Annotated in this window: 28 protein-coding genes; 5 read left to right on the plus strand and 23 right to left on the minus strand. The window is 45.7% G+C overall.

The window, feature by feature from the left end; genetic code table 11:
• The 9 genes from AC1DCV_RS12190 to AC1DCV_RS12230 all read right to left on the minus strand — a co-directional run.
• On the minus strand, positions 1–14,850 hold a 14,850-nt coding region (locus AC1DCV_RS12190; protein ID WP_477023433.1), incomplete at its 3' end, for an Ig-like domain-containing protein.
• A 460-nt stretch (positions 14,851–15,310) separates the two neighbouring features.
• Complete coding sequence (atpA, locus tag AC1DCV_RS12195; RefSeq protein WP_477023434.1) at positions 15,311–16,888, minus strand: F0F1 ATP synthase subunit alpha; 1,578 nt, start codon at positions 16,886–16,888, stop codon at positions 15,311–15,313.
• An 83-nt stretch (positions 16,889–16,971) separates the two neighbouring features.
• Positions 16,972–17,532: an ATP synthase F1 subunit delta gene (atpH, locus tag AC1DCV_RS12200; RefSeq protein ID WP_477023435.1), complete on the minus strand. Its 561-nt coding sequence runs from the start codon at positions 17,530–17,532 to the stop codon at positions 16,972–16,974.
• Positions 17,533–17,594: 62 nt separating this feature from the next.
• The gene (gene atpF, locus AC1DCV_RS12205) at positions 17,595–18,089 is read right to left on the minus strand and encodes a F0F1 ATP synthase subunit B (RefSeq protein ID WP_477023436.1); all 495 of its coding nucleotides are present in this window, start codon (positions 18,087–18,089) and stop codon (positions 17,595–17,597) included.
• A gap of 107 nt (positions 18,090–18,196) precedes the next feature.
• Positions 18,197–18,454 (minus strand): ATP synthase F0 subunit C, encoded by a 258-nt coding sequence (gene atpE, locus AC1DCV_RS12210; protein ID WP_089758700.1) that lies wholly within the window; start codon positions 18,452–18,454, stop codon positions 18,197–18,199.
• Between the two features lie 112 nt (positions 18,455–18,566).
• Positions 18,567–19,697: a F0F1 ATP synthase subunit A gene (gene atpB, locus AC1DCV_RS12215; RefSeq protein ID WP_477023941.1), complete on the minus strand. Its 1,131-nt coding sequence runs from the start codon at positions 19,695–19,697 to the stop codon at positions 18,567–18,569.
• 494 nt (positions 19,698–20,191) lie between these two features.
• Positions 20,192–23,956 carry a DUF3857 domain-containing protein gene (locus tag AC1DCV_RS12220; RefSeq protein WP_477023437.1) on the minus strand — a complete coding sequence of 1,255 codons (3,765 nt, stop codon included), beginning with the start codon at positions 23,954–23,956 and terminating at the stop codon, positions 20,192–20,194.
• Between the two features lie 75 nt (positions 23,957–24,031).
• Positions 24,032–25,792, minus strand: coding sequence for an ABC transporter ATP-binding protein (locus tag AC1DCV_RS12225; RefSeq protein ID WP_477023438.1), 1,761 nt, complete (start codon positions 25,790–25,792; stop codon positions 24,032–24,034).
• 164 nt (positions 25,793–25,956) lie between these two features.
• Positions 25,957–28,155 (minus strand): hypothetical protein, encoded by a 2,199-nt coding sequence (locus AC1DCV_RS12230; RefSeq protein ID WP_477023439.1) that lies wholly within the window; start codon positions 28,153–28,155, stop codon positions 25,957–25,959.
• A gap of 380 nt (positions 28,156–28,535) precedes the next feature.
• Here AC1DCV_RS12230 and AC1DCV_RS12235 point away from each other — a divergent pair, with 380 nt between their 5' ends.
• A complete protein-coding gene (locus tag AC1DCV_RS12235; RefSeq protein ID WP_079471020.1) occupies positions 28,536–29,219 on the plus strand; it encodes a response regulator transcription factor in 684 nt (227 codons plus the stop codon).
• A gap of 170 nt (positions 29,220–29,389) precedes the next feature.
• A complete protein-coding gene (locus AC1DCV_RS12240) occupies positions 29,390–30,499 on the plus strand; it encodes a sensor histidine kinase (RefSeq protein ID WP_441576468.1) in 1,110 nt (369 codons plus the stop codon).
• A 103-nt stretch (positions 30,500–30,602) separates the two neighbouring features.
• Here the strand turns inward: AC1DCV_RS12240 and AC1DCV_RS12245 are convergent, their stop codons facing one another.
• Positions 30,603–31,931 (minus strand): porin, encoded by a 1,329-nt coding sequence (locus AC1DCV_RS12245; protein ID WP_477023440.1) that lies wholly within the window; start codon positions 31,929–31,931, stop codon positions 30,603–30,605.
• A 164-nt stretch (positions 31,932–32,095) separates the two neighbouring features.
• Between AC1DCV_RS12245 and AC1DCV_RS12250 the strand changes: the two genes are divergently transcribed.
• Entirely contained in the window at positions 32,096–33,016 is a 921-nt protein-coding gene (locus AC1DCV_RS12250; protein ID WP_477023441.1) for a helix-turn-helix transcriptional regulator, read from the plus strand.
• A gap of 3 nt (positions 33,017–33,019) precedes the next feature.
• On the opposite strand, the gene AC1DCV_RS12255 is transcribed toward AC1DCV_RS12250, so the two are convergent.
• From AC1DCV_RS12255 to AC1DCV_RS12310, 12 genes are all read right to left on the minus strand, one after another.
• Entirely contained in the window at positions 33,020–34,507 is a 1,488-nt protein-coding gene (locus AC1DCV_RS12255; RefSeq protein WP_477023442.1) for an MBOAT family O-acyltransferase, read from the minus strand.
• A complete protein-coding gene (locus AC1DCV_RS12260; RefSeq protein ID WP_477023443.1) occupies positions 34,491–35,774 on the minus strand; it encodes a GDSL-type esterase/lipase family protein in 1,284 nt (427 codons plus the stop codon). The genes AC1DCV_RS12255 and AC1DCV_RS12260 overlap by 17 nt, the downstream gene beginning before the upstream one ends.
• Positions 35,746–37,152 (minus strand): SGNH/GDSL hydrolase family protein, encoded by a 1,407-nt coding sequence (locus AC1DCV_RS12265; RefSeq protein WP_477023444.1) that lies wholly within the window; start codon positions 37,150–37,152, stop codon positions 35,746–35,748. The genes AC1DCV_RS12260 and AC1DCV_RS12265 overlap by 29 nt, the downstream gene beginning before the upstream one ends.
• Before the next feature lie 21 nt (positions 37,153–37,173).
• The gene (locus AC1DCV_RS12270) at positions 37,174–37,749 is read right to left on the minus strand and encodes a glucosaminidase domain-containing protein (RefSeq protein WP_477023445.1); all 576 of its coding nucleotides are present in this window, start codon (positions 37,747–37,749) and stop codon (positions 37,174–37,176) included.
• 333 nt (positions 37,750–38,082) lie between these two features.
• Positions 38,083–39,831, minus strand: a complete 1,749-nt coding sequence (aspS, locus tag AC1DCV_RS12275; RefSeq protein ID WP_477023446.1) for an aspartate--tRNA ligase — start codon at positions 39,829–39,831, stop codon at positions 38,083–38,085.
• A 144-nt stretch (positions 39,832–39,975) separates the two neighbouring features.
• Complete coding sequence (locus tag AC1DCV_RS12280; protein ID WP_477023447.1) at positions 39,976–41,010, minus strand: NAD(P)/FAD-dependent oxidoreductase; 1,035 nt, start codon at positions 41,008–41,010, stop codon at positions 39,976–39,978.
• A 69-nt stretch (positions 41,011–41,079) separates the two neighbouring features.
• Complete coding sequence (locus AC1DCV_RS12285; protein WP_477023448.1) at positions 41,080–47,130, minus strand: alpha-2-macroglobulin family protein; 6,051 nt, start codon at positions 47,128–47,130, stop codon at positions 41,080–41,082.
• A gap of 151 nt (positions 47,131–47,281) precedes the next feature.
• Positions 47,282–48,169 carry a succinate--CoA ligase subunit alpha gene (gene sucD, locus AC1DCV_RS12290; protein WP_133807376.1) on the minus strand — a complete coding sequence of 296 codons (888 nt, stop codon included), beginning with the start codon at positions 48,167–48,169 and terminating at the stop codon, positions 47,282–47,284.
• Positions 48,170–48,463: 294 nt separating this feature from the next.
• Positions 48,464–49,285, minus strand: coding sequence for an ABC transporter ATP-binding protein (locus tag AC1DCV_RS12295; RefSeq protein WP_477023449.1), 822 nt, complete (start codon positions 49,283–49,285; stop codon positions 48,464–48,466).
• A gap of 2 nt (positions 49,286–49,287) precedes the next feature.
• Positions 49,288–50,031 carry an MlaE family ABC transporter permease gene (locus AC1DCV_RS12300; protein ID WP_133807380.1) on the minus strand — a complete coding sequence of 248 codons (744 nt, stop codon included), beginning with the start codon at positions 50,029–50,031 and terminating at the stop codon, positions 49,288–49,290.
• Between the two features lie 62 nt (positions 50,032–50,093).
• Positions 50,094–51,125, minus strand: coding sequence for a hypothetical protein (locus AC1DCV_RS12305; RefSeq protein ID WP_477023450.1), 1,032 nt, complete (start codon positions 51,123–51,125; stop codon positions 50,094–50,096).
• A gap of 123 nt (positions 51,126–51,248) precedes the next feature.
• Entirely contained in the window at positions 51,249–53,567 is a 2,319-nt protein-coding gene (locus AC1DCV_RS12310) for an NADP-dependent malic enzyme (protein ID WP_477023451.1), read from the minus strand.
• A 146-nt stretch (positions 53,568–53,713) separates the two neighbouring features.
• On the opposite strand from AC1DCV_RS12310, the gene AC1DCV_RS12315 reads away from it, so the two are divergent.
• Entirely contained in the window at positions 53,714–54,157 is a 444-nt protein-coding gene (locus AC1DCV_RS12315) for a DUF4293 domain-containing protein (protein WP_441576455.1), read from the plus strand.
• Between the two features lie 12 nt (positions 54,158–54,169).
• The gene (locus AC1DCV_RS12320) at positions 54,170–54,748 is read left to right on the plus strand and encodes a hypothetical protein (RefSeq protein ID WP_477023452.1); all 579 of its coding nucleotides are present in this window, start codon (positions 54,170–54,172) and stop codon (positions 54,746–54,748) included.
• A gap of 53 nt (positions 54,749–54,801) precedes the next feature.
• On the opposite strand, the gene uvrA is transcribed toward AC1DCV_RS12320, so the two are convergent.
• On the minus strand, positions 54,802–57,618 hold the full coding sequence (gene uvrA, locus AC1DCV_RS12325; RefSeq protein ID WP_477023453.1) for an excinuclease ABC subunit UvrA: 2,817 nt from the start codon (positions 57,616–57,618) through the stop codon (positions 54,802–54,804).
• Positions 57,619–57,671 lie beyond the last annotated feature (53 nt).

A 57,671-nucleotide genomic window follows, 5' to 3' on the forward strand; every position in this document is an offset into this window, starting at 1 on the left:
TACCGCATCTGTGATACTTACACCTGTTGCGCTGGAAGGACCGGCGTTAGTAGCAGTAATCACATAACGAACCGTATCGCCAGCATTCACCTGCGCGTTACCTGTCTTCACAATACTTAATTGTGATTGTGCACGTACCTGCGTTGTAGCCGTTCCATTTACCGTATTATTATTCACATCTGTTGCACTTGCTGTATTCGTAATACTGCCGATAAAATCAGGATTAATTTTACCGCTAATCTGTATGTTGATGGCATTACCTGCACCAGCGGTGATATTACCCGTCAATGTTACATCGCCGCTGCCGGTGCTGTTACCTGTGATAGATGCGGCTCCGGTGGTATTGGCCGTCCAGCTTACACCACTGAGTGTATCAGATACAATATCACTGATCTTCACACCAGTAGCATCAGATGGCCCGTCATTCGTTACAGTTATAGTATACTTCAGACTATCACCTGCAATAGCGGTAGCTGCTGCTTGTTTCACGATACGCAGCGTTGGTTTCTTCGTCACTACCGTGATCACCGGCGTACTCGGAATAGAATCTCCTGTAGCTGGTTTCAGTACAGCAATATTAGATACAGAAGTAGTCACACCGGATGCTACTACTCCCGTGATATTTACCACGATGGTATTACCACTGCCTACACCTATATTTCCTTTCACCAACACATTATTACCACTGCCTGCTGCACCGCTGGTTACCTGCGAAGTACCAGCCGCTACTGCGGTCCATGTTACGTTACCAACCATCGCCGGTACCGCATCTGTGATACTTACACCTGTTGCACTGGAAGGACCAGCGTTGGAAGCCGTGATCACATAATGAACGGTATCGCCCGCATTCACCTGTACATCACCCGTTTTGATAATGCTTAACTGAGAACTGGCAGTTACCTGCGTGGTGGCTGCAGCTGTTACCGTCTTATTATTTGCATCTGTTGCACTGGCCGTATTCGTAATACTACCAATAAAGTCTGGATTGATTTTACCACTAATCTGTATGTTAATGGCATTGCCCGCACCAGCGGTGATATTACCCATCACTGCTACATTACCGACACCACTGCTGTTACCGGTTATTTGCGCCGCGCCAGTGGTAGTAGCTATCCAGCTTACACCACTCAGTGTATCAGATACGATATCGCGGATCTGGATGCCAGTAGCATCAGATGGCCCATCGTTAGTGACACTGATGGTGTACTTCAAGCTATCGCCTGCATTAGCAGTGGCAGCCGCCTGTTTCACGATGCGGATCTGCGCTTTACGGCCAATAGTAGTGATTACCGGCACCGTAGTGATGGTAGTAGTATCTGGTCTTGTTAAAGTAGCCGTATTGCTGATACTGGTGGCGGCACTGTTGGCAGGAATGCTTCCTTTAATCCGCAACAATATCTTATTCGCTGTACCTGCCGGGATGTTGGCTCCTATCGAAACATTGTTACCAGCGCCGGCAGCGGCACCAACGATAGCAGCACCACCATTGGCGATGGCAGTCCAACTCACACCAGTAATGGTGGTAGGTACTATATCCGTAACGGTAATACCGGCAATATCTGAAGGACCCGCGTTAGTAACCGTTACATCGTAACTAATCGTATCGCCTGCATTCACAGCAGCCGGACCTGTTTTAGTAATCGTCAACGCTGACTGCGGTGTTACCCTTGTAGTGGTAATACCGGAGGAAGTCCGTTCTCCATTTGAAGTGGCGAATGCCTGATTATTCAGGATACCACTAAAGCCTGGCGCAATGCGACCAACAACCTGTATGGTAACAATATTACCTGCTCCAGCCGGCAGCACTGCCTGTAACGCGATGTTATTGCCAGTACCGGAGGAAGTACCACTCACCTGTGCAGTGCCTTTTGTAGTGGCACTCCAACTCACACCAGAAAGCGTGTCCGAAACAATATCGCTGATAGCAACCGCTGTTGCGTCAGAAGGTCCGCTATTAGATACGTTGATAACATACCGCAAACTATCGCCTGCAATACCTGTTGGAGGCGCCTGTTTCACGATGCTGATGCGGGCTTTGCGGCTGATGGTGGTCACTACAGGTACACTGTTGATGTTACTTCCATCCGGTTGTTTTAATACCGCCTGATTGCTGATGCTTTCAGCGATGGTATTAGCAGGTACTTTTCCGTTAATGAGTACCTGTATATTATTGCCTGCGCCACCATCAATATCTCCCAACACGCTGATGTTATTACCCGTTCCGGCAGTTGCGCCATTGATTACCGCGTTACCATTAGCCACTGCTGTCCAGGTAACATCTGTAACCGTTGCCGGCACTACATCAGTGATGCCGACACCGGAGGCATTGGATGGTCCGAGATTAGTGGCAGTTATCAGGTAACTGATCACATCGCCGGCATTCAATGTAGCTGGCCCGGATTTACTAATCGCCATTTGTGCCAGTTGTTTTACCTCAGTGGTTACACTGGCATTGTATGCTTTACCCAGATTATCTGTTGCAGTAGCGATATTGGTGATCACTCCTGTGAAATCAGGATCAGCAATACCGGTCACTATTACATGTATACCATTGGTATTACCTGCCGGTACATTACCATGGAAATTAATGGTATTACCAATACCTGTTACTGCAGTACCAGCAGCCAGCGTAGCACTGCCATCCAGGCTTATACTCCAGGTGACCTGTTTGATCTGTGCAGGCACAATATCTTTTACGAGCGCATTTACCAGGTCGGACGGACCAGCATTCGTCAGGTCTATGTTATAGCTAACTTGGCTGCCTGCATTCACCTGTTGCGGGCCTGATTTAGTAATGGATACTCCCGGCGTATTAACGATGCGGGTACTCACTGAATCCTGCGCTACCACCGTTGCATTAAACTGCAGGGAAGCCTTGTTCAGAATAGTACCAGTTTGGCCGGTAGCAATAGTACCATTAACCGTAACAACGATACTACCTCCTGCAGGAATATTTCCATTCACAGATATATTGTTGTTATTGCCGGTGGCAGCACCAATGATAGTTGCTCCGTTTGCAACGGCGGTCCAGCTAACCTGCTGTACCCCTGCGGGCACAATGTCATTGATCGTTACATTACTGGCGTCAGACGGACCTGTATTGGATGCTTCAAGTACATAAGTAATACGTCTGCCAGCGGCCAGGGTATCAGGGCCGGATTTACGCAACTGTAATCCTGGTTCAGCTACCACATTAGTGACTACCGGAGCAGTAGGTACTTCCGGCAAATTATTTATCGTATATCCGGCCACGTTAGTAACCGCTCCGGTAAACGAAGGTGCAATGGTACCGGTAATACTTACCAATACCCGGTTCGCTATACCAGCTGGCACATTGGCAACGAAGGATACGTTACCTGTTCTGCCGATGATATTACCACCATTGATGGCAGCAGCACCAGCAGCGGTAGCAGACCACACCGGATTCTGAAGTTGAACCGGCAGTATATCTGATACGGTAATGGCGGTCGCATCGGAAGGACCTCCATTAGTCAGCACCATGGTGTAAGTGATTTGTGAACCAGCGACAGCCCTGGACGGACCGGATTTCACCAAACGTATGGCCGTGCGATTCGCTACGGTGGTAACCACATCATTGGACGAAGTAGTTGTACCATTCACTGTTGCACTGGCCACATTTCTTATACTGCCCGCAAAGGCAGGATCAATGATGCCATTGATGACGATGTGTATTACATTGCCGCTGCCTGCGGGAATGCTACCGGTGATATTAACATTGCCTGTTTGACCCGTAACATTACCCCCACTGATGGTGGCTGCACCTGCTGCGGTAGCTGACCATACTGCCTGTTGCAGTTGTGCAGGTATCACATCTGTCAATACCATATTTACCGCATCAGATGGCCCATCGTTATACGCATCTATAGTATAGGTAATGGCTCCACCGGCAGTAGCACTGTCTGGTGCTGATTTCACCAGGCGAAGACCAGGGTTACCTGTAATTTCTGATATAGCCGTTGCCGTTACAGGCTGTCCATCGACAGGGGTTACATTCGCCACGTTGGTGAGTGTACCGTTGGATGCCGCATCTACGGTGCCAGTGATCGTTACCACAATGCTATTTGCACTGCCAGCCGGAAGGTCAGCCGTAAATACCACATTACCGGAACGATTGCTGATATTTCCGCCTGTGATAGCAGCACTGCCACCTGCTGTAGCATTCCATGTTGCGTTCTTAATGGCAGCAGGTATCTGATCGGACACCGTGATACCATTGGCAGTAGAAGGACCGCTATTGGTCACTTTCAGGACGTAACTGATAGACTGACCAGCAGCTATTTTCGCAGGGCCAGACTTGCTGATCTGCAGGGATGGCTTGTTAACAATATTGGTATTGACAACATTACTGTTAGTCGTTTGTCCATTTACGGTAGCCACCGCACTATTGGTAATAGTGCCATTGGCAGCCGGATCTGTAGTACCAGTGACAATCACCGTCAACACACTATCCACAGGAATATCGCGGGTAACAGATACGTTACCGGTACCGGAATTAGTCGTTCCGTTTCCAGTGGCTGTCCATGATGGTAACAGCACTGCAGCTGGTATAATATCCTCCAGTTTAACGCCTGTGGCGTTAGAAGGTCCGTTGTTACGGAGTTCCAGGCGGTAAGTGATCGCTGAACCTGCGATAATTTCTGCAGGGCCGGATTTCACCAGCACCAGTCCGGGCTGACTTGTTACCACTGTATTTACTGTAGCAGTAGCAGGCACCGGATTAGTCACTCCCGGAGGAGGTGTAGCCGTAGCAGTGTTAGTGAGTGTGCCTGTGAAATCAACTGCTACGATACCGTTGATGGTGAGTGTAACAGTGTCCGTATTAGCAGGTAAATCTGTCGTCAGGTGAATACTGGCAGCGGAGCCATTGTTAGGTGAAACGGTAGCACCGCTGGTAGCGGTAGCGGTCCAGTTCAGATTCGTAATACCTGCCGGCACTACGTCATTAATATCGGCACCTGTTACACCGGCAGGGCCAGCGTTATACACTTTCACCACATAAGTAATCGGCTGTCCGGCAGCCATAGCTGACGGCGCTGTTTTACTGATGCGAAGGTTCGCCGTTTTATTAACGGTTGTAACCACTTGACTGCTTTTGATGCTGCCGAAAGTGGCGGTGGCGGTATTAGTGATCGTACCACCGGAAGTAGCGCCTACAATTCCCTTAATATTTATCTCTATGCTTCCTGTTTGATTTGCTCCCAGTAATCCAGTGAGATTAATATTATTTCCTGTGCCGGAAGGAGCTGAAACGTTAGCAGTACCGGTAGCTACCGCCGTCCAGGTTACCCCGGATACCGCAGCAGGAACAATATCTGCAATCGCTACACCATTGGCATCAGACAATCCGGTATTGATCACAAGGATACTATAGTTGATCGTATCGCCTACGTTAACAGCTGCAGGTCCGGATTTGGATAGCTGCAGTCCTATATCTGAAATAAGGGTGGTATTAATTGTACTGGAATTGTTAGCAGGAATAGTTTCTGTTACATCTGCCGGAGGAGCTACGGTAGCCGTATTAGTGAGGGTACCTATTGCTTCACTGGCAACCTTTCCATTGATAGTTATAATCACTTCATTACCTGCACCCGCAGCAATATCTGCATTCACCGTTACCAGTTTATCAACAATTACCGGCGTTTGTGCAGTAGCATTACCACGTATACTGGTTGTCACATTCGTGATAGTGGCAAAGTTCGGCACATTGTCGGTAATCACGGCATTCGCCACATCTGAAATGCCACGGTTAGTTACTACCAGCTGCCAGGTGATATCCTGCCCCGCAGCTCTGTTAGCAGGACCTGATTTCACAATCACAAGGTCTGCCGCTCTTGTAATATTAGTAATAACAGTAGCTGTGGCAGGCGTACTATCTGCTACTGCAGCAGGAGGTGTTGCAATGGCGGTATTGGCAATATCACCGGCTACAGCGCCTGGATTCACCCTGGCATTGATCATTATACTAATAATGCCCGTGTTAGCTGGTATATCAGCAGTTAAATCCACATTGCCGGTACCTGATGCGGCAGATACCGCAGCGCCGGTGCCTGTAGCCGTAGCAGTCCATGTAGCATCAATGATACCGGGAGGAATCATATCTGCTATATGCACCAGCTTTACGTTAGAAGGACCACGATTGGTAACCGTAATACTATAAGTAACAGGTTCTCCGGCCACGGCATTGGCAGGACCGCTCTTCACCAATTGCAGATCTGCTTTACGTGTAACCGTAGACGTTACTGCAGAAGAAACACCTGGCAATCCCGGAGGTGTGGCGCTGGCCACGTTAGCCAACACAATAGCTGTATAGTCAGGGCTCAATGTACCCGTTAAAGTGATGACAATACTATTGGCAGGAGCAGCAGGTATGTTACCGGTGATGTTGATATCACCCGTACCGCTGGTACTGCTTACACTGGTACCTGTGCCATTTGTAACAACTGTCCACGCAGGATTCTGCAATGCAGGATCTACCACATCTGCAATCACGGCGTTCACCGCATCAGATGGGCCATTATTAGTAATAGTGAGCGTGTAGGTCACATGATCACCTGCGCTGATGGCACCCGGTCCAACCTTCACAATCTGCAATCCGGGTGTACTGGTGATTGTTGTTATAGCAGTATCCTGTTTATCAGGCATACCTGGAATAGTGGCTACCACCCTATTTACCAAAGGAGCCCCGGTGTAGGAAGAGGATACTTTACCTGTCACCAACACCTGGATGGTATTCCCTGCGCCGGCTGGTACATTGCCGGTAACAGCAATGATATTACCACTTCCTGTGCCTCCTGCCGTCACCTGCCCGGTGCCGTTATTAACAGTTGTCCAGCTTACATTGGTAACACCTGCCGGTACGGTATCTTTTATGATGATGCCTGTAGCATCAGAAGGACCGTTATTACTTGCGGTGATGATCCACGAAATATCGCCTCCTGCAGGACTTTGCGTTGGTCCTGATTTGGAGATGCTGACCGCCGGAGAACTAATCACATGTGTAACGGCTTCATTGGAAGTAAATACCGGTTGTCCCGCAACAGTAGCGGTAGCGGTATTATTGATATCTCCTGCGAAGGCAGGGTCAATAGTACCCGTAATCGTGAGCAGCACAAAATTATTGTTGCCTGCCGGAATATCTGCTGTGAAGCTGATGTTATTGCCGTTGCCGGAACCACCCACCACTGTAGTGTTACCACCATGGGTAGCAGACCAGGTTACGTTTTTCACATTAGCTGGCACCACATCTGCGATTGTTATCTGTGATGCATCAGACGGGCCGTTATTGGTAATGTTTACGGTATATGTAATCGCACTACCGGCGGCTAATGTATCTGGAGCACTCTTCACCAATTGCAAAGCAGGTAAACTATTAACCGTTGTAATTACAGTTTCACTCTTCGCCGTATCTCTTCCTTTTTGATAAGTAACAGCAATGTTATTGAGTGTACCTGTAAAGTCCGGTGCTACTGTTCCGGTAACCGTAACCAAAATCTGGTTGCCCGTGCCGGCAGCCAGATCACCGGTGAGCAAAATGTTGTTACCAGTACCGGTATTGCCGGCTGTTATAGTAGCATTACCACTCACTGCAGATGTCCAGCTAACACCTGTAATTTGTGATGGTATTACATCCTGGATAAATATTTCTTTCGCATCAGACAATCCCAGATTGCTGGCTATCAATGTATAGGTGATCTGTTCACCTGCATTCACGGTAGCCGGACCGGTTTTACTAATATTAAGCCCCGGTTCATTGCTGATAATTGTTTGCTGAGAGGCAGATACAGGCGTGCTGCCTGTCACCGCCGCAGTAGCTGTATTCACAATAGTACCTGCAGCGGATGGATCAAGGGTACCATTGATGGTAATTTTTATTTTACCACTGTCTGCTGGTATATCGGCGATCAATGCCACATTATTGTTGGTACCGGTAGCTGGTCCGCTGATGACGGCGCCGCCGGAAGCCACTGCAGTCCAGTTAATATGCTGTACTTCCGTAGGTACCACATCTGCTATGTTAACAGCGGTGGCGTTGGAAGGACCGTTGTTGGTGATTTCCAATGTATACACTACATTTTCTCCACCTACGGCATTTTGCGGACCGGCTTTACTGATTTGTAACGATGGGGTATTCACCACCCTGGTAGTCACCGTATCAGAATGCACGGTTGGAACATCAGTACCAGTGGCGGTGGCAAAATTGCTCAACTGACCAGTAGCTCCCGGTGCTACTTTGCCCACAATCGTAATGGCAATATAATTGCCTGCACCTGCAGGTATCGTTGCGCCCACGGTTACTGTATTACCAGTGCCATTGTCGCCGGAACTAATGCTTGCGCTGCCACCAGGAGTAGCATTCCATACTACACCCGTCAGCGTATTATCTACAATATCAGAGATCGTAATATTCTGTGCATCAGACAATCCGGTGTTAGTGACCAGTAACTTGTAAGTGATTAGTTTACCTGCTACAATTGTATCAGGTGCATTCTTGTTAATAATCACCTTAGGATCACTGGTAACAGTGGTTACCACGCGTTCAGAAGCAATCGGAGGATTGCTGCCGTTACTGATGAATGCCTGGTTAGTAATTTGTCCTTTGAATGTTGGATTAATAATTCCACTTAAAAACACCACTGCATGATTGGTATCTCCTACCGGGAAATTACCGGTCAACTGCAGTATGCCGTTAATAATGGCAGATGATGCCACTGTAGTTCTTCCATAGGTATTTAACCGCACCTGTGGATCCAGTAACACTCCCGGTACGGTATCCAGCAGCTGTATATTAAAGGCATCTGATGGACCCGTATTACTTATGTTCAGGGTATATACAATCCTTTGACCTGCACTTGCTGTTGCAGGACCAGATTTGGAAAGCACCAGTCCGGGGTTATTATTGATAGTAGTAACAATATCGTTAGAAGGTAACGGAGGATCGTTATTCACCTGCACTTTTGCAGTGTTGGTAATGGTACCTCCGGCATCCGTTAATAAGGTACCTATGATGTGGATGATAATGCTGTTGTTCGGGCCGGCAGGTATATTAACCGTTTCCAGTACATTATTGGTATTACCGGTAGCACCGTTCACCACAGTTGCCGTACCGGTAGTAGCAGTGGTCCAGCTGGTACCGCTAATGTTAAGTGGTACGACATCCGTAATCACCGCATTCACGGCATCAGAAGGGCCATTGTTGGTGACAGTAATGGTATAATCTATCCCCGTACCTGCATCTGCCGCCAATGGACCTGTTTTCACGATTCGTAAGCCAGGTTTACTCACCACCCTTATTTCATTATTACCTGTAACGGTGGAACCGCCCGGAACACTTGCCGTGGCACTATTTACAATAGAATCTTTTGCAGCTGCATCCACAGTACCTGTTACTGTAACAATGATCATATTGCTGGTACCTGCCGGAATATCGGCAGTAGTGCTAACATTACTGCCACTGCCGGATACAGCACCTGTTACGGTAGCTCCGCCACTACCTGCTACCTGCCATTGTGGATTCAGAATAGCTGCTGGTATAGCATCTGCAATTACAACGCCTACAGCATCCGAAGGACCGCTGTTGGTAACACTGATCTTGTATTGAATAGCTTCTCCCGCATTAACACTACCTGCCGGGGTACTTTCTTTCGTAATATTCAGACCGGTTTTATTCTCTACAGTGGTAATAATCTTATTGGAAGATATCGGTGGTTGTCCAGGTATCGTAACTGTCGCGACGTTATTGAAACTGCCTGTAGCTGCAGTATTAACAGTACCGGTAATGGCTACATCCAGCTTATTAGCGCTGCCGGCCGGCAGATTAGCGGTAAAGACAACATTACCACTTCCACTGCTCACATTGGCACTCGCCGTACCCGATCCGGTGACTGTCCACGTTGCATTTTGAATAGCTGCAGGAAGCTGATCATTCACTACAGCTCCTACAAGGTCCGATGGCCCGGCATTCACCACCTGCACGTGATAGGTAATCGGCGTACCGGCTATTTCACTTACAGGGCCATCTTTTGTAATGGTTACATTATAGCGTGGCGCAGCGGTATCTGTATCCGTGGCGCTGTTTCCTGCTGGATTTACATTCACATATCCTGCAGGAACAATAGCGGTGGCGGTATTTACAAGGGGACCCGTGAAATTAGGCGGCACTACTAACGTTAAAGTATATACGACACCGACACCTGATGGTAAATCCCACTTTTGATCAATAGGACCAGTACCCTGTCCGCCTGGTTGTGACCCGGCAGTAAATGCGTAAGTCCAGCTGGCCGTAGTAATACCTGCCGGTAAAGGATCTGTAACATTCAATTGCAATACATCGGAAGGACCATGATTGGTGTATGCAATGTTATAAATCACCGATGTACCCGGTGTATACAACGTGGTTAAATCTGTTTTTGTCACCTCTACTTCTACCTTGTGTACAACAGGTGTAATAATAGTTGTATCAGCAGGAGTAGGATCAGTAGTACCAATAGGTGGTGTAGCAATCACCCTGTTGGATAAACTGTTACCGGCAAATCCTGCGGCTATACGTCCCGCAATGGTCAGCGACACGGATTGTCCAGGCGTCAATGAAACGCCTCTCCACTGGCTGGATGCCGGTATATAGCTACCTGCTGAAGGAATATAGTTTTCTGCTACAAACCCGGATGGTAAGCTATCTGTGACAGTAAATGCTTCTGTAGGTAATAATGTTGACGGACCATTGTTGGTCACTGTAATAGTATAAGTTAACGCTTCTCCGGCACCTGCGCTGGCAGGAGTGGCTGTTTTCGTCACCTTAAGATCCAATATAGCCGGTGTTACCTGTATGGTGGCAGTAGCCTGCGAACAGGCTCCCCTATCATCACAGGCGCGGTATACATAACTATCTGTACCAGTAAATCCGGCATTAGGCGTATAAGTGAAAGTGCCGTCTGTATTCAGTTGCAGGTTACCATTGGCAGGACCTGTTACCAATGCGGCTGTCAGCGTAGCATTTTCAGGGTCGCTGTCATTGGTTAATACATTTCCCTGTACCGGCACATCGCGGACGGTAGTGTATTGATCATCCACCGCCACTGGTGGTCTGTTAGGCACTGCACCTCTTACCGTAGAACTGTTATTACCTGTATTAGGGTCAGGTGTTCCTGCAGGAACAGGCACATTAGCCTGATTCACCAGTGAATCACCACCAATAGATGCCGGATCCACCGTTCCAGTTACTGTAATAACAATTTTGTTGCCGGCAGCAAAAGGCATATTACCGATAGCTGCAACAATAGCGCCACTGCCACTGGTAGGACTAACACTAACGCCTACACCGGTTACTGAGGATGTCCAACTGGCATTGATCATTTTTGCCGGCAGCACATCCTGTATTGAAAATCCGTTTACATCAGAAGGACCGAAATTCTCTACTGTGATAGTATAGCTTACCGGGCCACCGGATGTATAGGTGTTGCCTGCATCAGACTTAATTACGCTGAGATCCGCCTGTTTCACATAGTTCAGCACAACTGTATCTACAGAAGGCGGACAGTTACCATTGGTAATAGACCAGGTAAGTGTTGCATTGGTATTGGGTTGCAGCGTAATATTAGTATTGGGGTTAGCCGGATCTGTAATACTGGCTGATCCACTTACCAATGCCCAGGCTCCAGTACCAACAGTGGCTGCATTGGCGCCCATCGTAAATACGCCGCTGTTATTTTTTGTCTGGTCAGGACCTGCATTGGCGGTAGTAGGCAACGCATTTACCACTACCAGTACGGTATCGGCCGTAGTGGCGCAACTACCACTGCTAATGGTCCATCTGAACTGGTAGCTACCTGGCTGCAGTCCCTGCACCTGTGTAGTACCCAGGTTTGGATTGACAAAAGTAGCGGTTACTGCACCACTGATTTGTGTCCAGGTACCTACACCACTGGCTGGTATGTTACCTCCCAGCGTTGTGCTGTTTACGTTACATAAGGTTTGATCCGAACCTGCGTTCGCCGCGGAAGGCAACGGAGCTATCGTGATCAATACGGTATCAACAGAAGGCGGACATACGCCATTACGGATAGTCCATACAAAAGTAAAGGTGCCGCTGCTGAGTCCACTGATGCCGGCGTTAGGCAATGTGGTATCTGCTATCACTGCAGTGGCCGGACCGCTGACCTGCCGCCAGCCACCACTTCCAGCTATCGGGGTATTGCCCGATAACGTAGTGGCGTTTAAGTTACAAAGGTTCTGATCAGTACCTGCATTAGCGGTAGTAGGTGTAGCGCTGATCAGTACCGTGAGGGTATCACTGATCATATCCGCACAACCGGAGCCGGTACTGCTGACAATACGCCGGAAGTAGGTGGTTTGTGACACTACCGGTGCATCATAAGTTACCAGTGTTGCGCCGGCAATATCATTAAAAGTAGTATTGTTAAGAGATGATTGCCAGCGATAGGTATAAACGCCGGAGCCTCCCGTAGCTGGTGTTGTTTGTGTAAACGCTGCCGGATCTCCACTGCTGCAGAATGTTTGGTTTCCTGCTATTACGCCCGGCTGCAGTAGTGGGTTCACCGTAATCATGATAGCTGCACTGGTATCACTGCAACTACCGGAATTAACGATTCTTCTGAACCAGATATTTTGCGGAGATATTACAGGCGTATAGTCTTTACCGTTAGTAGTACCAGCGGCAGTAGCAAAGCCGGTAGTAGCACTGGTAATACTGGATTGCCATAGATATACCGGACTACCGGTAATGGCATTTCCAGTAAGCGCGGCTGGCGTACTGCCTATACAAATAGACTGCGGTGCATTGATTACATTACTACCAATGGCGGTAGAAACAGGAATGCTGCTGGTCTTAATATTATTACACCCGGTGCCGGAAGGCGCGCCATTACATTCCACATCAGGATCAGTAGGGTTGCCACTGGTAGCGCTGGTAGCATCGGGATCTGTTACATCCTTAGGACGTAATACACTGGATTTAGTAATGAGATTACCACCTACTGGCACATCTGTTAGTGTACCGGTGATCGTATAATTAATCACGGCGCCGTTGGGCATATTAAGTACTGCCGTGTAGGCATTACCGCTCACACCTCCGGATACAATCACCGCATTACCCGTAATCACGGGGCTAACCGTAACGTTGGTGAGCTGCGACGGGAAGGAGAAGCTGTAACGCGCGCCATTAGCGGAGTCCGGACCATTGTTCCGGACACTGGTGGTATAGCTAATCTGCTTGCCTGCACAGATAGCAGTAAGTGCCGGAATATTATTGATTACTTCCAGATCGGCCTGGTATTGTTTCACCGTGATGCTGGAAGTAAGCGGTGCGCTGAAAATATAAGCCCAGGTATCCAGTAAACTATTATCACCATAGCTATTCGTATACTTATGACCGTTAGTCGTACTATTAATACCGGGACTGGCAGAAGCATCAACGGGAACAGGGGCTCCCGTACCACTTCCCAGCAATTGATCATTCCAGTATACGGTAGGGTCAGGCGCATTGGATCCATTGGTACGGGTAATAACAATGCCATTCACATTATTCTCCACATCCATGTAAGGGAAATGCACTTCTCCGGAAAACAGTATCACAGAAATATTGATGGTGGTACCATTGGCCACATCCACACCGAGGCCGTTCTTGCCATCCCATAAAATAGCATTGTCTCCTGTAACAGATGATCCGGTAATAATACGATCCACAGGATCGGTGGTGTTGCCGTTATTATTTACGTCTATCAGAATTTTAAAATTCCCGTTCTGGTTAGCAGTAAAATGGACGTATCCTCCCCCCAACGGCGGTGTTCCGGAATGACCAGATGTACCTTCCCGACCCGTAAAAAAAACCTGGCTAACTACGGGATTGACAGGAGTACTAATTAACCAGGTGCTGGAGGCAGCTCCAGCCGCCCATACGGGTGCGCTCGCGGGTAAAGCACTACTAGGTGGATTATAAAAGAGTTTCTGGGTGATGTTGGTGGCATCATCCGGCAAAGTGGGATTATGAAAAGAATAAGCGCCACTGCTGGAAACAACGGAGTTGAGGTCTACACTTTTATATACCGGTACACCAGTGGCTTTATCACGGGTACCTTTGTTATTTACAAAAAAAGCAAAAAGGAAAGGTTGTATACCATTGCTGGCAGCGGTATAGGTAAATCCATCTTTGGTGAGTACATTAAACTTACCATAAAAAGCAGAAGCGGCGGTACCTGCATTACCTGTAAAAATATTCAGGAAGGTACGTCCTGATTGTGCAGTACCTGCACTGGCCACGGTAATATCCCAGGCCACTATCAGCGCCAGGGTGCTCACAGCAGTTTGATTGGCAATTGTCCAGGCGGCATTGGCTGCCGGGGGACTAAAGCCACTACCTAAAGAGGTGGATCCTGTATTTGGAGGATCAAACTCTATTGTCCATATGCCTTCTTCACTGGCCAGTACTGTTCTGTTATATGCAGTATATCCACCTACTGTCAATGCTGCAGGGCCTGCGAGTTCTTCTGCGCGGTTATTGATACGTCCTGTAGTGACGGAGGCGCCGGTGTTATAGGCGTTCCCGTTAGGGGCTATTAACCGGGTGGTGCCGGTACCTATCCCCTGGGCACTTGACCCTATATAAATCACTTCTCCCGCTTTCGCATATACGAACATTCTGCCGGGATTGTAAATATTCCCGATGAGCGCACTGGTAGCGGTAGAAGAGCTGGTCATGTAAGCACGGTTACCCAACGCACCGGACGGGTACATGTCTTTACTACCTTCTGCCAAACAGCAAATAACGGGGAACAGGAACAACCATACAATTGAACAAAGGGTCAGGAGTCTTTTCATACAAGCGTTTTGCATCTCAAGCAACTGCTGAACAGACACATACCATTAGCACACTACTTTCCCGGGGTTCAGGCAAGTGTATTTGATTTTCTGAAATGAATTAAAAGAAGTAATAGTTAAAATACCAATCTTCACAAGACTAACTACGAATACGGATTTCGGATACAATTTTGGCGATATTACTCTTAAGAAAGGAGGTTATGAAAATACTCTGGGTTGTAAGATTATGAGCTAAGACAGGAACCTTAATTCTGGTTTTTATAAATATTTGTTACACAGCAAATGTAGAGCGGCCTCTCCATATAAAGATCAGGTCGTTTATATTTTCTTTTTTAAAAGATTTATAATMAATTATATAAATACAATTTTATATTTAAATTATACGCCTTTTCATATAAAAAAAGCACCCTTTGCTGATATAGCAAAGGGTGCTTTTGTATGCTTAAGCGATGGAACGCTATTATGCGAATCTTGGTTTCAGTTCATTAGCCAAAGTAACCATTTTCTTGAGGCCATCTTCTGGCAGGTTACCTTTCTTGAACTCAGCCAGTACTTCTGGTAAACGAACCTGCATTTCATTCAGGAACGCTTCTTCGAAAGCACGTACTTGTTTAACAGGAACGTCACGCAGCAAACCGTTAGTACCCAGGTAAATCATCGCTACCTGTTTTTCTACGGAGTACGGACTGAACTGTGCCTGTTTCAGGATTTCCACGTTACGGGCACCTTTGTCGATAACTGCTTTGGTAGCGGCATCCAGGTCACCACCGAATTTGGAGAAAGCCTCCATTTCACGGTATTGTGCCTGATCGAGCTTCAGGGTACCAGATACTTTCTTCATGGATTTGATCTGAGCGTTACCACCCACGCGGCTTACAGAGATACCTACGTTGATCGCAGGACGGATACCGGCGTTAAACAGGTTACCTTCCAGGAAGATCTGACCATCGGTGATGGAGATTACGTTGGTAGGAATGTAAGCAGATACGTCACTCGCCTGTGTTTCAATGATAGGCAATGCTGTCAGGGAACCACCACCTTTTACCAGGTGTCTGATAGATTCAGGTAAGTCATTCATCTGTTGAGCGATGGCATCATTGCTGATGATTTTCGCAGCACGCTCGAGTAAACGGCTATGCAGATAGAATACGTCACCTGGGTAAGCTTCACGACCTGGAGGACGTTTCAGCAGCAAAGATACCTCACGGTAAGCAACCGCCTGTTTAGACAGATCATCATAAACGATCAGTGCAGGACGACCTGAGTCACGGAAGAATTCACCGATTGCAGCACCGGAAAACGGAGCGTAGAACTGCAGCGGAGCCGGATCAGCAGCGTTTGCAGCAACGATGGTAGTATAAGCCATGGCACCTGCTTCCTGTAATGTTTTCATTACACCGGCAACAGTGGATGCTTTCTGACCAATAGCTACGTATATGCAATAAACAGGTTTACCTGCATCGTAAAACTCTTTCTGGTTGATGATGGTATCAATACAGATAGCTGTTTTACCTGTCTGACGGTCACCAATTACCAACTCACGCTGACCACGACCAACAGGGATCATCGCATCAATTGCTTTTACACCTGTTTGCAGCGGTTCTTTAACCGGCTCACGGTACAATACACCCGGTGCTTTACGCTCCAGTGGCATTTCATACAGTTCACCTTTAATTGGACCTTTACCATCAATAGGTTCGCCCAGTGTATTGATTACACGACCTACCACACCTTCACCCACGTTAATGGAAGCGATTTTGTTGGTACGACGTACTTTATCACCTTCTTTAATACCTGCTGACTGACCCATCAATACCACACCCACGTTATCTTCTTCCAGGTTCAGTGCAATAGCTTTTACACCGTTGCTGAATTCAACCAGTTCACCGTAACCTACGTTACCCAAACCGTATATGCGGGCAATACCATCACCCACCGACAATACAGTACCTACCTCTTCCAGGTCGGCAGAAGCATTGAAGTTGCTCAACTGCTGGCGTAATATCGCCGAAATTTCATCAGGTTTAATATCAACCATAATTATGATTTTAAAAAAAAGTCGTTAGAGAAATTTAGTATAACGACAACAGCTTTGCGTGTACGCAGCGGCTGCTGTATAGATTAACGTAAATCAGATACGTAAATATTCTTGTTAAACTGTTGTTTAATGTCTTTCAGATCACGCAGTATAGACGCATCAAACAGTTGATCATTTGCTTCCAGTACAAAACCACCGATCAGGTCTGCATTTACAGCAGTTTCCAGTTGGATCTGTTGGGTTGTTTCGCTGGCGATTTTCTGTTTAATCACATCCAGTGTGGCATTATCGATAGCAACAGCAGTGGTGATTTTAACCGGGCTGATATTTTTCAACACCATGTACTGGCGTGAAAACTCAGTGGTCATTTCCGCCAGTGCACTTTCACGGCCTTTGGTCACCAGCAGGTTCACAAAGGAAAGTGTAGTAGCACCGATCCGGCCGTCCAATATGGCAGCTAATATCTTTTGCTTTTTATCTGCCTTAATGATCGGGCTTTTAAGCAAACTCACCACATCGGGGTTGCTTTTCATCACCTGTTGTAAAAACAGCATGTCAGTATGCACCGCTTCCAGCTGGTTCAGTTCCTGCGCCAGATCTATCAATGATTTTGCATACCGGGATGCTAAACGGGGATTCTGCATATAGCTTTTAGCTTTTAGCTTTCAGCCTTTAGCTTTAATGCCAAAGGTTAAAAGTTAATCTCTTAATTTAATTTGATTTCTCCTGCCAGTTGTTTCACGTAACCTTCCTGTGCTGTTTTATCAGCCAGTTCTMTTCTCAGCACTTTCTCTGCTACTTCAATCACAAGATTACCTACCTGGTTTTTCACATCCGTTAACGCAGCCATTTTCTGGTTTTCGATAGCGGTATAAGCTTCGCTGATGATCTTCTTGGCTTCTGCCTGCGCCTGAGTTTTGGCTTCGCTGATGATCAAATCTTTCGCGTCTTTCGCTTCTTTCAGGATCTTACTTCTTTCAGCTTTAGCTTCCGCCAGCACATGTTCATGTTCTGCTTTCATCTGCGCCATTTCTTCCTTCACCCTTTCTGCTGTAGTAATAGCGTCAGTGATGGAATCTTCCCTTTCTCTTAAAGTAGCGAGGATCGGAGTCCAGGCAAATTTCTTCAGGATCAGGAAAACGATGATGAAAATGAAAAATGAAATAAGAAACAAGCCTAACGCGGGTTGCAACAGATCCATATAATTAGAATTTTATTATGTTGTTATGTTTGATACTTACTGATTTCAAATTGGCAAAGATTACTGCATCCTTTGCCCTGTGCGCCGGATGCAGTAAAGAGTTCGGCTTACATAACTACCGCCAACAGACCAGCGATTACACCGAAGAGGGCAACACCCTCAACCAGCGCAGCAGCCAGGATCATGTTTGCACGGATGTCGTTAGCAGCTTCTGGTTGACGAGCGATAGACTCCAGAGCGCTCTTACCGATGTTACCAACGCCGATACCAGCCGCGATAGCCGCGATACCAGCACCAACAGCACCACCAGCCTTAGCCAGACCAGATGCAGCAGCAGCCTGCAATAAAATAGACAAAAGTGCCATAATGAATATGTATTTGATTTATAAAAAACGTTATTTCTAAAGTTGAAAACTGTTCACATTTAGCTGTTGGCCTCTAATCGCAAACTAAGAGCTAAAAGCTAACGGCTAAAAGCTAGTGGTGTGCTTCATCATGTGCACCTTCCATCGCCTGACCTATAAATACAGCTGTCAGGTTGGCAAAAATGAATGCCTGGATAAATGCTACCAGCAATTCCAGCATCATCATTACAATGTTGAACAATACAGTAACAGGCAGGAAGCTGTAACCAGCGATCTTGTTTAAGGATCCAAATATAAACACCAGACAGATGATACTCAGAATGATAATGTGGCCCGCCAGGATATTGGCAAACAACCGGATAATCAGTGATATCGGCTTAGTGAATATACCAATCAGCTCTACCGGTACCAGGATGATCTTTACACCCAAAGGTACTGGAGGATTAAAGATATGACCCCAGAAATGCTTGTTGGTGCTGATCAGGATAGCCACAAAGCTGATAATACCCAGTGCCGCTGTCACCGCCAGATTCCCCGTTACGTTGGCAGAACCAGGTAACAGACCCAACAGGTTGTTAATGAGGATGAAAAAGAATATAGTCAGAATAAAAGGAGTAAACTTCGCAGCGCTTTTGCCAGGAATATTAGGCTTCACCACCTCGTCACGCATAAATACAATTACTGGCTCCATCAAACTCTGGAAACCTTTAGGCGCTTTCTTGGAACCACGCACTTTATATGCCTTGGCCACATTCAGCATGAGCACTATCAGCAATACCGCTGCAATGATCATGGATGTGATATTTTTGGTGATAGAAAGATCGTAAATCTTTTCTCCGGTTGGATTATCGCTGCCATCTACTGCAATGATCTCATCCGTAGGATACTTCGCAGCATCCAGTCCTTTTTCCGCACGGTAATGAGGCGTCACTAAACGGTATCCGTCATGTGCTTCATGCCCGTGATGGAACGCAGAAGAAGTAAATACGGAAGTTCCACGTACCGGATTGTAAATGATCACAGGCAACGGAACCGTTACATGCGTTTCACCAAGTTCGAACAGATGCCAGTCATGGGCATCCTTTACGTGGCCGAAAATCGTTTCCTTGATATCTACTTTCTTAGGTGCAGTCTCCTCTCCCGATTGTTCTGTCCCAGGTTCTTCAGCAGAAATTGCTGGTTTCTCTGGATGACTGCCCTCGGCAAAGGAAAAATTACTAAAACTGTGAAGGCCTAGAACCATCACAAGTGCTACCATTCTATGTTTGAACCAATTGAAAGAAATCACCGTTTTCTGAAATTTTGCGCAAAGATACTCGTTTTTATCTTCAAAATTAAGCGACTACGAAAAAAAAGAACGATATATTCTAATTATATTGATAATCAAATCCTTGGAGTTAAAAAAATATAGCTTTTTATCATAAAAAAGACCGCTGAAATCAGCAGCCCCGAAAAGTATTTCATATTAATATTTTCATAATTCATTGACCGGTTATTACAGATCTCACCCACTGAACGCCGCCCGGTACATCCTCCCGCTAAATCATCCCTCCTGCTCATCTATTGAAAATAAAACATATCTAAAAAAACAAAAGGGCAAACCCATGATTCACTTCCCGTAACCATGGCAAGTTGGTTACTTCGAAGCAAACTGCATAGGCAATTGCCCTTTTGTCCTTTTACGGGAGACATATTCCTTTAGTCGCCTAAGTTGACCAATTACAGCGCAGAGCTCCACTACTTAAACGAAACATACTTCTGCTCCGCTTTAATAATTCCATTGAAAAATGTTTCCAGCTGCTTGAAGTCTGCAGGCCCCACCACTTTATTGCAGTTCGTTTTAAAATGCCTGTTGATCACCAGTTTATCGTCCGACTCCTTTTTGAATGCCAGCACATAACTCATATCTTCCAGCTGCAGACTGGCACTACTCGGCACCTGCTCGAACTGTTTACCTGCCGGCAAACGGATACGGATTTCTGTGCTATAATCATCTGTATTCTCATAATTACCATACAGGAAAGGGTGCTGACGCGCCTCCGGCGTGAAAATATCAGCCGTAGCCACTATATCCATAAACGCCGGCTTGATCATACTGAAATCACCTACATTGATCACATCATTTTTTACCGTAAAACTGGATTGCATCCATACCGTATCTTCCAGGTTATCCAGGTTGCGGAAAGAAAAACTATCCAGTACAATCTGGTTCTTAAACATCCCGCTGATACCACGCTGTACCGCATCCCTGGTCTCTTCCCGGGTTTTATGCTGATAAGAATGCCGGATCTGGGAAGCCAGTTCACCACTGTAAGCGCAATAGGAATTAATCCGCTGATCACTGCCGCTAAGATCTATATCCAGCTGACGGCGAATGGACTTAGGTGCAAAGTTACCTGCCGACAATACACTTATCTTCTCACCGGTCTTGTAATTATACGGGATGTTCAATATCTGCGCACCAGCCAGAGAAGATGACAGCGAATTAAACGGCAACGCATTATCCGTCAGCTCCAGGTAGCTGTATTGATTACCGGTTTTATACCGTACAATACAATGGTTAAAGTCCATGGAAGGCAGCTGCATATTATGTTGACCATAGTCCTGCGTGCTAACCAGTATCAGGTTAGCTTCCAATCCTGCCTTACGCGCAAACGCCAGGAACAGGGTAGATAAATCCTTGCAGTCGCCCAACCGGGTGACCAATGTTTTTCCTGCACGTTGCGGCACATAAGCACCCTGCCGGAATGACACAGAACTGTAGGCTATATTCTTTTCTATGTATTCGTAAATCTTCCTCGCTTTGGTAACATCATCCAGCTTTTCAACACCGGCAGGAAAGATCTCTTTCCATGCTTCATTGATCTCAAAATCTTCCTTGGATTGTACCCGGGTAATATCGCTGTACCACTCGCCTATGACGTCCCAGTCTTTCACAGTAGACAGATGCAGCACCTTACCCACATCGTTGATACTGGGCATATAAGATTCACTGCGCAGGGCCGGTATATTTTCTTCTCTCCAGCTATACATCTTAAACTGTTCATGCTGACTGATCTTAGGCTTTACCGCGCCTCCGTTTACATATTCATAATACAGAGGAATACTATCCGATATCAATACGTTATAACTGGAAATATGCGTAGGCACATAAGCAGAAAAATACACCTTATCCCAATACTCTCTGCCTAAACGTCCACGTCCGAAGCTGTTGATTTTATAGTTGAAATAAATCACATCCCCCTCATCCAGCTTGGTAAACACGATTTCATTTTCATTGGTTTCTGCAGGTATTTTGGAGCCGTTGGCTTTGATCACTTCTGCTTTCACAATCATCACATCCTGGTAAACAGTGTTGTAGGGAATCGAGATTTCCTTCCACCGGGAAATACCTTTTTTATTGTTGATGATCATGGCCGTATTGATGGTCTGCTCTCCGGCGCCCTCCGGGTAAAGGATGACATTCTTTTCATCAAAAATATACGCATAGGACTGTGCCGAATCACGTGGCCCCTTCAATGCTTTTTCTATCTCCTTGTAGTAATCCAATACCGGGAAATATTTATCCATAGGTGGTTTCTGCTCCAGGGTACGCAGTTTTTCGCGGTAACCAAATCCACCCGCGTACAACGTCAACGCCTGTTTGAAATAATATATCGCGGAATCATTTTGTTTTTTCTGAAGAAAACAATTCGCCATATCGCCCAGCGGTACGTGACTATAAGGGCTTATCTGATGCGCAATACGCAGGTAATGCAGGGCGGAATCATATTCCTGCCGGGTATAATAAAATTTGATCAGTTTATTATAGGCTTTGACCTCATACTCCGTCAGATTTTTTATTCGTTGCATCACCTGCACTGCTGCGGCCGTTTTACCCTGATTAAGATATTCATCTATCAGTGCATCCTGCATAGAATAAAGCGACCTTTTGTCGCAGAATTTTTCCAGCACAGCGAGTGCTTTGGCCGGATCGTTATTCACTTTGCCTTCATACAGGTACATGCTTTGTGCAATGTCTGACGAATACGGATATTTTTCATACGCTATCTTCAGCAGCTGCACCACGCTATCGATTTTCTCCTGCGCCACCAGCAGCTGCAGCTTTTTAAAAGTGGTAAAGCGATGCTCGCCCCTCATGGCGATCATCCGCTCCAGCACTTCCATAGCCTCCGTATAATTTTTCTCTTCTTCCAGTTTATTTACTTTGCCGGCTAAAATCCAGTAATTATCCGGTGCCAGCGTCTTAACCGTTTCCATTTTCTCCGCAATCTCCGTACGGTCATTTTCGCTGGATAGACAGTCTATGTAACAACTCTGCAGCAGCATGTCTTTAGGATAATTTTTCTGTAACTGATGCATCACTGCTTTGGCCTTATCCCATTCCTCATTGCGTACATACACTCTGCTCAGCAATATCGCGATGGCCGGATCCGCAGGATGTAACGCCAATTCTTTCTTGAAATATTCCTCCGCGAAATGCACAATAGGTACCACTTCTGTTTTGGACAAATCCGGCTGATATGTTTCCGGCTGCGTTTTAGACGTAATCCCGGTCACCGGATTATATTGCCCATCTRTTAACCGGAGCATAAAGTGGGGAGAAGAATTACTTTCTGTATAGCCAAGCTGCAGCAGCACACGGTTATAGCCCTTGTTCAGGTGTACTTTGGTTTTCCACCAGTCCAGCTCTGTAACCTGTTCTTCCGGCTGACTGATCATCAGCTTATCATTTACCCACAACTTCATGGTACCATTGCCAGCCAGGCAAAGCAGTGCATCCAGATCAGTGTCCGACTTCACAAAGGTTTGCAGGTAGCCTATTGCACTTCCCGCCGCGAGGGCAGAGCCGACAAAGTTCCAGCCTTCGCGGGTGGTATAAAGCGGCACAAACCAATTTACCGGCGCGTTATTACTGGAAATAAAATTTCTTCCTGCAGGCTGTTTTGCCGGTCCATAGTCCTTATCAAAACCGCTGCCCATAATATTATCAAACGGTCCTACATAAGCCCATTCTTCCAGGGCTCCCATCTGCGGGTATAATGTTTTGGCCAGATCATTCTGGTTGCTGGCCATCAGGTGGTAGGCTTTAAAGTAGCGGGCAGCGGCACGCAGGGAGCCATTAAAGTTCACCGAATCTGCAATGATGCGGTCCAGGTTTTCCAGCTGTGTTCCCTGTTTCGCACTATAGTCCCCCAGGAGCGCCCCGTTAAACCAAAGGGCATACACGTAAGGCGCCGGGTTAGTAAAGCCCGTAAGGGGGTTAAAATACGTACGGGGGAAGTCGTCTGCATAATCAGTAGCAGTTTGGATAAACACCAGTGTGCTGATAGCGCTGTTTTTCTGAGCGCCACCGGATTTGATCACTTTTTGCAGATAAGTGATCGCCGTTTTCAAGTCATTTTTGTGAATGGCCTCCCAGGCCTTTTCGTAATCGCCTGCAAACAATGAAGCAGGGCATAACAGTAACAGGATAAGAATAGTGTTAACAACTCTTTTCATCAGGTATAAGGATTTTAACTGCAATAAAAGTACAAATAAATTGCAGCCGTTATATCCTACTTACGATGTACGGGCTTATACTTTACTGACGTTAAACTGCATGCTATGGAGTTTGTAGTAGAATCCTTCGAGTTTCAGCAGTTCTTCGTGGGTACCCATTTCTTTGATCTCCCCCTTATCAAGTACGATGATTTTGTCTGCTTTGCTGATGGTAGATAAGCGGTGAGCGATGATGATGGCGGTACGATCGGCGATGAGTTTGTCAATCGCCTGCTGTATCATCATTTCGGATTCTGTGTCTACGGAAGATGTGGCTTCGTCGAGCACCAGGATGGCCGGGTCATACAATAAGGCCCGTACAAAGGAAATCAGCTGCCGCTGCCCGAGCGACAGGGTACTGCCCCGCTCCATCACCTGGTAATTGTATCCTCCGGGCAGCTGCATAATGAAATCATGGATGCCGATAAGGCGGGAAGCTTCTTCCACCTGTGCGCTGCTGATATTACTGTTATGCAGGGTAATATTATCGAAAATAGATCCGGCAAACAGGAAGACATCCTGTAATACCACGCCTATCTTGCTTCGCAGGGATTCCAGGGAATATGCCGGCAAATCAATATTGTCTATTTTAATACTTCCCTTCTGTATTTCGTATAGCCGGTTCAGGATGCTGATGATGGTGGTTTTACCGGAACCGGTATGTCCCACAATCGCGACCGTATCTCCCGGGTTAGCATGGAAGCTGATGTTTTTCAGCACATAACGGTCATCTACATACGCAAAACTTACATTATCAAAAGTAATAGCGCCTTTCATGTTCTCCGCTGTCTGATGGCCTCTATCGGGGATATAGTCCTGGTTATCCAGCACTTTAAAAACGCGCTCACTCGCTACCATACCCATTTGCAGCGTATTGAATTTATCTGCCAGCATACGCAGCGGGCGAAACAACATATTCAGGTACATGATAAAAGCAATCATCACACCTTGGGTCACTTCGTAATTCAGTACCTTATTAGCTCCCCACCACACCATCAGGCCCAGGGAAATTGCCAGGATAATTTCCACTACCGGAAAAAATACAGAATAAGCAAAAATGGCGTCAATATTGGCTTTCCGGTGTTCTTTGTTGATATGTTTGAACCGGGCAAACTCCCTTTTCTCAGCGGTAAATGCCTGTACCACCACCATACCGGTGAGGTGCTCCTGCACAAAGGCATTGAGGGCAGACACGGCATTACGTACCCGGTAAAAGGATTTATTCACGCTTTCTTTAAAAATATAAGTCGCGAAAATCAATATCGGGAAGGGCGACAGGCTGATCAGGGTCAGGCGCCAGTCTTCCATAAACATCACCACCAGTATCGCTATGATCATCAGCAGATCCGCCACAATAGAGATGATACCTTCTGAAAAAACGTCATTAATCGCTTCAATATCATTGATGGTACGTGTAGTCAGGGTACCGATAGGTGTTTTATCAAAAAAGGCCAGGTTCAGGTGTACAATCTTTTTATATACCGTTACCCGCAAATCTTTTACCACCGACTGCCCCAGCCAGTTGGTCAGATAGGAGAAGAAGAAACGCACGATGGTTTCCAGCACCAGCAACCCTACCTGCACCACCGTTACCAGCAGAAGCATCTGCATCAGCTGGTTGGCAATGTATTTATCTACAGTTACCTGGATCAGGTAAGGGCGTAAGGGGGATATAGCGGCCAGTATAACCGTTAATATCATGGAGATGTAAAAGGAGCGTTTGTAAGGGGCCGCGAATGAGAATATGCGCCGTAATAAACTAAAATCTAATACTTTCTTAACCGCAAGATTTTCCAATGTGCCAGGTTTAAACTACACAACAAACCTACGATAAATAGCAGAAAGGATAAAGCAGAAAGCAAAAAGCGATGGGAGCGAATGCCTGTAGCGGGTATTAACCTTCGCTTATCATTATTCGCTCCCATCGCTTTTTGCTTTCTGCTTTATCCTTTCTGCTTAAATTATTTCTTTTCGTCCTTCATAATCTGTTTGTAAGCCTTGATGAAAATGGCTCCCAGGTTTTTGTGAGGAGGTACATAATCGCTGAACAGGTCCTTGTTACGGGCATCCGTTGAAAATCTTCTGGTTAGCTGTGACCACATGATCACCCAGTCTACGTTTTTGCCGGCACGTACCTGATCTTCCAGTGTATGGATGATGGGTTCATTTACAAAACGGGTACCTACCTGTTTAGACGAAATGATATGTGCTTCGGGTGATTTTTCCAATACAGTAGCCAGGTTATGATAACCACCGCAGGAACCCAGCAGTACAATTTTTGCGGAGCTTTGCAGGTTTTCCAGTGTGGTATTGATATGATAACTGTGACCACGGTGAATAAAGATCGTCGGATGAATATCGTTTTCGTCCAGGAAATCAGACAGCTTGGAAATAGCTTCCTTATCTGCTGGTTCATCTGTTGGCAGGTTGGCAAAAATCGTGGTAGCCTTACCTTTTGTGGAGGTAATGGTAGCCCAGTATTTATTCTTGCTGATTCTCCATTCGGCAGCCGGGAAGTTAGTCATGAAGCTGGCGAAAGACTCCTGTCCGTCTTTATCTCCATAGAAAAACACCTGTTGATAAATTCTGCCACTGTCACTTTCCAGTGCAGCGGAAGAAACAAAGTTGATCGGAGGCAGCTGTAACTTGCTGGCCATATCTGTTGCCTTGGATGAATCGTTTTCATCTTTCGACTCTGTTTCAAACAAGCTACTGAGCAATTGGTAAATAACAGTACCTCGTTTATCATCATGCTTTTTCACATATACCAGGTTCTTTTTCACTTCTACCCGCAGGAATTCCAGCAGTTTTTCATCACGGATACTTCCAAAGGAATTAGCCACGTCCACTGCATCTTCCAGGTCCTCGGTTTTTTCCAGGTTCTGCACGTATTTCTGCATGAGGTAGTTGGAATTTTCCGGCGCCATAGATTTCAGGAAGTTGTCCAGCGTATTGAAACCGGCGGCCATGGCGATAAATTTCTTGAAGCGGTCAAAATTAACCATCATCAGTAAGCTATCACCGCGGGGAGGCTTCATACGGATCATCATCTGATCGTATAAACCAGCGTTGTTGTGGTTGGTATAGCTGGAAGTATACAGTTCTTCCTGACCGTTGATGATCAGGTAATACAGTTCTTCCGGTGTAAAGTTTTTAACACTGGCAAAACGAACGGGAGCTGGTTCTTCATGCAGATCGTTCACATCGCGGATATACAGCAGTGATTTCGCCTGCATATTTTCCATCATGGCTTTCAGCCCGAATGGATTTTGTCCTTCGTTTTTCAGTTTCTGCAGTGCAATGGTCGATTTCACCATTTGCTTGTAGTACTGATAGTCGTTATCCACGATGGTTTCCAGCTTGTCTACTGTGGTAGTACCAGCCAGGAGCTCATCTATGAAAGGCAATATTTTAGTGCTCTGAGGTGACTGCCCTATGCGCACAATGGTTTGTACAATAGGATCCTGATTACGCTTGATCACGGTAGCCATGGGCGTAAAGGAAGTAGCGTAGGTAAGCACCTGGTTAGGGTATTTACGCGCTACGGCGGCAATGATAGAGTCTGTTCCCGGATAGTTCAGATAATCCCCCAGTTTGGGCATTACCGTTTCCAGGTTATTGAAAGCGTATTTGGTAAATACGGTTCCCCTGGCTTCTTTGTAGCCGGGGTTATCCTGGAATAATTCTATCATTCTTTCGGATGCTTCGTAAGACAGGTGCTGAATATACGGCAGGATGCTCTGTCCTTTGATATCGGCGTGCATCATATTGCGGAATGCCTGTACCATAGCCGGGGCTTCTTCAGCATCGATGTTACGGTGAGAGCGCTTTTGATTAAAGTCTTTCAACATCACGTATATGCCAGAGAGGTATTTTACCTTCAGCCGGTGATCCAGCGCATCATTATCTTCTATTTCCTGCTGCATGTTGTCCACTTCTTTGAGAAGGGCGTTGGTTACCTGCAGGTTAATAGTTTGATCTTCTGATACCTTTACCAGGTCATCCGCTTTGCCGTCGAATTTTGCGGCGGCAGCCTGTTCTTTGTCGATGTTATCATGAAATCCCTGTCTGCTGATTGGAATTGGATGATGGCTGTTTTGTGCCTGTAGCCAGCTGACTGCAAACACCGTCAGCGATAATATTAATAGAAATCTTCTCATACTAAAGTGATCTTTTCCCGAGGACCAGATAGCAAATTTACAACCAAAATACAGAGTTTGCCAGTGTTATGCTGCTATCTTTTGTTTTTAAAGCCAAAATATATATAAATAATTCAATCTATAACTCCAACTGTCATTTCATGGTGGCGGCTGACACTATTTGACAGTGGGAAAAGTGAAAATGTCCGGGCAGGGTAACAATCACACATGTATGAATGTTGAATATTTATCATATCGGAGTGATATTGTTATTTGGCGTACCTTGCCTTTGGTCGCGGAAAACCAAGCTGATATTGAATTAACAATTTCATAATGTTAATTTTCCATTAATCACGGGGATGGCTTTATAATTTTGTCCCGTCTTTTTAAAAGCAAAATTTATGATAGACCAAGCGGTTGCAGGAAAAATTCTGGTAGTAGATGACGAGTTGGATATTCTGGAAATTATCAGTTACAATCTAAAAACAGCGGGTTACGATACCGTAACCGCAAAAGACGGCAGCGAGGCTATCCAGAAAGCTAAAATATTCAGACCGGATCTGATTATGCTGGATATCATGATGCCGAACAAGAACGGCATCGATACCTGCCGCGAAATCAGGAAAATCCCTGAATTCAAAGACACCATGGTATTATTTTTAACCGCCCTGAATGATGAGAAGTCTGAAGTAGACGGACTGAACATGGGTGCGGACGATTACATTGCCAAGCCCATCAAACCCAAATTACTGGTGAGCAGGATCAATGCGCTGTTCCGTCGTTTACACAAACCGGAAGAAACACGTGTTACCCTGGGCGATCTGATCATTGACCGTGAAAAGTTCACGGTGACTTACAAAGGGCAGGAAATTATCCTTGCCAAGAAAGAATTTGAGTTATTGCAGCTACTGGCATCTAAACCAGGTCGTGTATTCCTGCGTAATGAAATTCTGAACCAGGTATGGGGCACAGAAGTGATTGTTGGTGACCGCACCATCGATGTACATATCCGCAAAATACGCCAGAAAATAGGCATTGATTTGATTACTACTGTAAAAGGAGTAGGATACAAGTTTGAGATGTAGTAAGAGTAGCTATTAGCGAGTTAGCCTTCAGCTATTAGTTATTAGCTACTGTTTTGAGTTTTTAGCGCAAAACCGGTAGCGCGCCCGTATTCATTTTTAGTCTTCCTTAAATTTTCCACCAAAACATAACATTAGCTAAAAGCTATCAGCTAAGAGCTAACAGCTTTTTTATGGCAAGTAAGAAATTTAAAGTAATTTCCCATTATTATACTAATTACTCACTCTGGAGTATGTTTAAAGCAAAAAACCTGTCCCCGCAAAAGTTAGCGGGATTTACAGCCCTGGTGATATCAGCCATCATAGCATTGGGCAGCCTTCTGGTGGACGGCAATTGGAAAGTAGTAGTGGGAGCCTTCGTGCTAACCTTTCTCGTTTCATATTACCTGTACCTGTATACCCTGCAGAATTTTATTTACAGGAAAATAAAACTGATCTACAAATTCATTTACCAAACCAAAGCCTCCAAGAGAGAGGAGTTTTTTCAGAAGAATATACTTCCCCTGAAAACCATTGAAGAGGTAAGTGAAGATGTGGAAAAATGGGCCAGCCAGAAGAAAGAAGAACTGGAAAATCTGCGTCGGAATGAAGAGTTCCGGAAGGAGTTCCTGCTAAACCTTTCCCATGAACTGAAAACGCCCATCTTTGCGGTGCAAGGCTACATCCACACCCTGCTGGATGGCGCACTGGAAGACCCTTCCGTAAATAAGCTGTTTCTGAAAAACGCCACCAAAAACATTGACCGCCTTTGCCGGCTGATCGATGACCTGGATGAAATATCCAAACTGGAAAGCGGTGAAATGACTGTCAATGCGGAAGTATTCGTTATCCAGGACCTGATAAAAGATGTATTTGATACCCTGTCATTGAAAGCCAATACCAAAGGCATCAAATTCCATATCAAAAAAGGTTGTGAAGCACCACAGCCGGTATACGCCGACAAAGAAAAAATCAGACAGGTACTCATTAACCTGGTAGATAACTCTATCAAATACGGTAAACCGGATGGCCACACCATCGCCAGCATTTACAGCATGGACGGCAAACGCGTACTGGTAGAGATTTCTGATGATGGCATTGGTATGGCAGAAGAACACCTGCCACGCGTGTTTGAACGCTTTTACCGGACAGACAGAGCCCGTAGCCGCGATATTGGCGGTACCGGTCTTGGCCTGGCGATCGTAAAACATATAGTAGAAGCACACGACCAATCCATCACCGTACGCAGCAAACCTGAAATAGGCAGCACGTTTGGATTCACCATGGAATCCGGAAGAGAATAAAAGAATTACGAATTACGGATTTGTAGGTAGATGATAAATGCGGGTAATATCCCCGGTTATCTACTCACAAATCCGTAATTCGTAATTTGAAATTCGTAATTCTCTAAAACCTATATTGCATTCTGCAAGTCAGTACATTATCCTTCAGATCTTCTTTATAGCCTTCCAGCTCAGTACTTTCATTGGTTACCCAATCGTAGTAGAACATAAATTTGAGGTGCTCATTGGCGTAATACAGATAGCCAAGACCCAGCGTATTATAGCGTATATCCGCTGCAGTGAGTCCTGCACCGGCTACTCCGATATCTTTTCCGGATACTTTCTTATTGGGATCGTACCAATCATACTTTACCACTACCTGGTGTTTATCACTGCCCAGGTTCTGAATAAAATACAGGTAGGCGCCATCAAAATTGCGGATATACAACGGCTGGGGTTTGCCCTGTGGTGTAACAGGTATAATACCAGGTGTTTCTGAAGTAAGAGCGGTGGAAGTTTGCTGTCCGCGGACATACTCCGCCCTGAACTGTGTACTGCCCTTACCCGGACCATTCGGAATTTTCAATTGCACATCAGCGCCGTAATAATGCCGGGGGGCAATTTCTCCCAGATTGGCTGCCGATGAGTCCACGAGGTACCCCGGTTTACCATTTACGGTGCCCATGGTATTGATGGTGTTGGTAAACTGCTGCATGCCACCATACAACACAGATACCCCACCAGACAACAATGCTTTAGTACCCTTTATTTTCTGGGGTTTAATACCCACACGGCCAATAAAATCTTTATGGCTGTCAAAATCAGTAGTAGATGTAAGGCCCTGTCCGTTAAATGCACCTGCATCTATTCTCAGGAAACGTAACGGATGACCTTTCCGCCGGGGCTCAAAAGTCAGCATCGCTCCCAGGTCACGTTCCGTTTTCATCAGTATTTGCGACATACGACCCCTTTCCGGCGTTTCACGGTCGGCAGACGACAGATTGACCTCATAACCGAAAGGCCGGGCAAACATGCCCCCTACAAGCGACAAAACGTTGAACTTATTTTCAAAGAAACGACCATAGAAATCCCGGATAAATACTCCGCGCTCCGAACCATCAAACTGAAAAGCGAACTGAACAACCGGCATATCCTCTTTGTTGAACCGCTCATAATCCATACGGATACGGCCACGGCGGAGGGTAAACCGATTATCTACTGCAGCGCCAAAGTCTCCGCCAGCATAGCTTGCGGCTCCCCTGGCCTGAGCCATCTGGAACTGGGGCTGAATATAACCGCTGAAACGCAGGGCGTCGTATTTATGGTACATGGAAATCATCCCCTTACCCAGCTCAGAAGTGGTGTCAATCATATCCATCAGGAATTGCGCATGGGCAGCCTGCGAGGAAATCAACATCAAAACAACAATCGGAAATATTCTGGCTATGCGCATCAGGTTGGTGAATTATTGCGCAAAAGTATAGAATTAGCAATTATTTAATACGGTTGTAAAACAACAATTGTTAACTGCTCGTTAATCCGACCCCATTCCGGCCGTTGTGAACCTTCCGGGTATCAAAATGATTAGATTAGGATCAGCCTCCAAAATATGCCTCCATGAAAACATCGACAATTAACCATTGGGAGAAAAAGATACAGCTGGCCATTGCATTATCACATGATGATCCCTACGGAGAAAGGGATCTCAAGACAATAGCGTCCATGCTCGGCGAATCCCTGGATAACTTCTCACACAAGTTTGTAGAAATTTATGGGGAATCGTATATCCATTTCACTAAAAGAAGAAGACTGGAAGCCGGTGCAGGCTATCTGCGCCATAGTGATTTCGGCATCGGCCAAATCAGTGAAATGTGCGGCTATACACATTCTAGCTTCACTAAAGCATTCCGGGAATTATACAACGAAGCCCCTATCAGCTTCCGTGACCGGCTATACCTGCCCAATGAAGAACATACGCTGKCCCGTACCAAAATAGCCACTACACCACATGATGATCCGCATAGCCTCATTTTTACACCCGACAGAACAGAAGATGCCAGATTGCCGGAATATGTGTTGTACTATAACATCCTGCCCCGGAATAACGATCCGGTAAGAAGTATGGTAGAGTATATGAGCATCTATCAACAGCAACTCCATGCCATCAAAACATCCTTGATGTTACCTGGTGCTATGATAATTACCGGTACCCTGGATGTGGTGCCCGTTACCAATTATGCTAAAATGATGATGTATGTGKGGATTATGGTGCCGGTACTTAAAGCTTACGACATGGCACATCTGCAGATCCGGATGTCCTTCCAGGAACCATTTGGCTTGTTCACCAAATATGTTCCCGGAGGGTACTATAAAAAATTGCCGGTTCCCATGAGCTTCGTAGCTGCTGGTTTACCGATGTATGAATTTATTAACGGCAGTTGCCGGGCCGGTTACTTCAAAATGAGTGGTAACCATTTCTTTATATCTCTAACCGGTGCAGATAATTGCGAAATCTTTATTCCCTGGCAAAGGCGATAAGGTCTAAAACTGGAAATAGATCGGAATCATCGGCTGGGTGCTTTTTACCTGCACCAACAACCACATAAACACCACCATAATGGCTACGCTACCTGCAACAGGTAAGCGTCCCAATACTCTTTCCATAGAGAATTCTGCTTTGGAAGGCAGGAAGTGTAATACAAAACCCATCACCATTACCCAGAACACCGCTGTATAACCATTGTACAATTCCACCACAATTTCCGGCTGGAAGTCGTAGAACACCTGGTGTATCAGCGACCAGGCATCATGGAAGGTAGCTGCTTTGAAGAACACCCAGCAGAAACACACAAAATGGAAGGTGATCACGATACCCAATATCTTAAAGAAGGTGGCTTTCCCACCTGAAATCACTGTTTTACTCTTTTTCAGCCAATCGATGCGCACCTTGTCTATGGCCAGTGCACCACCGTGCAATGCACCCCAGAAAATAAAGTTCCAGCTGGCACCATGCCAGAAGCCACCAATCAACATCGTCAGCGCCAGGTTAATATACTGACGCACCTTGCCTTTACGGTTACCTCCAAGCGGAATGTAAATATAATCTCTCAACCAACTGGATAAAGAAATATGCCAGCGGCGCCAGAACTCCGTAATTGAAGAACTCTGGTAAGGAGAATCGAAGTTAGGCGGAATCTTAAAGCCGGTCCAGCGGGCAATACCCAGCGCCATATCGGAATAACCGGAGAAATCACAATAGATCACTAACGCATATCCATACACGCCGATTAAACATTCCAGGCCCGTATGCTTACTAGGATCATCAAAAATATATTGTACAAAGTTCTGGTAGATGAAATCCGATATCACTATTTTCTTGAACAACCCGGCCATAATCAGGTACATCCCCTTGCCGATATCTTCTGAACTCAGGCGGTAAGGCTGCGAGATCTGCGGGATAAAATCTGCCGCACGCACAATAGGCCCCATCATCAGTTTCGGAAAAAACGAAAGGAAGAACAGGTAGTCCATGAAATTGCTTACCGGCTTAATTTCATCGCGATACACATCTATCGTATAGCTCAGGTTCTCGAATGTATAGAAGGAAATACCGATAGGCAGAATTAAGCTTAACGGATGTATATGTCCGGATGTAAAGTCATTGACAATACCAATGAAGAAATTGGTGTACTTGAAATAAAACAGCAACCCGATATTCAGCAGGATACTTAGTACCAGCAATGTTTTCTTCTTCCTTTTATCGGCACTCTGATGAATCCACCGGGATAAATTAAAATCTACAATCGCGGAAAGTATGACCAACCCTACATAATAACCACAGGCTTTATAAAAGAAATAAAGCGAAAACACGGTATAAATCCACACTCTGGCAGTTTTACTTCTGCTGGCAAGCAGATAGCAAAACATGAACAAAGCAAAGAAATAAAAGAAGAAGCCACTGTTAAAGAGAACTGGATTCTTCTCATTGTACAACAGCTCTGAAAGCAGCTCATTAACGTTGATGATCATCGGAGGTAACTGGATTTTTCTTTGTTTGCTGTAAATAATGTGAGTAAGACTGTTGCAGGGCTTCGTATAATAATTGTCCCTGCACCTGGTATCCTCTCACATTAAAATGAATATGATCTGGCGCCCACGCCCCTGCAAATCTATCTTTCTGCGCTTTATTTACTGCATTAAAATTCCAGCAGGCAATACCATGCTGTCTGGCATATCCCATGATTTGCTGAGTTACCATGGAGATATATGGATTTGGATAATACGCTGTATGGTATATCGTCCTGTATTTTTTCTTGCCTATTTTCTTCCGGACACCTTTCCTTACAGCACGCATACAATCCGGCGGAGTAGTCAACAGAATATTTACGGCAGGATTTTGTTCCCGGATGAGTGTAACGGCTTTATCTATCTCATCTCTGAAGGCCAGTGGATCCAGTCGGCCATAAGCTTCATTGGTACCCAGGGAGATGATGACAAGCTGAGGTTTCAGCACTGCCATCTGCGCCAGGAGGATATTACTGATTTCATTGTAATGCTGATACATCGCACCGTTAATACCAACGCTATGATACAGCACACCATTACGTCCGTTCTTCATCACGGCGCCGTAGAAACGGAAAGGGCCGTTGCCGGTGCCTTCCCATCTTACCTGGAATGACTGGGAGGTCTGTAAAAAATCCAGGGTAGCCATGCTCAGGGTAGATGAACCGGGAAAAGGTGCAGGCGTTACCGTTACAGAGGCATCCGGCGCCACCACCGTATTGTTGGTATTTCCGGCATCATAAAACAATTGCACCTTGCGGAAATTATTGTCCATGTTACCATCCGGCTTACCGGCGAAAGACAGGTTGGGTGCATCATTCTGAGAAGTAATAGCAATGCCGCCAGGCCCCAGTACATCCGATTTGTTACGGTCTACTACGCGTTCTGACGACCATCTCACAGTGCTGTTCCACCTGAAATCTTCCGGACCGTTGGTACCGGCCAGACTGTAAGGGAAAACATATCCTCTGCCGGCATAACCAAACTGCTGTTGCAGCAGGCTTGCCGTTGCCAGCGGGAAATAACCTGCCTGCACATGGGAATCTCCCAGGTGAAGGATGGATATTACATTACTATCTGCTGCAGAAAGGGAGTGAAAAACATTGTATAGCGCAGTGTCCTGCTGAATGTTGTTGACGTTTACCTGTTGTGCATAAGTTGTAATACCGGCGAGTAACAATGATAGCACTGCCACCCATCTTTTACTAAGGTTGTTGTGCCAGCCTGTATTCATTCATAATAGCTTTATAAAGCAGCGACCCTACTTTGGCTGCTCCCGTTCTGTTAAAGTGTGTATAGTCCTTGTTGGCCATCACCGTGTCTCCCTCTACCCACTTTACCATGGATCCCTCGCCACCCATCGCGGCATAGAGATTCCAATACGCGGTACCGTGACCGGCAGCCAGGTCATGCTGTACTTTCAGCAGTGCTTCAACGCCTGGTGCAGTTATATATTTGTCGGCTTTTCTATAAGATTTATCTGCGGCACCTATGATCAGGAAAGAGGTTCCCGGCAGATCCTGCCGCAGGGAATCCAGAACTTTCTTCATCGGGCGCTCAAACCAGCTATAGTCGGTCAGCTCCGGGCGGAACAATATATTGGCGCCATAGTGCATCACGATGAGATCGTACGGGCGTTCCTGCTGCATGCGGCGTACCATATCGGCCGACAGGCGGCCCAGTTCAATACCACTGATACCTCTGAACGAGTAGTTATCTACATAAATACCATTGCCGTTCTCAAAGCAAAGTCCATAAAAAGGCTGTGCGGCACCAGAGTAGCGGAGCATTACAGACGGCTGTGCAGTATCCTGTTGCAGATCCAGCCTGTTTACTTCTGCATTTCCTGAAAGCGTATAGGCTTTATCGTTAATGGTAACAGTGCCTGCACTTGCAGGACCGTATAAAAGTGATACCTCCTGGAATTTATCCAGCAGGGGTTTCTTCACGGGAGAATACTTTACCCAGCTGTTACCGCCGGGGTAAAAGGTATGTCCGGATAAACCCAGTGTAATATTGGACGGGGGGGAATTTTTATAGTGGTAATCTTTCCAGTCGGTAGAAAATGTGTGGGTGATAGTTGTTCTGAAAGAAGCCACTACAGAGGTTACCGGCACAAAGCCTACACCTGCGCCACCAAAGAAACGCTGCAAACTGTCGCGCAGATCGCTGGTGATTAGGTCACCCTCAATCATGGAGTCACCGAAATAAGCAATACGCACTTTGCGGCGTTTGCCTGCTTTCAGTTCTTTCAGGGCTGCCAGGAATTGCTTCATACCTACCACAGAATCACCTGGCATAGGGGAAGCATAATCCAGGATACCGGTGTACGACATAAAATCATGGGTGCCATCCGGATTGGGCACATGAGGGTTGCCAGCAATGCTATTGCTGTCTAAACCAGAAAGCTTACTGCTGTCGTTTCCGGCAGCAGTAAGCTTTTGGTTGTCCGGGGAAGGAGGAGTTGTTCTCAGATCTGATAACATATCCACTTTCCGGAATTGAAAGTCTTTATATGAAAAGCTGTAATTAAGCTGTGAAAGCCCTAACAGGCATACTAATGTTCCTAAAATAATATAGAACGGATAGGCAGACTTATTTTTGCCGGACATAGTTAATAATCAGTTAGCACATCACTGATCGCCAGCTGCCGGCATGCCTACGGTTAACCATTGTTTGGAGTCCGTTGCCACGCTATCCATGCTTGCGTCCAGCTTATACAATTTATAGCGGTTAATAATATTAGTCACTCTTCTTATCCACTCATGACCGGCAGAGGAATAACCGCTATGGTTCATTTTCTTGAGCCATACGGAAAATTCCGGGTTACCTTTCATTTGCCCAAACCATTTCTTACTTGCCAACAGCTCCACAAAATGCTCATAGGAGGCCATGTCGGTTACATATTGTTTGTACACAGAACGGTGTCCTGGCTTAATCTGAGACATGTTATTCTTACCTACAATTCCAAAGTGGTTATGCAGCAATTTCGCATTTCTACTGGTTCCGGTACCTGATTCCAGCATGGCTATTCCAAGAATAACACTGGCCGGGATACCGGTTTCCTGCATCAGCTCTACTGATACCGGTTTAAATTTCTTTAAATAATTGTTTGTGGATTGTTGTGCAAACCCAACATTGCTGAGCATTAGCAATAATAACACCGCACATAACCATACTGTCCTCTTAAAGAATGATGAAATTCTCATGGTAGTACTTTTTGTATCAGGTGATAGTTTTCTCTGTGTTTTCAGCATCACTTTCTTCCTCACATATCAACGATGATCACACCGCAATATTACTTTAAAAATTTAAATAATACGTCTCTTCGTCTTCTTCTTATCTATCCCGTTAATCGTTTGTTAAAAATATTGTACCCTTATATTTGTGCTAATCCCCTTTGATGCGGCAATGTGCCATACCAAAGGGGATTTTTTGCTACAAAAGCCTAGCTTCTTGCAAAGACTATACCAACATCGGCTGTTAGCTTGTGGCTGCTAGCTTTTAGCGTATCCTTATGGCTAGTAGCTAATGGCAATTAGCTATTTCACCAGACTGATTTTCAATTCATTAAGTTGTTCCTGACTGATCTCAGCAGGCGCATCCAACATCACATCGCGACCTGAGTTGTTCTTCGGGAAAGCGATAAAATCACGGATACTTTCACTGCCACCCAGTAGCGAACACAGGCGGTCAAATCCTAAGGCGATACCTCCATGTGGTGGTGCACCATACTCAAATGCACCCAACAGGAAGCCAAATTTATGTTCTGCCTCTTCTTTGCTCATTCCCAGGGCTGCAAACATTTTCTGCTGCAGGTCGCGCTGGAAAATACGAATAGAGCCACCACCTATCTCTGTACCATTTAATACTATATCGTAGGCGTTTGCCTTGATTTTACCATATTGGGAAGGATCATCCATCAGAGCTATCTGCTCTGGCTTTGGCGATGTAAACGGATGGTGACGGGCCACCCAGCGATTCTCTTCTTCGGCGTACTCAAATAACGGAAAGTCTATTACCCACAACGGTTTAAACTCGTTTTTGTTGCGGAATCCGAGGCGTTCGCCCATTTCAAGGCGGAGTTCGCTGGCAGCTTTACGAGTGCGCTCTTCCTTGCCAGCCAGCACCAGGATGAGATCTCCGGGTTGCGCCTGACATTTTTGCGCCCATAATTTTAATTGTTCCTCGTCAAAAAACTTATCCACAGAGCTCTTCAACGTACCATCGGTGTTGTACCTCACATATACGAGGCCACTCATACCAATTTGCGGACGCTTCACCCAATCTGTCAGCTCATCCAATTGTTTCCGGGTGTAATCAACACAGCCTTTCGCGGCAATAGCCACTACCAGTTCTGCATCATCAAACACTTTAAAGCCTTTTTCCTTTACGGTATCGTTCAGGTTCACCAGCTTCATTTCAAAGCGGATATCCGGTTTATCGTTACCATAATATTCCATGGCATCATCGAATGTCATTCTTGGGAACGCATCCGGGAACTCGATTCCTTTTATTTCCCTGAAGATGTGCTTCAGCATATGCTCAAAGGTAGTCAGGATATCTTCCTGCTCCACAAAGCTCATCTCACAGTCGATCTGTGTAAACTCCGGCTGACGATCTGCACGCAGATCCTCATCTCTGAAGCATTTAACAATCTGGTAGTAACGGTCGTACCCACTCACCATCAGCAATTGCTTGAAAGTTTGCGGAGACTGTGGCAGGCCATAGAACTGGTTAGGGTTCATACGGCTCGGTACTACGAAATCGCGGGCACCTTCCGGAGTAGAATTAATCAGGAAAGGCGTTTCTATATCCATGAAGCCGGCGCTATTCAGATAGTTACGTACAACACGTCCTATGTTGTAGCGCAGTTCCAGGTTCTGTCTAACTATATTACGACGGAGATCGAGGAAACGGTATTTCATACGCAGTTCATCTCCGCCATCTGTATCATCCTGAATAGTAAACGGCGGTGTTTTGGCCGCATTGAGGATGGTAAAATCGCTCACCGTGATTTCTATATCACCGGTGGGGATGTTTTTATTTTTATTGGAACGCTCGGTTACGGTACCCTTTACCTGGATAACAAATTCACGGCCCAGGGGCTGTGCATCCAGCTTGGCATTCAGGCTTTCGCCGAATAACAATTGAGTAATACCATAGCGATCTCGCAGATCAAAAAAATTGATGCTGCCAAACTTTCTTACTGTCTGTATCCATCCGGCCAAAGTTACTTCCTGGCCCACCTGTTCCATTCGTAATTCCCCGCAAGTGTGCGTCCTATACATGCGTAAATAGTTGATTTAGTTAGTTTTATGGTTGACATACGGGACAAGCTGTCATCAAATGGCGACCACTATCCAGTTGTTCACTCAGACCCATAAGGGGGGCAAAGATACGGTTTGGATCGGGCATTTTATGCCCGATGTATGTTAAAAATATCGCTGTAAGGCTATTTCCGGCATCAGTGGGGCATTGGCAACAAGCACATCCCTGAAATGAGCCGCCATAAAAGGCGCTAACGAGCACCCCTTCGTACCAAGTCCGTTAAATATCCCAATAGCAGGGTAATTAGGGTGAAAACCGGCAATTGGGCGCCGGTCATTCCCTGAGGGTCTCACAGCCGACAAATGGTCTACCACCTCATAAGGCACCTTTAAAAGCTGCCCAAGCCGCTGTTCCAATACTTCCCGCTGAGTAGCCGTTGGATGGTCATCTTCATAATCCCATACAAAAGAAGACCCCGCCCAGAACACTCCATTTTCCTGAGGCACCAAAGTAATGCCCTTCTTTATAATATCAGTTGTTTCCAGACCTGGTACTTTCACCAGCAACACCTCCCCTTTATTAGGCAGAAATTTGACCGACTTAAAAAAAGAAAGCGCCGTAGTAGCTACTCCATCACAAAAGATAATCTTGTCGGCCTCAATATCTCCATATATAACACGGGTAGAAGAAATCTCCAGCTCGGCCATATCAAAATGCGTTTCCAGCAATGCCTCCTGCCGTATTAAATACTGCCGGTAAGCGGGCAACAGCGATCGCAGGTTCACCGTGGCGCCACTCACAATAGCTGCACCAAAAGGCTGATCCAGGAAAGCTTCATACTTCAGCGCTGCCGGCAATTCCGTGTAGTCATTGACGGTGGCTTTGTTTAAAAATGCCTCCCGCATCTGAGCGGATGGGAACACCGTCCATAGCTGACGTTCTGTAAAAACCGGTACCTGCAGCAAAGCCGAAAGCCGCGAATAAGTATCTTTTGCAAACGGATAAATAATATCATACATCCAGGCCGGCTCAAAGCGGCGGCCAGACACCGGGTTAATAATCCCGGCAGCCACCCTGGAAGCACTGTTGGGTTTGGCGTCATCGATAACGATTACCTTTTTCCCTGCCTGTAGTAAGAACCAGCTCAGCATAGTCCCCGCAATTCCCTGCCCTATAATAAGGTAATCTGCTTTCCTCATGATCCTACGAAGATATAAAAAGGGGATTTCCGAAAACCGAAAATCCCCTTTCCCTGATGTTATTATTATTTACTCAGTCACTTTCACATTCAATCCTGCACTGTGCGCAGAAAACTCCGGCGCATACATACACTGAGCAGTGCTGATGCCATTGGAGAACTTACCCTGATGGGTAACGAACAGCGTATATTCAAAAACGTAGGTTCCTTTTGGCAAATAGCTGAAGAAGAAATCAGTAGATGCGTCCTTAGTACTTTCATAATAGCTCAGTCCACCCTGCCATTTGCTGGCGCTGATCACATTGGTAGGCTCAAAACAAGCCGCCCGCATATCTTTCAGGTGAATGTATTCCATGGTTCTGTCGGCACGTAATACGATTCGCACTTTCACCTTATCGCCTACTTTCAGTTCATTACCATCTGTGATTTTAGTCAGTACCGGTCCTTTGTCACTGTTCACTTCTATGAACAATTCTTTCTCCAGTACCAGCGGTGTTTTAGCGGTAGTGATTTTGTCCAGGTCCTCGAAATACTGCCAGTACACAGCGCCCCATGAAGGCTGTCCTTTGCTGTCCTGTACGGTAACGCTGATATGACCCATATCGGCTTTCACCGCTTTACCATCAATTTTTTCCTTGAAATATCCGGTGCCGGCTTCTGTAGCGGCAGGTTTCACGGTAGTAGTACCTAACTGTACGGTTACTTCCGGGCTGGCCGCCAACCAGTTGCTGCCTTGCAGTAACATGGCATAACAGGCGTCTGCTGTAGCTTTGGTAGTATTCCAATTATTGGTTTGTTTGTTTTTCAGCAACCATGTTTTCAGGTCGGCTACTGCTTCCGCATCTTTACCTACTACCTGGAAGACTTCTATCAGCAATGACTGCGTTTCAATAGGCGCCTGCTGCCAGCTGTAACCAGCTGTTACATCTTTCCAATACATGCCCATTTCCTTGCTGTTCATTGCCGTTTCTTTCAGCGATTTCAAGATAGCCTTCGGTGTGATGGCGTCTCCTTTTCTGAAGAGCGACAGCGCGATCATACCTTGTGCATACCTGTTTTGTTTGGTCCAGTATTGTTGTTCCTGTGCAAAGAAGAAATCAAATGATTTTTTCATGGCAGCAGGCACCGGTCGATCGAAGAAGCTACGTGCATACAGATAGTGAATCTGTTCGCCGCTGATCTGTTGCTGTTTCAGGTTGGCTTTTACTTTTAAAAGATCGTAATAATCTTTATCCAGTTTTTTATCCAGGTAGTCGATGGCTTTGTTGGCCATGCTGATAGCCACCGGATCTTTTATCTGTGCCAGTTGTTGCAGATGACCAATTCCTGCAACTATATATTGCGTAATGAAGCGGTCTTCCCACATACCGGAGAACCAGGAGAAAGCGCCATTAGGTAATTGTTTGGCCGCCAGCTGATCCAGTGCTGTTTTTCTCTCTTTCTGCATACGTTGCAGATCGAACAACAATGCAATGTTCTTTTTCTGCTGTGCTTCATTCTTAGCTTCCAGTACCCACGGTGTTTGCTGCAGCAATACGGCTTTCAGCTCTTCATTTTTTTGCAGGTTGCTCTGCAGCGCAGCGGTATCTGAAACTTTCCATTTTTCGAAGATGGCTTTCAGACCAGGTGTTGCATCCGTAATATGCGTGGCCAGTGCGTTTGCATAGTAGCGGTTAAATACCTGTTCTGCACATTCATACGGATACTCCATCAGGTAAGGCAATGCCTGTACAGCGTACCAGGCTGGATTGCTGGTGTATTCTACCGTTACTGCATGTTGTACCAATGTTTGGGAACTATCGCTATGCAACAGTTTTTCGAAAGTAAAATCATGTTTACCATCACCACGAACCGGCAGTGGCAGGGCTTCTGTCACCATCATCCGGTTGGTTAATACCGGCAATGCATTTTCTTCTCCATCGCTGAAGTTGGCTGCCTGTGCGGTAACCCGGTAAATCAGCGCACTCTGGAAACCGTGCGGTATCTGTATCGGGAAACTCACTACGGTGCTTTGTCCTGCTTTGGCAGTGAAATGCTGTAGTGGGAAAATATTCTGGAACCATCCGTCTACCGGCTGCATGGTGGTCGCATCCAGCAGTTCCAGGTGGGCCTGTCCTATCAGTAAGGTATCGGAGAGGTTGCTCACTTTGGCGGTGAACTCCATTTTATCACCTTCACGTACAAAACGTGGTGTGTTAGGTTGTACCATCAGCACTTTCTGCGTAACGATACTGGCGCTGGTCATGCCGAAGGACAAATCTTTTGTATGGGCCAATGCCTGGAAGTTCCATTTGGTTAAGGCTTCCGGCATGGTAAATTCAAAAGTGATGTTACCATCTTTATCTGTGCGGAGATCCGGGAAGAAGAAGGCTGTTTCCTGGAAGTTTTTGCGGATAGACGGAGCAGGTGCCTCATTGCCGGCAGATTTGTCTGCATCGGCTTTATCCTTAGCCTTTCCATAGCCTACTGTGACTACAGATTCTGCCAGAGCGGCTGCTGGAGGCGCGGGAGCTGCATCCCCTGATATTGCCTCATTCTGCACTCCTGATCTACCCCTTACGGCACCAGCCACACTTTTTTTGCTAAGCATAGCCGCCATTGGGGCACGTTCATACATCATATGTCCTCCACCATCTTCCATTATCCAGTCAAACAAATTCAACGCATCATACGTTTTGCCTTCGCTGGCATAACCCGGTGTTTCATGTTCATACTGAAGCGAGGACACTTCCATTTTGAAGCTCTCATGACCATTAAACTGCGTAATCCCATTTGCGTTCGGATAGATATATGGAATGCTCCAGTTATGCTTCACGAAAGCATCTAAAGAAGCATCGTACATAGATGCCAGCATTTCCGCCGCTACTTTTTCATTTTTGTAACCGGAAATCTGAGCCGTCCATTTTTCCTTTTCGCCGGGTATTAGTTTATCACGATGTGTACCGAGTTTTACCTGCAGCTCCTTGTTATCCCAGGGAACGGAAACATCCATTTGTCCATTAAATACACGGTTATCTTTTACAAACACATAAGCTACCTGTATACCTCCTCTGCTGTTTTCTGTTACCGGGTATTCCAGTTTTTTTATATCAGAAAGCTCCAGACTGGTACGTTCTTCTTTGCTGATAGCTGTCACTTTGGATTGAATGATATGGAGGTCTTTGGCAGATGTACCTAATAAGATCTCTGCTGTTTTTCCGGGCTCCACTGCAGCTTCTGATTGATAAGACCACAGATAGGCAGGCGCAGACAGGCTTTTAGCTTTTACATCAATTAACTCGAACGTTGTTTTCTGTATCACCAGTTCATTGTTCTTGTCTTTCGTGCTTACTTCCAGTTCATAAAAACCAGGTGTTAATTTGGATGTATTGAAAGCAATCTTTCCATCCGGGCTGCTGGCAACGGTTTCGTTCACAACGGCAGCCTGGCGGGGCCACGTTTTATCATTGGCTTCGTCTTTATAAATATCTACCGGAAATGCCTGTACGTAACTGGCTTCATCCATTACAAACTGGTCAGGTACTTCCCAATAGCGGGGGCGCAACAGGCGTTTGTTAGGTTGCAGTGGCTTCAGTTGCAGTGAGAAAGTAGCTGGTTCATAGGCACCATTCAGGTTTTTGGAGAAGATCCTGATGTCCTGTAAGTCCTTTTGCTCCATGCGATCAGGTGCATTCACCGCGATTTCCATAGACTGGTAACCCACACTTACGGATTGGTCACCACTGCGGGTTTCACCATTCAGATCGGTTACATCGGCATGTACCACGTAGGTAAAAACAGGTTTGTTGGCTGGATCTACCGTCTTATCAGTGATAGCAGGGAACTTCACCGTAAAGGCCCCATTGGCATCTGTAGTGGTTTCTCCGTGTACTATTTCACGGGAAGAACCATATGGGATGGATATCTTATAAAATAACCAGGGATAAGGATACCGCACCCGGCGTTCCACCCTGTATTTTACTTTGGCACCATCTATATTGTTACCGGCATAGGCCAGTGCTTTGGCGGTGGCGGTAACGGTATCGCCTAAACGATAGGTGCTTTTTACAGTATCAAATGCTACATAAAACTTAGGTCGTTTATATTCTTCTACTTTGAAGGCAAGAAATGCTTCCGCTTTATCATCTCTCAGGCTAAAACTGCCATTCATGCGGCCTTCCGGTAATACAAACTTTCCGGAATAAGCACCATATTCATTGGTGGTGACTTTGATAGAATCTACCTTATCTCCATTCACATCATACAAAAACACGGTGGTCTGGTAGTTGGCCAGGATATCGCTCTGTGTTTCTTTGGAACGCTTCTTTAACACGATTCCTTTGAAGTAAATGATTTGACCCGGGCGATAAATACTTCTGTCGGCGAAAAGGAAGGTTTGAGGGGAAGGCGCCGGAGTATTCTCTCCCCGCGTATAGAAGTACTTATAATCATCTTCATATAGTTCATCCGCACCATTCTTCCAGTGCAGGCGTAAGCGGCCACCCTCTTTAGTGGGAGCCAGCTTTACGCTGCCATCTTTCCCGGCCACCAGCGATTGTTGCAGTATCCAGGTGTCGTAGTCTCCACCATTTCTCAGCTTCTTCACATCAACACTTATTCCACTCAGTGGTTTGCCACTAGTACGGTCCAGGGCATAGTAGGTGTCATTATTTTCTACATAGCCGATACCGGATACCCAGGTCAGGTGTATGGCAATAGGATTATCTTTTACCACAAACTTAGGGTCCACGCTGGACAGCAGCATATAATGTCCTGCCGGCAGTGCGTCTATCTTTATTTCTGCTTTATGGGTGATGTAATCCTTAGGGTCTGGCAATGCCTGTTCCCATGCTTTTACCACAGGGCGGCCCAGGACCATTTTCAGGTAAGCATTTTCTTTAGTGCTATAGTTATTCTGCGCCTTTTGTAATGATTGCAAAAATGCTTCATCTACCTTCACGATGCGCAGGTATATTTTATTAATATTCTGGTATCTCACGAGGGCGCGGAACGGGAGTGCCGGTACGTTTACGGCCTCTGTTACCAGCTCTATGGATATTGCCATAATCTGGTCCCGTATCATGGCACAAGCGATACCGCCATCGGATTTCGGAGCCAGCTCTATGGCTTTATCACAGATGGCTTTTGCCTTTCTCATGGCTTCGCCTTTTCCTTCTTTTTCCGATTGACCTTGTTGCAGGTAATAGGCTGCCTGTAACTGCAATACATTGGTTACTTCGGGCCGGCCGGTGTAGGCCAGCAACATCTGGTCCAGCGCCTGCAGGTAAAGCGTTTCTTTATTTTCCATTACCGCCACCTGGTTCATGTAGGAGATTCTTTCTACATCAACGTCCATTAGTGCGGCTTTATCGCCGGCGTGTAAGCGGATCAGTTCCTGCAGAATCAGGAGGGCATGGTATTGTAGGGAAGTGCTATCCGTAGCCGTAAAATGATGTGCGGCAAAAGTTGTTGCAGGAGCAAAAGCAGCGGGATCTGTCAGTTCAAACTGGTTACCCGGTTTAGTCACCCCGGATTCGTCGTATTTGAAATAATCCAATGCGCGATGCGCGAGCAAATCGTATAAAGTTCCCCGCAGTGCGCGTGTATTTCCCTTATGAAGAATGGGATCAAACGCGGAGAGGTCGGTCTTTTCCAGCAACGCTTTATCCAACAGGGAAGCCTCGTAGGCGGCTGTAATTTGCTGATGCAGCTTATCCGCGCCCCAGGTGGTGATATCCGTTCCTTCATCATTGGCGATGGCGGTACGGTTATAAAACCGATAGCGGTTATGCCGAAAATACTGGAGCAACATATCCCCTTTGATACTTTGCAGTATGGCCTTTTGGGCACCAGTGGCGGCAGCAATCTGCTGGTCCATTTTCTGCATGTTCTGCAGGGTGCTGCTGTCGTTGATCTGGGCGTTGTACTTCAGTTGAAAGATCAGGGCCTTGATTTGTTGCACGGTTGCCTTGTCTTTCACTGCGTGTGCATAGATGTCATTCGCCACTTCCAGTGCGGATTTAGGCAATCCTTTTTCTTCCAGCGCTGCTATCTTCTTCCACGAGTTATCATAATTAAACTGGGCCATCATCTTGTTGCTACTAAAGATTAAAACAATGAATATTCCGATGAATAAACGCATATAGGATCGTTATTTACAGTAAGTTACTTCTTTTAGAGAGGATGCAGGTACCTCCATGGTTTCCATAAATGGGGACAAAAAAGGGTGAAAAGTGATGGATTGACTCCCGCTCACTTTTCACCCGTTATATTTTTTTACCGGCAGATAATAATTATGCCAGTACCGCTTTCTTGCTCAGTACTTCTGCCATTGTTTTACCAATGTTAGCAGGGCTTTCAACTACGGTTACACCGCATTCAGCCATGATCTTCATTTTTGCAGCAGCAGTATCTTCTGCACCACCAATGATCGCACCTGCGTGACCCATACGACGTCCCGGAGGAGCTGTCTGACCAGCGATGAAACCTACTACTGGTTTAGTGCCGTGTTCTTTGATCCACTGGGCCGCTTCTGCTTCCATGCTACCACCAATTTCACCGATCATGATGATACCTTCTGTTTCAGGATCATTCATCAGCAGTTCTACCGCATCTTTGGTAGGTGTACCGATGATTGGATCTCCACCAATACCGATTGCTGTAGAAACACCTAAACCAGCTTTAACTACCTGGTCAGCAGCTTCGTAAGTTAAAGTACCTGATTTAGAAACGATACCGATTTTACCTTTTTTGAAGATGAAGCCAGGCATGATACCTACTTTAGCTTCGTCTGCAGTGATAACACCAGGACAGTTTGGTCCGATCAGGCGGGTAGTGGTCCCTTGCAGGAAGTTTTTCGCTTTGATCATATCCTGCACAGGAATACCTTCTGTGATACATACCACCAGCGCAATTCCTGCTTCGGTAGCTTCCATGATTGCATCAGCTGCAAAAGCCGGAGGTACAAAAATGATAGAAACATTTGCACCGGTTGCTTTTACTGCATCGGCCACCGTATTGAATACCGGGCGTTCCAGATGCGTGCTGCCACCTTTACCCGGTGTAACACCACCCACTACCTGGGTACCATATTCAATCATCTGAGTAGCATGGAATGTACCTTCAGTACCGGTAAATCCCTGAACAATCACTTTACTATCCTTATTAACTAAAACACTCATCGCGCTTGTTTTATTGGTTTAATATTATATGTCTGATTCTTCTGGACGGCAAAAATAAGCCGATTTCTATAATTCTGCAATTTAGCACCTTTAAGATAAAGCTACCAATTGGTTTAGAAAATAATTGGCCACTCCGGGATATCTTAACCTCCATTTTGCAGGCACCATATTCATATTAAGATAAATTATACACTATTTGCATCTGAACTACATCAAAAAAAGAATCCCGGGAGTTCGACTTTCGTCTGCAACTACCGGGAATAATAATGTATTAAAAGAAAAAATATCTTTCGTTTATGCTTTCTCTCCCCCCTGCTCTTTCTTCAGCTGATCCCGCCATTTACCATCTTTAAACATTTCCAGCTGCCGCATTTCCTTGGCTTCCCGCAGAAACTCAGACGCAAAAATAAAGTCGTTTAATTGCTGATCCTTACTGAATACGATATCTTTATTACTACCCTCCCATTGCTTCTGGCCCTGGTACATATATACAATATGGTCACCGCTTTCCATTACGGTATTCATATCGTGGGTATTGATAACGGTAGTGATATTGTATTCTTTGGTCAGCTCTGTGATAAGCTTATCTATGAGCAACGAGGTTTGCGGATCCAGACCGGAATTAGGTTCATCGCAGAAAAGATACTTTGGATTAAGCACGATGGCGCGGGCAATACCTACCCTCTTCTTCATACCACCGCTGATTTCAGCAGGAAATTTCTTGGCTGCTTCTTTCAGTTGTACCCTTTCCAGGCACTCTTCCACACGGGCTTTCTTTTCTTTGATACTGCCGGTACCGAACATTTCCAGGGGAAACATCACATTTTGTTCTACGGTCATACTGTCGAACAGGGCAGAACCCTGGAACAGCATACCTATTTCCTGGCGTACTACTTTCTTTTCCTTTTCGTCCATGGCGGTAAAGTCCTGGTTGTCATACAGTACTTTTCCTTGATCCACGCCCATTAGCCCCACGATGCATTTCATCATCACGGTTTTTCCACTACCGCTGGAACCGATGATCAGGTTAACCTTTCCGGGCTCCATGATTGTTGATACGCCCTTCAGTATTTCCTTTTCGCCAAAGCTCTTTCTTATGTCTTGCAGTTCAATCATGATTACAGTAATATAGCCGTTAACGCATAGTCCATGAATAATATCAGCACACAGCTCACCACAACGGAGGTGGTACTGGCCTTACCTATTTCCAGTGCGCCGCCGGAAACATTGTAGCCATAATAGGCCGATACGCTGGCAATAATAAATCCGAACGTATAGGATTTGGCCATCGCAAAAAATACGTTGTAAGCCTTGAACTCCTGCCGGAGCCCCTGCATAAACTGCTCACCGGAAATAACTCCGGACAGTTCACCTGCAGCCTTTCCACCATAAATACCGAGGAAACCGGCAATAGCTACCAATACAGGTATCATTAATATGGCGGCCATAATTTTGGGGGCAATCAGGTATCCCTTGGTATTGATCCCCATAATTTCCAGGGCATCAATCTGTTCGGATATCCGCATATTACCCAGCTCCGAAGCTATTTTAGAACCTACCACTCCGGCCAGTACAATACAGGTCAGCGTAGGCGCAAATTCCAGGATAATGGTATCACGTACCACCTGCGCGATGGTACTTTTGGGTATGATAGGACTTACCAGCTGATAAGCAGTTTGTAAAGTGGTTACACCTCCCATAAACAGGGAAATAATAAATACTATCCCAAACGACCCTACGCCGATATCCACACATTGCTGCATAAATTGCTTCCAGTACATCTTCATGTTTTCCGGACGGGAAAACATGCCTTTAAGCATGAGCAGGAAATTTCCGAAATGATAGAAGAATTTGAACTCCATAACTGACCAAAGATAGGAAGGATTTTTTCAATCAGATCCTAATTTAAGATTTAATACAGCCGTTAACGTAAACTACTCACCAACAAACGTTTCAAACTGCGCTCAATAATTTCCCCCATGGTTTTGCAACGGGAAAAAACTGCATCATGATAATATTCCGCCAGTTCGTTGCCCAGCTGCTGTATTTTTTCAGGGAACGAAACCCGGTCCGTCATAATCACATCCCGGAGGTCTTTGATACGGTGCCGCTGCACTTTTATACGGCGCGCAATAACGGCACGCTCCTCCTGCTGATATTGTTTCACCACCTCTGCATTGAGATGCTTAATGGCTAAATCCACAAATATCTTGTTCTCCTTAAAATACTGCGGCATATATAAAGTACGTCTGCCTTCATAAAACTGCTGATCAAAATCGATGGCGCGGATACGGAATTGCACATCATCAAAATCAGGGGTAATATCAAAAATGAAATTATAGGAACGCATATCTCCCAACAACCGCACAAAACAGCGCTCATTAAATTTCACGAACTCTTTGGCGATACGTTTAGGGTTAAACTCCGGTCGGTTCAGGTAGTGCAGAATGAACTGATCTCCCGGCACGCCGGCAATATGTTCTTCTACCAGGGTATTACCATCTATCAGGAAGTTCATCCAGTAGGGAGATAAAATATGTTCCAGTTCCAATCCATAAATGCGGGACGCATCGGCTATCTTAATATAAAAATAGTCGTATACTTCGTTGTAATTATTGACGATTTTGATGCGGAACGGATGAGAATTTCCAAAGGTGCAATAGTCAATACGCTCAATATGCAGATGCTCTTCTGCCGCCTGGTCCCCGCCTGCTTTCAGGATAGAGTACACCCGCTTTAGCCCGGCATGAATAGGGCCTACCATACTCTGAGGATAAAATACCGTTTCCCACAAAGTATCTTTCCCCTCTTTATCATACACGGATATCGACTGATCATAATAGCGCAGTTCCTCGTAAGATAAAGGCAGCTTCACTTCCCGCTCATACATTTTGAGGTAGTTGCGGAAAGCAGAGTTAATCGGAAAGAATATTTTCTTACGGGAAATGGTTTGCATAGGATAAATATAGGAAAAAGCATAAAGCGAAAGGCATAAAGCAAAAAGCTATTGTTGAGGAGAACATTATATGTCAATCTCCGCAACAATAGCTTTTTGCTTTATGCCTTTCGCTTTATGCTTTTAGCTTTTCTTTTTCTTCTTCTTTCCTTTCTCTTCTTCCGCTTGTCTGCAGCATTTTTCCTGCGCATCCACTACGGCGATATTCACCATGTTAACGATTTGTCTTACGGTACTACCCAACTGCAGGATATGTACCGGCTTTTTCATTCCTAACAGAATGGGTCCAATCGCATCAAATCCGGCTACTTCCTGTAAAAGGTTATAGGCAATATTACCAGCCGCCAGGTTAGGGAAGATGAGGGTATTCACTTCTTCTTCCAGTAATTCTGTAAACGGATAATTGTCTTTCAGAATCTCTTTGTTAAAGGCCATAGCAGCCTGTATTTCACCATCTACAATGAGAGATGGATCACGTTGTTTCACAATTTCACGGGCTTTGCTCATGGTTTGTGCTTCCGGTGTCTGGCTGCTGCCAAAGTTGGAATACGACAACATGGCAATGCGTGGTGTAATATTAAAATGCTTCACTTCTTTCGCTACCATCATGGTAATATCTGCCARTTCTTCTGCAGTAGGATTGAAGTTAACAGTAGTATCAGCAAGGAATAAAGGTCCACGTTTGGTTTCGATGATATACATACCGGCTACACGTTTTGCGCCTTCTTCCATACCGATTACCTGCAGTGCAGGACGGATGGTATCAGGGTATTTACGGGTAAGGCCAGAAATCAGCGCATCAGCTTCGCCTGTTTCCACCATCATACAACCGAAGTAGTTACGTTCCCGCATAATCTTACGGGCTTCGTACAGGTTCAGACCTTTACGCTGGCGCTTTTCGAAGAACAGGTCACCAAAGCGATGACGCATTTCCTTCATCTCTTCACTCTTCGGATCGATGATCACTACGTCGTCTATTTCGATAGCGTTTTCCAGCATCAGTTCGCGGATACGCGCTTCGTTACCCAACAGGATAGGATGCGCAATCCCTTCATCGTTCACTACCTGTGCTGCCTTCAATACTTTCAGGTTATCTGCTTCCGCAAATACCACCTTCCTTGGATCGCGGCGTGCTTTGGTACCGATCACTCTGAACAACTGGTTGTCCAGTCCCAGACGGTGATTCAGCTCATTCCGGTAAGCCTCCCAATCCGTAATAGGACGGTGCGCTACACCACTATCCATGGCAGCTTTAGCCACAGCAGGCGCCACAGTGCTCAGCAAGCGTGGATCCAGTGGTTTAGGAATGATATATTTAGGTCCGAAGAAAATATTTCTTTCGTTATAGGCCAGGTTTACGATATCGGGCACAGGAGACTTCGCCATTTCAGCCAAAGCTCTTACTGCCGCGAGTTTCATTTCCTCATTGATTTGTGTGGCTCTAACGTCCAGGGCACCACGGAAAATGTAAGGGAAGCCCAATACGTTATTTACCTGGTTGGGATAGTCGGAACGACCAGTAGCCATGATGATATCCGGGCGGGCAGCAATCGCTGTTTCGTAAGCAATTTCAGGATCCGGATTTGCCATAGCAAATACGATCGGATTCTTTCCCATGCTCTTAATCATTTCCGCCGTCACCACGTTACCTACAGAAAGTCCCAGGAACACGTCCGCACCTTTCAAAGCTTCTGCCAGTGTTGTTATCTTTGTATTGGTAACAAATTGTTTATGTCTGTCAGAAAGACCTTCCCGATCTTTATTCAAAACGCCGTCTTTATCAAACATGATAAAGTTTTCCGGCCTGGCACCCAGTGCCACATATAATTTTACGCAGGCCATGGCAGCAGCTCCTGCGCCATTCACTACGATCTTTACTTTTTCTATTTTCTTCTTTACCAGTTCCAGTGCATTCAGCAGGGCGGCAGAAGAAATGATGGCCGTACCATGCTGATCATCATGCATGATCGGAATTTTCAGCTCTTTGCGGAGTCTTTCTTCAATTTCAAAACACTCCGGGCTTTTGATATCTTCCAGGTTAATACCACCAAATGTAGGCTCCAGGGCCTTTACAGCGGCAACGAAAGTATCCGGATCTTTTGCATCCAGTTCTATATCGAATACATCTATATCCGCGAATATTTTAAATAATACCGCTTTTCCTTCCATGACCGGTTTGCCGGCTTCCGGACCTATATCTCCTAAACCCAGCACTGCAGTACCATTGCTGATAACGCCCACGAGATTACCCTTTGCGGTATATTTATAAACGTTTTCTACATCATTGAATATTTCTTTGCAAGGCTCCGCCACTCCGGGAGAGTAAGCGAGTGAAAGATCCCATTGCGATTTAGTGTTCTTTGTAGGTATGACTTCAATTTTACCCGGCCTGCCCTTTGCATGATAGTCTAACGCATCCTGCTTATTCAGTTTCTTTGCCATATAAATATAAAGATTGTTATTGGGCGTGCAATATACGAAGTATTGCATTAAGCACATCCACCCAAATAGTGGGATATGTCCTCATAATTAAGCATTCTAACCATTAAAATTACTTACTTTTACAGCGTTAAACATTCATAAATATCATGATACAACGCATCCAGAGTCTCTATCTGCTATTGGCTGCCGCCGCAGGCGCTGCTGCTCTGTCTTTCGATCTGTGGAAAGCCACGCTTACCAATAGCACTAACCCTGTTTATGTAAACGCCTCCAGCAACTATCTCCTGTTTGTACTGTATATCATTATTATACTACTGTCGCTGGCCACTATTTTCCTTTTTAAGAAACGTAAACTCCAGTTTCGCCTGACAATTTTTAACATTCTTTTTGGTTTTGCCGCCCTCGCTTACCAATATTATGTGGTGCAGCAAACGGCGAATAAATTAAGTTCCGGCGGAGTAAGCATTGTTTCGGCATCCTATCTCCCCGCTTCCTTCTTACCTATCGTAGTGATCATTTTTTTATTCCTGGCTGTAAGAGGAATTTATAAAGATGAAAAACTGATCAAATCATTGGACAGGCTTAGATAAGCACCGATTTTAATGGGAGTAGATTTAAGGGTAATTACAGGTCATCGGCTCTCTGCCGCAGCAGTCCTGGATTTTGGGACTACGATCAATAATGATCCTATATTAAAGGAACTTGAGTTTGATTCCGGACCTCCTAAAGCACTGAAAGACTGGCACGAAACAGCCACTGTAGAACAGCTGACCGAACAATGGCGGAATGATCTGGCTAGCGCAAATGATAAAACGGACGATTCCTACTATGATAACTACGACTATGAATTTGAAAAGGTTGGAGACATCGTTAGTTTTTATCCGAAAATAGTATTCACTAGTGGTTGGCATTCCAGGTTTCGGATCATGGAAACAGCAAAAAACAGGCAAGAGATCTGCGCTTATTACAACAGATTTGGACAACTGTTTGAACAAAAACACGTCCTTTTCTTTGCTTCTTATACTCTTCCCTCCAGTTTTATATTCGAAGAAATTTATACCAACACCATTGACGAGATCCTGGAAATGGTGCGAAAACAATTCGGGTTCAAACAGCTGTCAGATATGACAGACCAATGGTTCAAAGAATTTGGCTTTTATATACATACCGTAAAACATTAAACGGCCCGGAGTAATCTCCGGGCCGCTCTTTTTAATATCCTTTTCCAATATGCTTACAGGTACTTTCCTGTATAACTATCTTTTACTTTCTTCAACCCATCCGGTACACCGGCGTACAGCAAATTACCACCGCCAACACCACCTTCCGGCCCCAGGTCAATCACCCAGTCGGCACTCCTGATCACATCCAGGTTATGCTCAATCACCAACACCGTATGCCCCTGTTCTATGAGGGCATTAAAGGAATCCAGTAATTTCTTGATGTCATGGAAATGCAGACCAGTAGTAGGCTCATCGAAGATGAACATAATATGTCCCTGCGCTTTTCCTTTACCTAAGAAAGAGGCGAGTTTAACACGCTGCGCTTCTCCACCACTCAGGGTATCGCTGCTTTGTCCGAGTTTTACATAGCCTAATCCTACGCTGCTCAACGGGCGTATTTTATTGCACACATCTTTTTCTTCTTTGAAAAAGTCCAGTGCTTCATCCACGCCCATATCCAATACTTCGTAGATATTTTTATTCTTGTAGGTTACTTCCAGCACTTCATCTTTAAACCTTTTGCCACCGCAGCTTTCACAGGTAAGATGTACATCTGCCAGGAACTGCATTTCTACAATTACTTCTCCTTCTCCTTTACATGCATCGCAACGGCCACCATCTACGTTGAAAGAAAAATGTTTAGGCTGGAAGCCACGCATTTTACTCAGTGGCTGTTTGGAATACAGATCCCTGATTTCATCGTATGCCTTGATATAAGTAACCGGGTTGGAACGGGATGATTTACCGATAGGATTCTGGTCAATCATTTCCACCTGGGTAACATCATCTACTGCACCTTTCAATGCCTTGTGATTACCTACCCTCTCTGCAAATTCACCTTTCAGTTTCATCAACGCAGGATACAGGATCTGCTTTACCAGTGTGGTTTTTCCGGATCCGCTCACACCACTGATCACGGTTAATACCTGTAAAGGAAAATCAACGGTGATATCTTTCAGGTTATGTTGTCTGGCGCCTTCAATGGTGATCGCCTTTTTCCACTTGCGCACTTTCGCGGGAGGATCAATGGTGAACTGACCGCTGAGGTATTTACCTGTCAAACTATTAGCATCTTTTAAAATCTGCGGATAGGTGCCTGCAAAGATCACTTCTCCTCCCAGGTGGCTGGCCAGCGGCCCCATATCAATGATATAGTCGGCTTCTTCCATCATCTGCTCATCATGTTCTACCACCACTACCGTGTTGCCCAGGTCACGCAGCTCCTTCAACACCGCAATCAATCGATGGGTATCGCGGGCATGCAAGCCAATACTCGGTTCATCCAGGATGTACATGGAATTAGTCAGGTTGCTGCCCAGTGTGCGGGTCAGTTGAATACGCTGACTTTCCCCACCACTCAGGGTATTAGCCACCCTGTTTAGGGTAAGGTAGCCCAAACCTACATCCAGTAATGTTTTAAGACGATGATTTATTTCAATGAGAATACGTTTACCTATTTGCTGCTCGTATTCATTCAGTTGCAGTGTATCAAACCATTGTTTCAGGTCGGACACCGGCAGGTCTACCAGTTCGGCAATATTGCGTTCTCCTACTTTGATGTACAGTGCTTCTTTGCGTAAACGTCCACCACCACATTCGGGGCAAACAGTACGGCCACGGTAGCGCGCCTGCAGTACACGGTATTGTACCTTGTACAGATTTTGCTCTACCATTTTAAAGAACTCATTCAGACCGTAGAAATGTTCATTTCCGGTCCAGAGTAATTTCACTTGTTCATCCGTCAGTTCTGCAATAGGTTTATGCACCGGGAAACCGAACTTACGGGCGGTTTTAATGAGCGCTTCTTTGTATTCGCCCATTTTTTCTCCACGCCAGGGGGCAATAGCGCCTTCAAAAACGCTTAAGCGCTTGTCTGGTATTACCAGGTCAGCATCTATACCCAGTGTTTGCCCGAACCCTTCACAGGTAGGGCATGCACCGTAGGGGTTATTGAAGGAGAAGAGATTAGGCACCGGTTCTTCGAATGCAATACCATCCAGCTCAAAGCGATTGGCAAAGTGGATGGTTTCTTTCCCATCTACTTCCACATAACAGTCGCCTTCACTTTCGTAAAACGCAGTTTGCACGCTATCGGCAATCCGGTGTTTATCATCTTCTTCAAAATCTTTTACTACCAGACGATCTATCAGCACCCAGGCATCAGCAGATACTGTTATTTTCTTCTGCTCCAGCAGTTCTTCGATACGTAATAAGCCGGTGCCTTCGCTACCGGGAACGTATAAACGGGAAAAGCCTTTTTGCAGCAGTATATTCAGTTCTTCCTTTACCTCTCTTTTGGCGTGCCGGCGAAAAGGAGCCAACAGCAATACTTTGCTGCCATTTTTCAGCCTGGTGATATAATCTACCACATCGCTTACTTCATGTTTTTTTACCAGATTTCCGGAGATGGGAGAATATGTTTTGCCCACTCTGCCAAACAGTAGCCGGAGATAGTCATAAATTTCCGTCATAGATCCCACGGTAGACCGGGGAGTACGGGTAATAACTTTTTGCTCAATGGCTATAGCAGGGCAGATGCCTTTGATATAATCTACATCGGGCTTATTCATACGCATCAGGAACTGACGGGCGTAAGAACTTAAGCTTTCAGCATACCTCCGTTGCCCTTCCGCATACAAGGTGTCCATGGTGAGGGAAGACTTCCCTGAACCGGACACACCGGTAACAACTACCAACTTACTACGGGGGATAGATACACTTACATTCTTGAGATTATGTACCCTGGCGCCTTTTATGAATATGTGGTCCTGCGGGCTAACTTCCTGAGGATCAATTATACTTGTTTGTTTCTTTACTTTTGTTGCCATGACAGAACAAATTTAAGGGAAAAGATGTTAGTGCAGAAGTTAGGTTTTTATAT

It is taken from the genome of Chitinophaga sp. 10T418, from assembly GCF_056394125.1.

Bases quoted from the DNA above. Each gene is read 5' to 3' on its own strand.
- atpA (WP_477023434.1), bottom strand. From the start codon at position 16,888: ATGGTTGATATTAAACCTGATGAAATTTCGGCGATATTACGCCAGCAG.
- atpH (WP_477023435.1), bottom strand. From the start codon at position 17,532: ATGCAGAATCCCCGTTTAGCATCCCGGTATGCAAAATCATTGATAGAT.
- atpE (WP_089758700.1), bottom strand. From the start codon at position 18,454: ATGGCACTTTTGTCTATTTTATTGCAGGCTGCTGCTGCATCTGGTCTG.
- atpB (WP_477023941.1), bottom strand. From the start codon at position 19,697: ATGGTTCTAGGCCTTCACAGTTTTAGTAATTTTTCCTTTGCCGAGGGC.
- AC1DCV_RS12230 (WP_477023439.1), bottom strand. From the start codon at position 28,155: ATGAGAAGATTTCTATTAATATTATCGCTGACGGTGTTTGCAGTCAGC.
- AC1DCV_RS12235 (WP_079471020.1), top strand. From the start codon at position 28,536: ATGATAGACCAAGCGGTTGCAGGAAAAATTCTGGTAGTAGATGACGAG.
- AC1DCV_RS12240 (WP_441576468.1), top strand. From the start codon at position 29,390: ATGGCAAGTAAGAAATTTAAAGTAATTTCCCATTATTATACTAATTAC.
- AC1DCV_RS12245 (WP_477023440.1), bottom strand. From the start codon at position 31,931: ATGCGCATAGCCAGAATATTTCCGATTGTTGTTTTGATGTTGATTTCC.
- AC1DCV_RS12255 (WP_477023442.1), bottom strand. From the start codon at position 34,507: ATGATCATCAACGTTAATGAGCTGCTTTCAGAGCTGTTGTACAATGAG.
- AC1DCV_RS12260 (WP_477023443.1), bottom strand. From the start codon at position 35,774: ATGAATACAGGCTGGCACAACAACCTTAGTAAAAGATGGGTGGCAGTG.
- AC1DCV_RS12265 (WP_477023444.1), bottom strand. From the start codon at position 37,152: ATGTCCGGCAAAAATAAGTCTGCCTATCCGTTCTATATTATTTTAGGA.
- AC1DCV_RS12270 (WP_477023445.1), bottom strand. From the start codon at position 37,749: ATGAGAATTTCATCATTCTTTAAGAGGACAGTATGGTTATGTGCGGTG.
- aspS (WP_477023446.1), bottom strand. From the start codon at position 39,831: ATGTATAGGACGCACACTTGCGGGGAATTACGAATGGAACAGGTGGGC.
- AC1DCV_RS12280 (WP_477023447.1), bottom strand. From the start codon at position 41,010: ATGAGGAAAGCAGATTACCTTATTATAGGGCAGGGAATTGCGGGGACT.
- AC1DCV_RS12285 (WP_477023448.1), bottom strand. From the start codon at position 47,130: ATGCGTTTATTCATCGGAATATTCATTGTTTTAATCTTTAGTAGCAAC.
- sucD (WP_133807376.1), bottom strand. From the start codon at position 48,169: ATGAGTGTTTTAGTTAATAAGGATAGTAAAGTGATTGTTCAGGGATTT.
- AC1DCV_RS12295 (WP_477023449.1), bottom strand. From the start codon at position 49,285: ATGATTGAACTGCAAGACATAAGAAAGAGCTTTGGCGAAAAGGAAATA.
- AC1DCV_RS12300 (WP_133807380.1), bottom strand. From the start codon at position 50,031: ATGGAGTTCAAATTCTTCTATCATTTCGGAAATTTCCTGCTCATGCTT.
- AC1DCV_RS12305 (WP_477023450.1), bottom strand. From the start codon at position 51,125: ATGCAAACCATTTCCCGTAAGAAAATATTCTTTCCGATTAACTCTGCT.
- AC1DCV_RS12315 (WP_441576455.1), top strand. From the start codon at position 53,714: ATGATACAACGCATCCAGAGTCTCTATCTGCTATTGGCTGCCGCCGCA.
- AC1DCV_RS12320 (WP_477023452.1), top strand. From the start codon at position 54,170: ATGGGAGTAGATTTAAGGGTAATTACAGGTCATCGGCTCTCTGCCGCA.
- uvrA (WP_477023453.1), bottom strand. From the start codon at position 57,618: ATGGCAACAAAAGTAAAGAAACAAACAAGTATAATTGATCCTCAGGAA.